Here is a 57,671-nt window from a genome sequence, read left to right on the forward strand (position 1 = left end):
ATGGTTGGCGACCAAACGGGCAACATCACGAATAACTTCGGTGTTATGCGTGAAGGCCAAGGCCTTGCAGACCGCGCAACGTTCCTAGTTGACCCAGAAGGCGTGATTCAAGCAATGGAAATCACAGCAGAAGGTATTGGCCGTGATGCAGAAGACCTAATGCGTAAAGTCAAAGCAGCGCAATACGTAGCGGCTAACCCAGGTGAAGTTTGCCCAGCAAAATGGAAAGAAGGTGAAGCGACACTTGCTCCGTCTTTAGACCTAGTTGGCAAAATCTAAGCAGGCGTCTTAAGCCCACCAAGAACTCGCTAACCACAATGAGCGTTAGCAGAAATTCGAGTCCGTGTTGCACGCCCCGCTGTCGCTTTTATTGTCTCTACCATTGGCACATAAAAGTGGGGGCGTGCAGCCCTTAAACAGTAAATATAGTTATTAACCAAACATCAAAAGGGTTCCTTTTTTATTCATCCCTTTTTTAATTCCTTCTGATGTTAAGCAGTCTTATAGAGTAGGTATCGTTATGTTAGATCAAGCAATGAAGCAGCAGCTAAAAGCGTATTTAGAAAACGTAAAAACCCAAGTTCAATTGGTTCTCAGCCTTGATGACAGTGATACAGCAAGCAAGATCCAGTCTCTTGCCGATGACATCGCATCACTAAGCAGCAAAATTGACGTCGTTCGTGACGACGCTGCAAGTCCGCGACAGCCTGTGATGCGCGTTGTTAACCCAGAAAAAGGCACGGCAATTGGCTTTGCTGGCCTGCCAATGGGTCATGAATTTACCTCACTTGTGCTCGCGCTGCTGCATACAGGTGGTCACCCAATCAAACTAGAAGCAGAAACAATTGAGCAAATAGCGCAGCTCAACTCGCCACTTGATGTTGAGATTTTTATCTCGCTATCATGCCAAAATTGTCCAGAAGTGGTGCAATCTTTCAATATGATGGCAGCCATTAACCCACTGATTAATGTCACTATGATTGACGGTGCAGCATTCCAAGGTGAAGTGAAGCAGCGCGATATTATGGCGGTGCCAAGTGTATTCATTAATGGTGAGTTATTCGGTCAGGGCCGCATGTCGCTAAACGAAATCTTGAATAAAGTGGATACTGGTGCCGCTGAAAAGAAAGCGAACCAACTTAACGAAACTGCGCCTTTTGATGTTCTGGTTGTTGGTGGTGGTCCTGCGGGTTCATCTGCAGCTATCTATGCGGCGCGTAAAGGCATTCGCACCGGTGTGGTTGCCGATCGCTTTGGTGGTCAAGTCATGGATACCATGGCAATTGAAAACTTTATCTCAATGAAATCCACTACCGGCCCGAGCTTAGTAGCGAGCTTAGAAGAGCATGTCAAAGAGTACGGGGTTGAAGTGATTACAGAGCAACGTGCGGCAACCATCATTGACGCAGAAGATACCGAAGACGGCTACACGCATGTGGTATTGGAAAGTGGCGCAGTACTCAAAGCTCGATCTGTTATTACCAGTACTGGTGCACGCTGGCGTGAAATGAACGTTCCGGGTGAGCAAGAGTATCGTAATAAAGGTGTGGCTTACTGTCCTCACTGTGATGGCCCGTTATTCAAAGGCAAGCGTACTGCGGTTATCGGTGGTGGTAACTCAGGTATTGAAGCCGCTATTGACCTAGCTGGCATCGTTGAGCATGTTACCGTGCTTGAATTCGCCGACACGCTTCGCGCTGACCAAGTATTGATCGACAAAGCAAACAGCACAGCTAACATTGAGATCATTACGATGGCTCAAACCACGGAAGTACTGGGTGATGGCACGCGAGTTACTGGTCTTGAATATAAAGACCGTAATACGGATGAAATTAAGCGTGTTGAGCTGTCAGGTATCTTCGTTCAAATTGGTCTAGTACCAAACAGTGAATGGCTGAAAGGTACTAACGTTGCATTGTCGCCGCGTGGCGAAATCGAAATTGATGCGCATGGCGCGACGAGTATGAAAGGTGTGTTTGCGGCGGGTGATGTGACCACAGTGCCATACAAACAAATTATTATTGCGATGGGCGAGGGTGCGAAAGCAAGTTTAGGGGCGTTTGATTTCTTGATTCGTAACCCTGCACCAGTGAAGCAAGCTGAAATCGCGTAACTCTAATCATTGGTAAACCAAGCGCTGTCCGCATCGTCGGGCAGCGCTTTATTGTGTTTAGTTAGTTGGTAAAGAACTCTCGTCGAAAATTGGCTATCTGCTGTTGTTGGTGGTGCTGCCATTGCAATGCCGACAAATTCGCGTAGATAGTCGCTCGTTGTTGCGATAATTCTGATTCGAGTTGCTGTAATTCGCTCTGATAATCTCGAACAAGCGACTTTTGTTGTTTGACTTGCTGTTGCCGAGTGTCGATAGCATCACTTTCAGCTGGGGTTAGATAAGTCTGCTTGAGCTCGTTTATTATTGCTTGTCGTTCTGCTTCGTCTATGGCGCCTGGAATCAAAGCAACAGCACGCTCAAACTTAGCTTGATTGCTGTCTAGTCCAAGCGTCTCTTCTTTACCCTGCCATGTTTGCAATAGTTCTTCAAATGATGCTAGGTAATTTTGGATAGGTTCATTGTTAAGCTGTTCGGCTTGTAAACTAAAATCATAGAGTGCAAATTCATCTTCTAAAATCACGTTGGCCAATGGACCCCAAATCCTGTGAGCGTCGGCCTTCAATTGTGCAATTCTAGACGCTAAAGTCTGCTGTTTATCGAACAAGAGGTTACCAATGCTCTGTTGCCATTGGTTGTTTAATTGCTGGAAGTTCTTAACCAGTTCATAGCGATCGTGGGACAAATATGTTTCCAATTCGGATAACAGGTTGTCGCAGTTTTGCTCAGACATGCAGGTACGCCAAAAACCGTCGATTTCTTTGACTAATGCTCGTCCTTTGAGCGTATTCAATTGCTCAGCGAGGGTTGGCATCGTAGCCGATGTCTTGTGCACTGGCAGTTTCATCCCCTTCGTTCCCCCTATCGTAGAAAAAGCCGGGGAGTCATAGTCTGGACGGGGCGGGTCATCCTCTATGATGGGAGCGACGACTTGGTTTTCACTTTGTTGTTTTTTAATCGAGAACAAATTAATCGACAGCAAAGCTGTGCCCGCCAATACGACGGACACAATGATTAGAGAAAATCGTTTCATGGTTTAATCAAGGCAGTGACAGGGAAGTGATCGGATAGGTTGTAGTGTGTCCACAAACTATCAGCGGTAGAACGCGGTACATCAACGCGATTATCATTAAACGACTTTTTACCATATTCGTTGCTGACCATGACGTAATCCAAGTATTCGACGTTCTCACCTCCGGATAAGGCTTCACCAGCAAAGTTATTAATACGTGGGTCGAAGGTGGAAGCGGTGTAACCGGAATAGCTAGGTTCTACGGCGCTCAGATTCGCGATCATCTGTTGGTAATCAGCGGGGAATTTGAGTTTATTGACGTTAAAATCACCACTGTAGATAACGGCTTCATTGGTTGGAATCTTGAGTGATGTTGCCAGTGCTCTTATTTGCTGGAACTGGCGCTGACGGTACTCACGCGCCGTGTCAGTATCGAAGGATGCAGTGTGAGTTGCAAACACATGGTAAGCCTGACCTCCTTTGATTACTTCAGCGTAATTCACGCCTTTGTCTGCGAAACAGTCGGTGCCTGTGCAGTCTGGGAAGACGTATTGTGCTTCGTTTACGATAGGGTAGCGACTGACGATGACCACGCCTCCGTCATAGATATTGAAGCCGTCTTTATCGAGCATTTTTGTTTGGTATGGATACTCCTTAGCCAGTTCTCGCAAAAACGCTTCACGGCCGCTTGCAAACACTTCTTGCAGTGCTAATACGTCATAACCTTTGACGTATTCCGGAATCAGTTGGTAACGATCGCCAATATGCGAGGCAATGGCTGGCAGTGCCCAGATATTGTAGGTCATCAACTTAAGATTTTGTTCGTTGTCTTCGACCTTTTCAATGATTTTCGTTGGTGTGATGGTGTAATGTAGATCGTCGTAGCGTGCTGTGCTCGTAGATTTAAACGCCAACTCTGCGCTTCGCGAGCCAAATGAGTTGGTACTAGCACGGTGAATATTTCGGTCATCTTTTAAATCTAAGGCAACATCGACGGCTGACATACCGTACTCAATGGTTGAGTTGTACCAGTGGCCCTCCATCAGTTGATTTAACGAAACGCTCTCTCCTTGAGGGTTGGAAACGACGGTTTCAAATCGGTACGTTTGATTGGATTTCACGCCTTCCCAGCGATTAAAACTCAGTACTGATTTGGTTTGCCAAGGCCCAAGCTCTTGCACATGCTGTTGCCACTCATCACCGTACTGAAGTAAGTCACTGCCTTCATGTGTGACTTGTATTGTTAAAGGCTGGTCTGAATTGTTCGTTAGGTAAACATCGGTGTCTGCCAAAGTTGGCAAGGCAACGAAACCACTTAATAAAAGACACCACTGCGAAAATTTCATCTTGTTATCCATAGTTAGTATTAGAGCAATAAGTCTGATTTACAAATGTTACTCAAGCGTTAAGTTTTAATTACGCAAACTTAAATAGTGAATTTTGTTGAATAGATGTGATCTGAGTTCAAATTATTCATTGGTATTGATGTATCTAATAATTAAATAAGCCACAAAACCGAGTGTGAGGGCTCGTTCTGCGACCCACCACTATGTATGGGAGGTATTGGGAAGACGATATTCTGGCTCAATATCACATTTATTTAACATTCTTTGGCGATTGAAAAGCGAGCAAACTACGCTCACTTACTCATCAGAGGTCTGACAAGGAGGTGTTAAATGAAAGCGTTATATTCACTTATTTTATGCAGTGTGGTGGCATTTAATGTTCAAGCCATCAGTTTTGGGGCGAGCAAAGGTTACACGGAAACGAAGTACCCTATTGTGCTTGTTCACGGTTTATTTGGTTTTGATACATTGGCCGGTTTTGATTATTTTTATGGCATTCCGCAATCGCTAGGGAAAAGTGGTGCCGACGTTTACGTTGCACAAATATCGGCGACGAATAGCTCAGAAGTAAGAGGTGAACAATTACTGGCACAAGTCGAGAACGTGCTGGCACTGACCGGTGCAAAAAAAGTGAACCTCATCGGGCATAGCCATGGTGCCCCAACTGCGCGATATGTGGCGGCGGTTGCACCAGAAATGGTGGCGTCAGTGACCAGTGTTGGTGGGGTAAATAAAGGATCTCAGGTGGCGGATCTTGTTCGTAAAACGATACCGGAAGGGTCAACCCCCGAAGCAGTAGCAGTGCAACTGGCTAATGCATTAACAACGTTAATCGGTCTGTTGTCAGGAGGAAGCGATTTGCCACAGGATGGGCTAAGTTCATTGCAAGCGTTAACGACGGAAGGTTCGTTGGCATTTAATGCGCATTATCCAGAGGGGGTGCCCACTTCTACATGTGGAGATGGTGAATGGCAGGCGGATAATGGCGTATTTTATTATTCGTGGACGGGTATCTCAACTTATACCAATCTTCTTGATCCCATCGATCCTGCGCTGTTGATTCTGGGTTTAACCTTTGATGAGCCAAATGACGGATTGGTTGGACAGTGCAGTAGTCATTTAGGTCGAGTCATTCGTGATGACTATAAGATGAATCATTTAGATGAAATCAACGGGTTGCTTGGTATCCATCACCTGTTTGAAACTGATCCAAAAACCGTTTATCGACAACATGCCAATCGCCTCCAGAGACAAGGATTGTAAGTGATGAGACGGCTGTTAAAAGTTAAGGTGTTGATTGCCGTTATAAGCGTTGTGACCATGGCTATAGCAGCATGGTCTACGTTGACGGATGTGCCAGCAAGTATACTACAGGCACCATCACAGCGTGGTACCGTTATTGACCAAGCATCAGAACGAGATACGTTTGAGTATTTTATTTCAGCGTTAGATCAAGAAAATAAGACGATCATTACGCAAAGGTTTGAACGCTATAACCAGCAGTTGCCAAATTCGGAGCAGTTAGAGTTTGAGTTGTTTGAAAAATATATGCGCTACAAATCTGCATTGGCCAATCTTGAACGATTTGGGGAATCGACCACGGACTTACACGCGTTGCATGAGCAGATGCTATTGATTCAGACGCAGTTCTTTACGGATACAGAGCAAGAGCGTTTGTTTGGCGAAGAAAACTTACTGCGGCAACTTGCGCTGACCAAAAAAGTAATACAAGCGTCGGCGCAAAGTGCTGAGGAGTTTCAACTGCGGTGGCAAAGTGAACTTGATCAGTTATCTCCAGAACTGCAAAAGAGCTTTTACAATGCGAGCGTGCTGACAGCGTTAAATGATACCAACTCGATGGAAGAACAAAGCCAATTTATCGCTAGAGAGGCGCTTGTCGGCGGCGAGGCGACACAGAGATTAGTGATACTTGATGAAAAGCGGGCGGCATTTGATCGACAGGTTCAATCTTATTTGGTTACCCGAGCGGATATATTGAACAATGAATTGTTTGATGAAAACGAGCGACAATTAGAAATTCAAGCATTGAGAAAGCCTCTATTTGATAGTAATCAATTGCGTCGAATTGAAGCATTAGAACGAATTCACGATCAACAGAGTGGGGAGGGAAATGACAACTGAGTGATCCTTGTCGGGATTGGTAGGCTTAATCTCCAAATAGCCATAGTCAAATCTCGTGCTGGTACAGAACGGCAACCCACCGTATAATCGCAGGTTCATCAAAAACAAGGTAATGAAATGAAAATTTGTGGTGTTGAAATTAGTGGTAATGACGCGATTGTAAGTCTGTTGTCACTTTCTGATGGGGTGTTTACCATTCTTGATTGCCGAGTGGCAAAAGTATCGATAGGCGATGCAAACGACACTCAAAAAATGAAAGATTTTCAGTTTTCGTTCGCTAAATTAATGCAAGACTATCAGATTGAAAAGGTGGTCATTCGCCAACGTCAGACTAAAGGCAAGTTTGCTGGTGGTGCTGTTGGCTTTAAACTGGAAGCGGCGATTCAACTTATTGAAGGGATTTCCGTTGATGTTGTACCTGCAACAGAAATCAAAGAGCACTTGAAACGAAACCCACTTGCGGTTCCGTTTAAAGAAATTGGCCTTAAGCAATATCAAGAGCAAGCCTTCCTTGTGGCTTATGCATGTGTGATGGGCTCAAATAGTTAATTGCAGAGCTTTAAGATTAGGAGAGAGTATTTGATTGCTCTCTCTGATCTCTTGATAACTAAATTGCAATCACACGTAACATTGCTTTGTTTTTTCTATCTGTGTAGATAAGGTAGAATCGTCTAAAGCATCAATATTAGCCAAGTAAGATTAACCAAGTAAGAGGAGTTGAAGAGTGACCATATTAGCGAACTTTCCATCCTCGAATCTCCTTTCCCAATGCGATGCTGTCGCCATTTACCTCCCCTGCCACTAATATTTCGCTCGCTCAAAGCATAAGAGAATTATGAGTCGAGAGGCTGAACGCGATTAGCCTTTATGGACAGTAATTTTTATGCAGTTTGAGCAAATGATGCAAACTTCTTTAATTTTGTGTTCTTTTTGACTGGTAAGTGGAGGGTTCATGTCCCCTTTTTTTGCGTCCCAAATATTGGTTGGTTTGGCGGCTTTATTCGATATCGCGTCATTTCAGTTTAAAAATCGTACGTTTTTGTTGTCGTCCTTAAGTATTTCAGCGCTATTGATTGCTTCGCATTTTGCTTTGTTGCAAGAGTGGACTGCGGCTTGTTTGCTTGTGATTGGCGCTTGTCGTTATTTTACTGGCATTTTTATCTCTGATCCTAGAATGAAATGGTTATTTTATTTTGTAACCGTATTGGGGACTATTTATACGTTCAGTGGGCTAACGAGTTCGTTAAGTTGCCTTGCTTCGCTGCTTCATACCAAAGCATCGTTTAGCCGTAACGATAAGTTAATGCGCATTCTCATGGTAATAGGAACGATAGTTTGGGGGATACACGATGTTATTGTTGGTTCACCTGTTGCAGTTCTAATCGACATTTTATTTGTTGTTAGTAGTGTTATTGGCTATTACAGGATTTATATTAGAGAAGCCATTTTGATAGACTAATTATGCGTTGAACAAAGCATTATGATTAAGTATTGCCATTCGCTTTGCACTAAATGAAAATTGTAGAATGATCAGTAGCTTATGATACTAGTTTTGATCATTCTACAAAACGCTGCAGCGTCAGTACTGATTAGCGAATGAGTAATAAGGGAACCGTGCTATTGGCTAACACTTGCGTTGTATTACTACCAACAAAATATTGCCTTAATTTTGAGTGGCCGTAGGCTCCCATGACGATCAATCCGATCTGATGTTGTTGTTGATAGTGAAGTAATGCCTCATCAACGGGGCCGTTAAGTTTTGCTGCTGTAACCTCCACGCCTGCGTTTTGCAGTTGTTGTTTCGCTTGCTCAAACGCGACACTTTTGTTTCCTGACTCATCAATGGTGGTGAGATGGCAGGGCAAATCTTTAAGCAAAGCTGTTTGGGAGGCTTTTTCAATTAGCTTCTGGCTAATTGGGCTACCGTCAAAAGCAATCATATAAGAGGTAGGGGCGGTGAAGTGGTCAGTGACCACGAAAATGTGCTCGTGGACCGCTCGAATCACGCTCTCTAGTTGGGACCCGATGGTATTCTCAGTGTTGTGATGTTCTCCCGACTTGCCAATGATTAACACTCGTAATTCGCTGGTGAGATCGGACAGGCTTTCGATTAGGCTGCCATGCCGTTGCAATTTACTGACGTCATTGACCCCGTCTCGACATGCCCATTCATAGGCGGACTCGAGCATTTTATGACTGTGTTTAAGCATTATTTTGCTTCGTGTTTCGTCAAGCTCCGCCAATTCTTCTAGTAACTCCTCTTGGCTTCCAAGCCCAATTTGACCAGAAAACTCACTAGCAACAGGACGCGTTGTTTTATCCAATGCATGGAAAAGAATGAGTGGGGCAGCGAGTTTTTTTGCGACCCAAGCACTGCCTTCACAAGTTGAAATAGTGGACTGAGAACCATCGATACAAGCAATTATGTTTTTCATTTTTTCTTCCTTAATGTCCGGCCAATAATTTTTCCACTTCTTCTGGCTTATCATGTACGCCAAATTTGTCCACGATGGTACGTGTTGCTTGGTTCATGCCGATTAAGTTGACTTGGGTGCCTTCGCGGCGAAACTTGACGACGACTTTATCTAACGCAGAGACGGACGTGACATCCCAAAAGTGCGCTGAGGATAAATCTATACTGACGGTCTCAATGACTTCTTTAAAATCAAACGATTCAATGAATTTATCTGAAGATGCAAAGAATATCTGTCCTACCACCGTATATTTGCGAACATGATCCTCTGCCGACTGATTTTTTATGATCATCATGCGACTAATCTTACTAGCAAAGAACAAGGATGCGAGCAAGACACCAACCAATACACCAATGGCTAAGTTATGGGTAACGACGACAATGCTGACGGTCGCAAGCATAACGATATTAGTGGAAATAGGGTGTTTTTTAAGGTCGGCAATCGAGCGCCAAGAGAAGGTGCCGATTGATACCATGATCATGACTGCGACCAACGCCGCCATGGGTATTTGTTTTAGCCAAGGCCCAAGAAAGACCACCATGATAAGTAGGAATACTCCGGATGATAGGGTGGATAGACGTCCTCGTCCGCCCGATTTTATATTGATCATCGATTGACCAATCATGGCGCATCCCGCCATTCCTCCTAAGAATCCGGTAAAAACATTGGCGATTCCTTGGCCTTTGCATTCTTGGTTTTTGTCACTGTTGGTATCGGTCAAGTCATCCACAATAGTGGCCGTCATCATTGACTCTAAGAGGCCTACAACCGCAAGTCCAACGGCGTAGGGGAAGATGATCTGCAGGGTCTCCAAGTTGAGTGGAACATCTGGCCAAAGGAAAATGGGTAAAGTATCAGGTAAATCGCCCATGTCACCGACCGTTCGAATATCAATATTAAACATCATGGTGAATATGGTGAGGGTGACAATGCAGACTAAAGGGGAGGGAACCAATTTTCCGACAACAGGAAGGTAGGGAAAGAGGTAGATAATCGCTAACCCAGCACCAGTCATAGCGTAGACATGCCAAGTGACGTTAGTGAGTTCAGGAAGTTGAGCCATAAAAATGAGAATGGCTAACGCGTTAACAAAGCCAGTAACGACTGAACGAGAGACAAAACGCATCAGATTACCGAGCTTTAGATAGCCAGCTAAAATTTGTAGCAGGCCCGTTAGAATGGTCACCGCGAGTAGGTACTCTAGGCCATGCTCTTTAACGAGGGTCACCATTAAGAGTGCCATTGCTCCTGTGGCGGCGGAGATCATGCCAGATCGTGCACCGGTGAACGCGATTACGACGGAAATACTGAAGGAGGCATATAACCCTACTTTTGGGTCGACTCCCGCAATAATTGAAAAAGCGATTGCTTCAGGGATGAGAGCGAGGGCGACGACGATACCTGCGAGCAGGTCGCCACGGATGTTAGACATCCAGTCAAGTTTGAAGTTTGTATACATTGAGTTCTCAATTTTTGCACGGCAAAACGCACCAGATAATATCTGGGGTAAGTGCTGCTGATCTGAATTTTTGGCTCGACAAATTAGCCTAAATTGGCTGATTATGAGTAAGCGCAAAGGTGAGCATGGTACTAAAGGTAGTACAGTGCTTAAGTTAGCAATGAGTGCTATAGAGGGGGGGATGGAGCGTTTAAGGCGGCGTAATTAACACTGTGATTAATATCCTCTTACATTTGAATGTGGCGGGATTGTACCCTGATATTTAGATAAAGCATACCTCTAATTGGATTGATTCGCATGTGTGTTGTTTTGGATGAATGTCGGGGACTTTTGCATAGAGGACAACGTCACTCTCTATTAGAAATGATGATCCATTGACATTGATGATCGATCTATTGGTTTGAGTTTTAGTGATATTTATCAATACTTCGTATCATATTGATTGGTGTGATGTGATATGTGGCAAATGGCGTGGTAGGGTGATGGTTATTTACAAAATCATGTCGATGGGCGTATATGTATAGTGACGAACAGCTGAGAGTCTTCTCTAAGGTTGCTGAGAGTGGCTCCTTTAGTAAGGTTGCATCCGAAATAGGGCGAACGCAATCTGCGGTCTCATTATTGGTGGCTAAACTTGAAACTGAGCTAGGTTATCAGGTGTTCGATCGTATTGGGAAAAAAATAGAAATCAATTCTCGTGGCCAAAAGCTTTACCGATTATGCCAACAACGGGCGCTAGCCATTGGTCGACTATCTTCTATTGCTAACGCTTTGCAACAACAAGTTGAAAGTGAAATCAGGATATTTATTGACCGTGAAATTAACCCTGCGTCCACCATCGCAGCCTTAAAAGAGTTCCATCAACAGTTTCCCCATACACAAATCGTTATGCAAGAAGACTGGAAATGTTCGGATTTCGCGCTAGTGGCGGATGAGTTAATTGAAGAGTCTGACAAACGCGATAAATTGTTCAGGTTATTTGTAGAAGACACATTTATCCCTGTCACTGGTCCGGAAGGCTATAAGTATGAGTGCTATATTCAGGTGCCTTGGGGGCCTCAAAGCGTGACTAGCCACCATTTGATGACGTCGTGCCCGAATGTCGCTATTCAAATGGTCGTGAATAATATGGGGTGGTGTTGGATTTCAGAGTATTTGCTAGAGGGTTACCACTGTGGAGTTGATTACATCATCATGGAAGGGGTCTCGCCTATTTTCAAGAGATACAGCCTTGCAAGCCGGATCGATAGTGGGCCTGGAGTGACTTGGTTGGCAAAACAAATATTGGCGATTCAGAATAAAGGACACGATCATGCAGATTGATGCGCTAAAATCGCTACTTGCGATTAAACAGGCTGGGTCGATTAGCATTGGCGCCAAAATGCTGGGTAAGAGTCCATCTCAAGTGAGTGTATGGCTTAGTAGTTTAGAGGCGGACTTAGGCGTCAATTTAATTGATCGCGAAGGTTATCGTGCTAACTTGACGCCCGAAGGCGAGGTTATTGCCCGTCATGCAAAAGATGTCTTGTCTGAGTTTGAAAGTATTGATAAAAAAATACTTGAACACAGTGCTTCTGATCCCACACAGCTTAATATAGCGTTGCTAGATGCACTTCCTGTTTATCCATTTAGTGATACGTTATGGCAACTACAAAAATTTAAACCTGATCTTGGGATTCAAGTCGAGCATCTCCATACCAAAAATATTTTAGCGGGTGTAGAGAATGGCGATGTGGATTTTGGTGTGATATTTTTTCATGGCAATGTCTACTCAGGAATAACAGAACATATAATTGGTTATACTGAGATAGTCACTGTTGTTGCAAAGCAACATCCTCTTGCTCAGTATCCCAATGAATTTAGTACAGATGACCGAGTCGGCCATTTACACCTACTACCTAAAAGTTATTTGGGCTTTGGGATTGATAGGGTATCAAAGTACAGTGAAAACTATTGGCTGATGGACAGCTTTGAAATGTTGATATCGTTATTAATCGAAGGCGTTGGATGGGCTGAACTTCCCTATCATTGGGTTAGGCCATACATTGAGTCGGGAAAATTAGTACAGCTAAGGCCAAAGGGTGTCAGCTCTCTATGGTGGCCGTTACAGCTTATTTGGCGCAAGCATCGTCCATTGGATAGTACTGCACTTTGGTTTATTGAACGTATGAACTGCCCAAAACCTGGGTTATCAGTAACGGGTATCCCTTTTAACCGCTAGGCAAGATAAGCAGTGACCATGAAGAGATGGTCATTCTTATCGCTATATTTTCTTCCTTTTAAAATCGTACAAACCTTGTCCTAATATGGTGGACGGCTCGCTAACACATCAACGTTACCACCAAATATATGAAGATATAGGTCAATAATTTCATGTTTACTTCAGCCTCTTATTAGTTTTTTTAACTAAGCTTGACCTCAATTGTTTATTTTCTTTGTCGACCCACCTCTCAAATCCACATTATTAGTACGACAATTTTATTCTTTGTCGTTCGCTTATAAGTTTTTCCGCTCGACTCTAATTTAGTTCGTACGATGCAATGCAATAGACTTTGGCTTATTCAATCACACGGTTGCGAGTGTCATAGCTCCAATCAGTAAGCACGAAAGGAAGTCATTAGTATGGCGAATATTGCACGATTTTTAGCGCAAATCAGTAAACGCAACATCGGATTAAAGCGCGTCGTTGTTGCCGCGCCCCATGACGTAGCAACACTCTTGGCAATTGATCTAGCCCGACAAGAGCTAAACATTGAAGCGATTCTTGTTGGCGACAGAAAGAGAATTTTGGTCGCAGCAGAAATGTCTGGAGTGAATTTAGAACATTACGAAGTTTTATCGGTAGTCGGCGACCTGCCAATTGCTGAGTCTTCCGTCAGACTGATTTCTGAAGGGAAAGGGCATGTATTAATGAAAGGGCTTATAGATACCTCAGTCCTATTGAAACAAGTACTTAAGAAAGAGCATGGGCTAAGAACGGGCAGTTTGTTGAGCCACACTGCACTTTTATTGCCTCCTAATGAAGACCACTATTATCTGCTCACCGATGCGGGAATGAATATCTCGCCTTCGTTATTAGAAAAGAAAAAAATAATCGAGAACTCTGTGCAAATGGCGCATGCATTAGGTAATCCAAAGCCTAACGTTGCAATGCTTTGTGCGAAAGAAAAAGTGTATGAAAAAATGCCGGCGACATTGGATGCGGAGGCGCTAAAAAAACTCTGTGCAGAAGGAGAGATTGAAGGTTGCATTGTAAGTGGCCCTTTGCAGTTAGACCTCGCTATCTCACGTGAGTCAGCAAGCATGAAAGAGTGCGATGATCCTGTGGCTGGCAACGTTGACATCTTTGTTGCTCCAACGATTGAAGTAGGGAATGTTTTTGGTAAAGCACTCAAGTACATGGGAGGTTATGCCTATGCGGGGGTAGTGCTAGGCGCCAAGATTCCGGTTGTTGTTGTATCACGATCCGATAGCGAACAAGAAAAGCTGCTTTCAATTGCAATGGCGTGTGCCGGTGATTTTGGCAGTGCGAATCAAAATACTAAAGCAGAAAGTGAATTGGAGGGGGCGTTGTGAATATTTTAGTCATTAACCCAGGTTCGACTTCGACAAAAATAGGGCTCTTTGAAAATAAAAATAAATGTTCAGAGTATGTTATTCGTCATACAAGTGAAGAGCTGTCAGTCTTCGAAAATGTAACCGACCAATATGAGTTTCGTAAGCAACTTATTGTCAATGTACTGAACGAGAATGATATTTCACTCACCGATATTGATGCTATTGGTTGCCGAGGAGGAGCGCTAAAGCCAATTCCTGGTGGAACTTATCTTGTTGATGAACAAGTTTGTCAGGAGCAGGCTAATAGCCTGATACAGCATCCCTCTAGTTTGGCATCACTCATCGGTTTTGACTTAGCAAATGAATTGGGCATCAAAGCCTATTTTACCGACTCTCCTGTTACTTATGAATTGAGTGATCTGGCGTCATACAGCGGACATAGAGACATTAAGCGACAGGGCCGTTTTCATGCCTTAAACGCAAAAGCCGTCGCGCAGACTTTCGCAGAGGAAAACCAGCGTAGTTATTCCGATATCAATGTGATTGTGTGTCATATGGGCGGAGGTATTACGGTTAGTGTTCATGAACAAGGGCAAGCAGTTGATGCTACTGACGCTATTTCTGAGGGACCAATGACGCCAGAGCGTAGTGGCAAACTCCCTTCACGTGAGCTGGTTGATTTGTGTTACTCGGGCAAATATACCCATGCCGAAATGAAAAAGCAGCTGCAAGGAAAAGGAGGGATAGTCAGCTACCTCGGAACTGCAGACATGGTTGAAGTCGAGCGTGCAGCACAAGCCGGTGATCAGGAAGCGCAAAAAATCTTGGATGTGCTGATTTATCAGGTAGCCAAGGAAATCGGCGCTATGGCACCAGTGGTCAAAGGTAAGATCGATGGCGTCCTCCTAACAGGTGGTATTGCTTTTAGTCAATATGTTGTTGAAGGCATTAAAGCACGTGTTGGTTATCTCGCTGATATAGCGGTATTTCCTGGTGAGATGGAGCTAGAAGCTTTGGCGGCTGGCGTTCTACGAGTTTGCAAACTAAACCAACCCGTTAAACGTTATTGCGAACATGTTGAAGTGTGCGATTAACAAGACAATAAAAATTAGGAAAACCCAATGAATCCAATAACTCCAGAAAAAAACAAAAGTAATCAAACCACATTATTTGGTGTCTATGACACTGTAGAAGAGGCGGTTTCTAAAGCGAGTAGCGCACAAAAGCAATATCAAAAAACACATGGTGTGGGAAACCGGAACAAATTTATCACGGCTATTAGAAACACGGTTATGGAGCTATCAAGCGTGCTTGCTGAAATGGCTGTCGAGGAAACAAAGCTTGGTAGGGTAGCTCATAAAATAGCGAAAAACCAATTGGCAGCGACGGCTTCACCGGGTACCGAATGTCTATTAACCCATGCTGTTTCAAGTGATGAAGGTCTGACAATAGAAGAGCGAGCCCCAGTTGGTTTAATTGGTGCGGTTACGCCAGTCACAAATGAAATCCCAACCATTGTTAATAATGCAATCTCCATGCTCGCTGGCGGAAATGCCGTCATTTTTAATGTGCATCCTTCCGCAAAGAATACTTCAGCATTCGCTGTTGACCGTATCAATCGAGCCATTATGGAAGTAGGTGGTCCTCAGGATCTGGTTACCATGATTAAAGAGCCAACCTTAGAGACGTTACAGCAGATAGCGAATGCTAAAGAAATAAGAATGTTAGTAGGGACTGGTGGTCCCGGATTAGTAAAAACCTTATTGCAGTCGGGTAAGAAAGCGATTGGTGCTGGAGCTGGTAATCCCCCCGTCATCGTTGATGAAACGGCAGATGTTGCCATTGCGGGTCCATTTATTGTTGCGGGAGCCTCGTTTGACAACAATCTGTTGTGTATCGGCGAGAAAGAAGTATTTGTAGTGGAGTCACAGACTGATGCTTTGATAGAGAGCATGACTCAATCAGGCGCTTATTTACTTACCACGGAGCAGATTGCGCAAGTTACCGAGCTCGTACTGGTTGTGGAGGAACATGCTACGACTACAAACCGATGTTCCTATGGAATGGAGCGTGAATATCACCTTCGCAAAGAATGGGTCGGTCAAGATGCCAGCAAAATACTGTCTGCAATAGGTGTGCATGTTACAGAACCAATAGAGCTCCTTATTTTTGAAGCTGAATTTAATAATCCATTTGTCCAGTTAGAGCAGATGATGCCCGTATTACCGATAGTTCGTTGTGAGAGTTTTGAGCAAGCTATGGATTGGGCGGTTGAAGCAGAGCATGGTAACCGCCACTCTGCATGCATTTATTCCAATAATGTAAACAACGTCACTGCTTTTGCAAAACGAATCGACACGACGGTGTTTACTCAAAACGGGCCAACCCTAGCTGGTCTTGGCTATGGTGGTGCGGGTTCAACATCCTTCACAATTGCTGGCCCGACGGGAGAAGGGATAACAAACGCACGAGATTTTACTCGCGTGAGACGTTTCGCGATGGCGCAAGGAGCCAATCGAATTATCTAGCTTGTTGAACGCTAACCAAGATTAATTTTATAAGTATTTAAATATCACAATAATATCAAAATAAAAGGAACATAAAATGTCTGATAATTTTTATCGCAACCCTGAACTTTGGTTACCTGAAATAGCAGGAACTCATGTCGATGTAGATAATCTGGAGCAGTTGTATCAACAAGAAACAGAATTGTATATATCTCGTATGACGAAGAGTAAAGAGATGCATGAACGTGCGTCATTATCTATGCCTAACGGGGTAACCAATTCTTGGCAAAGTGTTTGGCATGTGCCGCACCCCTTTTATATAGAACGTAGTAAAGACAATATTGTTGTGGACGTGGATGGAAATAAATACGTAGATTTTAATTTAGGTGATACACCGGACTTTTATGGTCACTCTCCAAAAAATGCGGTGACGGAAGGTATTATTGAATTATTACAGAATAGCGGAATTAATACCCTTGCGACGAATGAAGATGCTGTAGTTGCGTCAGAGCTTCTACGTGAGCGTTTTGGTATGCCATATTGGTTTACTGCTTTGTCGGCATCTGACGCAAACCGATTTGCCGTGAAATTGGCAAAATTAGCCACAGGCCGAAGTAAGGTTATGCAATTTAATATGGCTTATCACGGTACGCTTGATGAGACGAATGCCTGGATGCCCGAAGACGGGGTCATTGAGTATCGAGTACCGGAGATCTATCCGGGGCAAGATCCTTCTCAGTTTACGCGTGTTGCAACGTTCAACGATTTAGAATCAGTTGAAGAGCAACTGAAACACGGTGATGTTGCTGTTGTACTTACAGAGCCTGCGCTATCTAACTCGGGTTTAACTTTGCCGAAGCCTGGTTTTCATGATGGGCTCCGCGAACTATGTACCAAATACGGCACTCTTCTGTTGATCGATGAGACTCATATGCAGACAACGGCTCACCATGGAGCGACGGGTGAGTGGGGACTTAAGCCAGATATTTGGGTTGCGGGTAAATGTATCGCAGGCGGTATTCCGTGCGGTGTTTACGGTTTTTCAGAGGACGTTGCCAACTTATTTCAGGCTACGATAGGCAAAGGGCCATGGCATATGGCAGGTCTTCTTGGGCAACAAACAACGATGACCGGCAATGCTTTATCCTTGAGAGCGCTACGTTTGAATCTTGAGCATAATGTTACAGAGTCGACATTTGCGGGAATGATTGAAACCAATACTTACTTAACAAAAAAATTAAATGAGATTATCCATAAATACGGCGTGCCTCTAAGCACGGAACAAGTTGGTGCGCGTACTTGGATGCATTTCTGCCCAGAGACACCAGTAGAGATTAAAGATTGTATTAAGGGTATTGGTATTGTTGGTCACTTTATCGATTACGTTTTCTTATACCTGTTCAACAGAGGTGTAATGATTATTCCTTTCGGCCTGAATATGTGGTTGGTATCTCCACAAACCACGAAAGAAGACTGTGATGTATTTGCTAAGCATTTTGAAGGTGCAGTGCTAAATATGTTCCAGATTAAAGACAAAATTGCGTGATTGACCCATTAATGTAGATAGCGGGTCATTAGACCCGCTCGCTTTATAGGACGAGAGTGAATGTTGAGATATAAAGTCGTTATTGCTTTAAGGAAACAAATTAACAAATTAGTCAAAATTCCATTTCCCGATGTGCATCAGGGAAATGGAAGTGTGAGTACGATTGGCGAGTTACTTGTGTCGAATCGAATAATTAAACCGCTGATCGTTACAGACAAAGCGCTAAATTTGTTGGGGATGGTAGACAAAGTTACTTGTTCTTTAGTTAAAAAGGGCATTGATTTTGAGGTATTTGATGAGGTTAATCCTGATCCGTCGGTTGAGAGCGTGTTACGAGGCCTAAGCCGTTACAAGAGCAATGGTTGTGATGGAATTATAGCGTTAGGTGGTGGCTCATCGTTAGATTGTGCGAAAGTCATAGGAGCTAAAGTTGTTAGGGACATTGATATTGAAGCGATGGCTGGGCAGCTCAAGGTTCGTAAAAAGCTCCCACATATTATTGCTATACCGACAACCGCAGGTACCGGCTCTGAAGCGACAATAGCGGCGGTCATTTCAGACCACAATGCAAACAGAAAGTTTGCGATACTCGACCCGGTGCTTGTACCTCAAACGGCCATACTTGACCCCGAGTTAATGGTTGGGTTACCGCCAGCAATCACCGCGGCGACAGGTATGGACGCATTGACGCATGCGATTGAAGCGTATATTGGTGAATTCAGTAATCCGTTAACAGACGAATTTTCTGAAGATGCCATAACAAAAATCTTCAAAGCGTTACCTGAAGCATATGAAAATGGGGGGAATTTGGTTGCTCGTGAAGCAATGGCGATAGCATCTTACAAAGCAGGGTGTGCTTTTACTCGTGCGTTTGTAGGGTATGTGCATGCCATTGCTCATCAATTGGGTGCGATTTATCACATTCCTCATGGATTGGCGAATGCCATTCTTCTGCCTCACGTTTTACGCTTTAATCTTGCCGATTGTGAAAGCCGATTTAAGCAGATGGCGCAAATGATTAGTGTCACGGATGGAGAAGCATTTATTTCTGCAGTCGAAAATCTGAATAGACAACTTAATATCCCGAGCTTTTTTGAAGAATTGAAACCTGAAGATATTCCTGAGATTGCAAAGCGTGCCTTAATAGAAGCGCATGGTACTTATCCTGTGCCGTGTTATATGAGTCAGCAACAGTGTGAAACGTTAATTAGACACGTTTTACCAACTGAATATATTTAATTACCGATAAGAACTGAGGTTGGTAGCTCAACAAATTAAGTGATCACTATGAGCATATTTGAAGATTTAGCGAACTCTGAGATAGATGAAGTGGCTCAGCTTTCTAACATGATAAGGTTGGATAAACGACTAGATATACATAATCTTGTCAGCGGAACATTACTCGATGATGAAGGGATGCCTTTCACTCTACCTACAGTTCTTAAATGTATTAACAAGCATGTTCGCTCTTGGGACGTGGATCGTACTGAGTCATTATACCATTGCCGTCGATTTGCGTCCTTAGTCACAAGCTTGGTGTTTGGGCATGCATTTGCTCAGGAAAACGCAGCCAAACTTGTGACTGTCCGTACCCTTGGTGGTACAGGAGCGTTGCGTTTAGCGCTAGATTTTTACTCGAAAAAGCTGTGCGGAAAAAATATTTGGGTAGGGTTTCCTTGTTGGGACAATTACCATTTTACTGCAACGGCAGCAGGACTGGATGTACGTTATTTTCACTATCAGGGTTCGATAGATCATTGGTCACAACACCTCAAAAACGCCCAGCCTAATGATGCAATTTTGATACAGTCAGGAGCATATAACCCAACAGGGACGATGTTTTCTAGTGAACAGTGGCGCGCTATAGCAACATTATGCCTCCAGAAGCGATTAATTCCCATTTTGGATAACGCCTGCCAAGGAGTAGGGAAGGGAGTGTGGGAAGATAGTGAAGGGATACGTATTCTATCAACGTACTGCCCGAATCTTTTAGTCGTGACGTCTTTTTCTAAGAATTTCACTTTGTATAATGAACAAGTTGGAGCACTTTCAATTAAGTTAGAAGCCAGCAGTCAAGTTGAGCTTGTTGAACGAGCACTTTGTTCAATTCAAAGGACTAGTTATTCATCAGCGCCACAACTTGGCGCATCGATTGTCTCGCTGATTTTAGGTGACACTAAGCTGTTTACAGAATGGTGCAGTGATTTGGGTGATGTTCGTTGTGCATTGGATAAACGAAAAAACAGGTTTCTAGGTGAGATTTCCAAAGAAAAAATTAAGCCGACTTTTCAAACCAATGGGCTATTTTTTCAGTTGAATTTGGATAAGCGAGTTATCGGCTTACTTCGTAAAGTTGATGGGATTTATCTTTTGGATGGCGGTAGGGTGAGTTTGGCTGGCATAAGTTTATCGAGAACTACAGAAATTGCAGCCCAAATCAATCGACGCTGTATAGAGAACTCATGAACTTAGTGTACTCTCAAGTGACCAATTAAAATAGGCAACAACATGGCATAGATGTTTTGTCTAATTTGATATAAAAGACAAGGTTCTAACTAAGATCTTTAGTACGCGGAACTACCCATATATTGGCGAAGTTGCACCAACCAATAGAGTTTATTTTGACATTTTTAACTCTAGTCGGAACCGTCAAAGTTAAGTCTTCTGATTTAAATATCACCAGTACATTATTTTCGTATAAAAACTCGATCAATTTATCAAGTAACCTCTCTTGTTGGATAGGAGAGTGACAGCTGCGTACAGACTTTAATGTGTCTACTAAGTGGTCATATTGCTCCCAGCTTAGGTTATGCTGCCAATAGGGATAGAGCTTAAAGAAGGCAAATAGGCTGGTGGCTCGACCACCTTCGAGACGAATCCCTCCAATAGCCAAATCCTGATTTGGCAGAGCCTCTCCGTATGTTACCTGTCGGCCGATGCTGTTGGTCTCTAGAGTGGAGTGAATTCCATTTAATTTTGAGGCGAACTCAAAATTGTCATTGTTGTTCTCATAGCTAAATGAGATTGGGAATGGCAATTCAAATGAGGCAGGCTCATCGTTTTGTAATAGTTCAAGTAATGAGTCTTTTGTTGACTTTATCTGCAATTCTTTATGGTTTAGGAGAATGAAAAAGTACCCGATATCGGCTGTTGATACTTGGTAAGTATCTTCATCATCATCAATAAAAAAAAAGTTTTCGGCGCATTTTTTATCTGGAGCCCACTCTTCGTGAATCCAAATCTCTATTTTTTCAATCAAAGCGTTATGGCCGCTATATTGATGGTTTCTTACCAGCCTCAACACTCTATCTGAATAGATATCAACGAAGAATGGTCCAGAGCCAATTGGCTTGTAGCTTGTATCAGGCTGATAGATATTTTTTGAAGGCAAAATTGCGGTTTCAGCTCTGCTTAGCAAGTGGGGAAGGTTAGGGTCAGGATCTTTCAATATGACGACGATACAGTGCAGTGAAATAGCCTTTATTTGAGTGATATGGTCGTATAAATTTTGCCAATATTTCGAGCGAGTCAACGCTTTTAGACTTTCCACGACATCGTTTGATGTAACCGCCGATTGGTCATGAAATTTTGCCGCCGAACTAAGGTGAAAGCGCCATTGGGTATGCTGTTCATTGCTTTCCCAGTAATGGGCAAGTTCCCCTCTCAGTGTGGAACCATCGTAACTCACGAGAGTTTGGAACACCTCATGAATTAGGTGTCTTTCTGTCCGGTTCATTGAGTAATGAGGGTGTAATTGTTCGATTTTTCGGTGAAATCGAGCGTACACAGTGTTCTCATTTTGGTTAGCCGACCTTCCCAAGTATTGCTTTAAACCTATCGCTATATCGCGGTCATTAAAACTAATAAGCTGATGAGCCAAATTGTATTTTTCGTCTTCTATGGCTTGACCTACCAGTGTATAGCAGGCCTGTATTGGCTCTATATGACAGTTGAGCGTACCTTTATGACCACGCCCCCTCGTTGGACGCCAAGTAAGTAAGCCACCATCGGACATTTGCTTTAGTAGTGTCCGGGCATGCCGATTACTACACTGAAAAGCGCTTGCGATATGTTCGATGGTTACTTTATTAATACCGGGACCCATTTTTTTAAATAGGTCCTCGTATAATTCTAACTTACGCTTGTTCATTTGGTTGTTCTGCATGGTGGCTAAATTCGTTTTCCTCTCCAAGTTTTATATGAACAGGTTCGTCATGCGGTGTGCTTTCCCAAAAATCGTCCGTATCAAATATACTGTTAAGTCTTTGAATTCTTTGGGCTGGTGTTAAATAAAAGAACCGAGCTAGAAACCCTTCGGTCTTATCATATTTATAAGTTAATTGAATGAAATTTGCAATGTAGTCATGGGCGTTCATCACGGATACCTTTAGAAACTAATGTCGGGGTAGATTAAATGGCAGGAGAAAAATAAAATCGGAACAGTCAAAGAATCTGTTCCGATTTTAGGTTTGAGTGAGATGCGAGCCGTTTAGAAGAGAGTCAAGTGGAAGGCGATTTTCTAAAGGCGTGAGGAGAACGAACCAAATTATTCAATAATTAGAAAATGGAGCAAAGGTGATACAAGTTATTCTAGAAAATGAACACATGACATAACTTGTATTCATTTTAGACGGTTTAGTTAATTTCAAACTTAATACGCTATGTAAATAATAAGGTATAGAGTCTGCCGTGAAAGAATTTTTAAGAGGAGCATACTGCTCCCCTAGTTAATATGGTGGTTTCGCGGGCATGATAGTTACGACAATATTGTTGTTTTATTCTGGGTTGCAACCATTTTGGCTAATATACATTTCAACATTCCATAGTCATAGCTTTGTTCGAAGTGTTCATAGAGAGGCTTTAACTTACCTTCTTGTAAAGTATCCAGCCTATTGGCTTGTGAGATTATTGTCTCAACCTCTGGTGAAGGTAAATCAATCACTTGCTCTAGGGCGCATGCACCGTTTTCAATGGCGATGGCCAAGTGCGCGAGTACTGTCGAATGCTTAATTTGGCGCTGCTCGGCAATGTCATCCACACTCAATCCTTGTTTTAACATCGACAAAGATTCTAGCTCGGTATCAGAGAGTGTATTTTCTTCTTTTGTTTTAGGCAAAATAGCGGTCAAAAAGCGTTCACCATATTTTTCAATCTTGGTGTCACCGAATCCGGAGATTTGGTTGAGTGCTTCTTTAGATTGCGGGCGTTCGGTTGCTAAAGCTTGAAGGGTTGCGTCGTGACAAATCATATACGCCGGGACCTGCTGCTCTGACGCTAAAGCGGCGCGAACTTCCCTTAATGTCTCGAATTGCTTACTGTCAGCTGATGTTAAACCAAGATGCTTCTGTTTCTTTGTGGTTTTCTTACTCGTCGAGCTATTTCGTAATGTTCTTAGCTGTATAGGGCGTTGACCTTTTAAGAAGGGACGACAAAGCTCAGTGAGTCTTAGGCTGCCATGACTGCCATGCACCTCGAGCAGATTCATCGCCAGCAGCTGCCTAAAGACACCTTGCCATTGTTTCGCCGACAGATCGGTACCAATACCAAAGGTAGATAACGTGTGGTGCTGGTTTTGTTCTATTCTTTGATCAGATTTGCCAAGTAAGATATTGATGAGGTAACTTGCGCCAAATCTCTGCTCGGTTCTGAATACCGTCGAGAGGGCTTTTTGCGTCGCTTCAAGACCGTCCCACGTTTCTGGTGGTGAGACACAGTTGTCACAATTTCCACATGGTGTCTCTAAGGTCTCACCAAAGTAGGCAAGTAAAGATTGTCTGCGGCAGCTAGCAAGGTCGCAGTAGCCTAATAAAGCATTGAGTTTTTGCAAAGAGGTGAACTTAAATTGTTCATTTGCATCAGAATTTTGCACCATCTGCCTTTGCAGTACCATGTCTTGCATGCCATACGCCATCCAAGCGTTAGCTGGTTCGCCATCACGACCCGCACGTCCGGTTTCTTGATAGTACGCTTCAATACTTTTCGGCAAGCTTAGGTGGGCAACAAAACGAACATCTGGTTTATCGATGCCCATTCCAAATGCGATTGTGGCCACAATGATGATGCCATCTTCACGTAAAAAGCGCTGTTGGTTTTGGGCGCGTTGCTCGTTGGACATACCCGCATGATAGGCGAGCGCTTGTTTTCCTTGGTCACATAGCCACTTTGTGGTCTCTTCTACTTTTTTACGCGATAAACAATAGACGATACCGGCATCCGAGGCATGGTTCGTTTCAATAAAAGACCACAGCTCTTGCTTAGCGTTACTGAGATCGGAGACATGATAGTGGATATTCGGTCTATCAAAACTATGTACAAAGATTTGGGCATTTTGCAGCCCAAGTTGCTCAATGATCTCATCTTTTGTTCGACTGTCTGCAGTCGCGGTGAGTGCAATTCTTGGCACAGAAGGAAAACGTGCTTTTAGGATGCTGAGTTTTTGATACTCTGGTCTAAAATCATGTCCCCATTGGCTTACACAGTGCGCTTCATCGATAGCAAATAGCGACAGGCGTGTTTGCTCTAATAGCGATAATGTTCTCTCCATTAACAGCCTTTCTGGCGCCACATACAGAATTTGAATTTCACCCATTAATAGCTGCTGTTCGACGGCCTGCTGATCATATGGACTGAGAGAGGAATTGAGGTAAGCGGCTTTCACTCCAATTTGATGCAGAGCATCCACTTGGTCTTGCATCAAGGCGATCAGCGGGGAAACGACGATGCCTACGCCTTCGCGAAGAATGGCCGGGATCTGATAACAAATAGATTTACCGCCACCTGTAGGCATTAGCGTTAGTGCGTCTTGACCCGAGATTAAGGTGTCAATGATAGTGGCTTGCTGATGACGGAAATCATCGTAGCCAAAAAGAGATTTGAGCAGCTGCTTTGGTGTCATTATTGTCAGAGAGAAAAGGTTGATGGAGGTAGTGTCGCAACCTAGCTCGCGCTTTTCAAGACTTGTTCGGTCTTGTTAGAGATTGCTCGCGATAATTTGATGACTTAATGTTAGCAAAATCGTAGCTGAGGAAGACTATTTCTAGAAAGAAAGAAAGAAAGAAAGAAAGAAAGAAAGAAAGGGATGTCGGGCCTAGCTTGGCATGTAAGCCCGACATTTACGGAGCTTTGGAATACGTTAGCACTCCATTGCTAGTCACTTTTTGTATCAAGTGACCTCTTTTTAGAACAAAAGGTAACAGAAAAGTTCCGTTTCCTTTTGCCAAAAAGTCTTGTTATAGATCTTTGATGTTTTCTACTTCAAGCTCGTTGAAGTATTTAACCGTTTTCACTTTTAGCTCTTGCTGTGCGGCTTCATCAGCAACGATGATAGCTTTAGGGTGCATTTGAAGGGCTGTCACTGTCCACATGTGGTTTACAGAGCCTTCAACTGCCATTTGTAGTGCAAGTGCCTTGTTGTGACCGTGCGTCAGGATCATCACTTCTTCTGCATCAAGTAATGTTGCAACACCAATAGTTAGTGCGTATTTAGGTACTTGGTTAATGTCGCCATCGAAGAAACGAGAGTTGGCAATACGAGTATCTTCAGTCAGAGTTTTGATACGAGTACGAGACGTTAGAGAAGAACCAGGCTCATTGAATGCAATGTGACCGTCGATGCCAATACCACCCATGAATAGGTTGATCTTGCCGTATGAACGAATCTTTTCTTCGTATGCTGCGCAGTGAGCGTTAACGTCTTCTGCTTGACCGTCAAGAAGGTTAATGTTTTCTTCTTGAATATCAATGTGGTTGAAGAAGTTGTTGTACATGAAAGAACGGTATGACTCTGGGTGGTTAGGGTCGATGCCGACATACTCATCCATGTTGAAAGTCACAACGTGTTTGAAACTCACTTCTCCAGCATTATGAAGCGCAATCAGCGCTTTATAAGTAGATAAAGGCGTACCCCCAGTAGGCAGGCCAAGTACAAATGGCTTGTCTGCAGTTGGTTGGAAAGCATTGATACGCTCAACAATATGACGCGCTGCCCACTTACCTACTTGTTCTGCTTTTTGTAATGGAATAAGTCTCATGTTCTTCCCCTGATAGAAAATTTTGTGTGTGCTGAAACATTAATTCGCATTATAAAATAAGTTTTTCGAGTCGGCTATTACTTTTCTTTGAATTTTATGTTTTTTCTTGATCGAGATCGCTAATGTGGCGAAATTCTCACTGCTTGGTATTTATGTTATTGCTTCTATAGCTCTAATTTTTATTAGTAAATAAAGTCACGGACTTAATTTACAGGATCGTAAGACGAGGCTATTGAAGCGAGGTGCAAATAAAAAATGATCGTTGCGTTTGGTTGTCACGTAAGCAGGCGTGACAACCAATAAATCGACGGAAAAGGAAGGCAACATGTTTAAGAAAATGACGGCACTTATAACAATGGTCGTTGCCAGCTTGTTTTTAATGAGTGGAGCACAAGCCAATCACCATGGTATGAAGAAAGACATTGTAGATGTCGCTTCAGAAAATGGTTCATTTAATACTCTTGTTGCGGCGGTTAAATCGGCAGGCTTAGTTGAAACATTGAAGGGAGATGGACCCTTCACCGTGTTTGCGCCGACAGATGAAGCATTCGCGAAGTTGCCAGCAGGCACTGTTGATATGCTTTTAATGCCAGAAAATAAAGACAAGCTGGTTGCGATTCTGACTTACCATGTTGTTCCAGGTAAGGTGATGGCGGCTGACGTTGTCAAACTGGACAGTGCCGCGACGGTAGAAGGACAATTGGTGAGCATCAAAGTCGAGGGCGGGACTGTGATGATCAATGATGCTAATGTCGTGGCAACTGACGTTGCGGCCAGTAATGGTGTTATTCACGTCATAGATACGGTTTTAATACCTAAATAAGGTGTGAGTAGATAAACAAGATGTGAATAGACAAATAAGCGGGTGTTGTCTCGTACAGCATTTGCACTTGCAATAAAGAGCGCACTAACCATGGTTGAGTGCGCTTTTTTATTCGAGATAACAAACGTCCCCGGTTAACGACTAAAGGGTTTGTCCATTAGCTGTTACTTTGACATCAACATTACCACGCAAGGCATTTGAATAAGGGCAAACTTGGTGAGCCACCTTCACAAGTTCAACGGCTGCTGAGGTGTCTAACTCAAGTGTTACGTCTAACGCCACATCCAAAACAAAGCCCCCATTTTCGTTTGCTTTTAGCGCAACAACCGCTTTTGTTGGTGCTTGCTTCAACGGAATTTTTTGCTGCTGTGCAACATGTAATATGGCATTAGAAAAACAAGCTGAGTAGCCTGCAGCAAAAAGTTGTTCTGGGTTGGTCGCGTTTCCTGTTCCACCGAGTTGTTTTGGGTAGGATAGGGCAAGGTCGAGCATGCCATCATCGGTTTTAACTTGCCCGTTGCGGCCAGCCAGTGCAGTTGCAGAAGTCGTATATAGAGCGTTCATCGTTAATTCCTGTCGTTATTGGGTTATAAATATTGATTTGATGTCAATTAGGTTGTGTGCAAACTATATTGATCATTTATGCTATTTGCAAGTATATTGTGCACAACTTAATTTTTGGATTCATAATGATGGATGTAAATAGCCCCGATAACTTAGATCTGGATAAGCAGGTTTGCTTTGCTTTATACAGGGCAAGCAACACGTTAATACGCGCATACCGTCCTATTTTGGATGCGTTAGACTTGACGTATTTACAATATATGTCGATGTTAGTGCTGTGGAAAAAGTCGCCAATGAATGTCAAAAATATTAGTCAGGATTTGAATATTGATTCTGGCACCTTGACCCCATTGTTGAAACGATTAGAGCAAAAAGGCCTGGTGCTGCGTCGGCGTTGTGAAATAGATGAACGTGCAAGACTGATCTCTTTAACCGATGCCGGTTGGGCGTTAAAAGAGAAAGCAGAGGCAGTACCTTCGGCGATTGCGTGCAAAGCAAAACTTTCCGCAAAGGATGCCATTGAACTTAAGCGCCTTTGTGACCAACTAACGATAAATCTAATGGAATAGATAATGGACTTTGACGGACTGTCTCGTGTTAGCTTTAAACATTTGACCGCTTTACACGTTATGCTGAATACCAATAGTGTGACGAAATCAGCAGAGATCTTATCCGTGACGCCATCAAGCGTGAGTAAGACGATCGCTCAGCTACGGGAAATTTTACGAGATGAACTGTTTTACCGCGATGGTACACAACTTACCCCCACCCGCTATGCGTTAAAGATTGCACCATTAGTGCACTCGATGCTAGCGAGCATGAACGGGTTATTGAACCAAACAAACTTTATCCCTCATCGATTCGAAGGGCGATTTTCTTTGTCGATGCGTGAAAGTACGTTTGAACTGTTCGCGAAACCATTGGCTCATTTGACAAATGAATGTATCCCTAACGGCAAGCTTAATATTCTGACTAAGGCAAAGTATGGCTTTGATGCGCTAATGAGCGGACAGGTCGACTTTATTATTTTGCCTCATGATGTGAGCCAGTCACCCACTAACATGAAGGATTTGATATGGGAGCCTATTTTAGAAGATGAGTTTGTCTGTTTGATGTCACCAAGCCACCCGCTAGCCAATCAAGAGCTCACTATTGAAGCCTACTTAGACAGTCAACATGTCGGGATTACTGATTCCGAGTTGAATCGTCCTTATTTCGAACAGACGTTACGGCAAACTCATCGTGCTCGTGATGTAAAAGTGATGCTGCCAGATTTTGGTTCGGCAGCGATTTTGTGTCATCAGTCCAATTTACTGTTTACTTGCTCTAAAAAGTGGGCTGACGTTGCAATGCAAGCAAAAGGGTTGGTAGCAAAACCAGCGCCTTTTGATTACGGTCGATTGGGTTATAGTCTAGTTTGGAACAAAGCGAGTATTAACGATCACTCAATTCAATGGTTATGTAATTATCTTAGAGGGCTAATTGATATTACTTCTGTTCACTTACCGGAGTGATGGAATAGTCGGGATGCTATTGACATAGGTTGCACAACGGTTGATTTGTCCGTAGTGTAATCAATGTTCATTTATGGAGAATCAAATGATACACGCAATGACTTACCTCTGGCTTCTGCTGCTTATACCTGTAGTCCGGTAGGTAACATTGTGCCTGGCTACGAGTGACGTAGTTAGGTTAGCCCTTCTCAACTTCTCGTAGCCCAAAAATATAGGGAGATGAGAATGACCAACCGCGACATAGCGAATGATAGTAACTCAGACAATCGCCAAGCAAACGTTAGCAATACGGAAAATAACGAAGCATCTAAGCAAGACGCCGGAGTGCGCGCGACCGACGCGACTCATGATGCGTTGCCCTCAAAAAAGCTGCTAACGGGAATACTGCTAGCGTTGCTCGGAGCAGCATTATTTTCAATCAAACCTATTTTGATAAAAATTGCTTATCAGTATGGCGGTGACACAACGGCGATAATGTCGCTTCGTGCATTTAGTTCGTTGCCTTTCTATTTGGTCGTGTTGGTGATGCTATGCCGTGACAAACAGCAACGAACAAAAGTCAAAAATCACGGTTTGATGGCCGCAGCATTGGGTATTCTCGGATATTACTGTGCCAGCTATTTGGATATTGAGGCACTAAGTTATATTTCAGCTCAATTGGAGCGCTTATTGTTGTTTCTATTTCCAAGTTTTGTGGTGCTTATTTCATGGGTTTTCTTAAAGAAGAAACCAAGTGCTAACGTGTTAAAAGCCGTGGTGATTGGGTATACCGGCATTACACTTATTGTGGCACATGATGTGTCTTCATTGGGTAGTGATGTTTGGCGAGGGAGTGCATTGGCGGTGAGTTCGGCGTTGATCTTTGCCTGTTACTTAGTGTTAAGCAAACCCGTTATTACGCAGTTAGGGAGTACTGCGTTTACCAGTATAGGTATGGGGAGTGCCGGCCTTGCGATTCTGGTGCATTTACAATGGTCAGAAACGGAAGTTATGCAATGGAGTGTGGAGCTTGTGTCACTGGGCATCACTTTGGGTGTGTTTTGTACGGTTATACCGTCTTACTTGATGGCAGGGGCGATGGCAAGGTTAACGGCAACGGAGTTCAGTTTGACGGCTAATGTGGGGCCGGTCATTACCGCTATCGCGGCAGTGACCGTACTGGGTGAAGAGTTTACGGCTTTTCATGCTTTTGGGATGGTACTAGTGATTACTTCGGTGTACTGGATGACAAGACCTAAAACCGAATGATGTGCAGCGCACCAGCCCAGTGATAGAATTAACTAAGCCTATAACATAGGCTTAGTTAATTCTGTTGGCTACCATGCCCCGCCGAATTGAATATAAGTCGTCCATTCTTCTGGACCCTTCGCGACATCCACACCCATTCTCAACCCGAGTTGTTTTGCCAATAAATAGCGAAAACCACCGCCGCGAGTGTAGTGTAATTTGGCCTGTCCGATGCTTTGGTCATGATCGAATGCCGTACCTGCTCCGGCAAATGCCAACACCGTCCAACGGTCATCAATATCATAGCTTAGTTCCACTTCTCCGAGCGCGGTGTTGTCTGCTTGGTAGCGCATGGCTGCGATGCCGCGCATTTCGACAAACGGCTTGGCGTAGATAGACGCAGGAAAGTCGACATTATCTGAGATGGATTTGGCATCAGCACGTAAACCCAGTCCCCAATCTTCTGATAAACGTCGATAATTATGAACGTAGGCATGATATTTCTGATAATTGAATTGCCCACCAAACGCTTTTCGATGGTGATCGACTTGAAATTGCGCTTTGGTTCCAATACGAGGTGCAAATTGATTGTTTCGGCTATCGTAGGAGACTCGCCACCCTAAACGCCCATCTTGAGAATCGGTATTGAGGTCCTTTTGCCCCGCAATGGTCGACTCCGAAGACATGTAACTGTATGAACCACCTACAAAAAAGTTGCTATCTCCTAAACGCACATCTAAATCTTGAAAAAAGTAGCTGCCTTTGAGGCTTAGGTCCGTTGCTCCTAGTTCTGGAATGGGATAGAACTTTAGGTTGAAAGTTGCACTAAATATTCCGCCTAAGTACCTCACGCGATCATTAAGCCAGTTTCCAGAATGAAAGCCCCCAACCATGTTACTACCATTGCTGGTTCCTAAGGCCATAACACCCGATACACTGGCAGGAATATCACCCACATGTTCACCGGCGAGACGCTTCGCTTTACGCTCTTCTGATTCATGAAAAAAGAGCAATGCTGCACCGCCGCCAAATCCGACGGCTGGGTCGGTGACAGTGAGAGGGATTGGTAAGAATCCTACGGCATTATCTAGGATAAACTGACTACCATCTAGGCGCCCATCGTCGGGGTCAATGAATGAATCCATTAGACTGGCGTGTACATAAGGAGCGGAAAAAAGTGTAGTAGCGAGCAGAGAGGTGAACGAAGATGTATAGATTTTTTTCATGGATTGTGTGTTCTTAATATTGAGGCTAGAAGGTGCTCCTTGCAACTAATGGTATTATAAACAGTAACTTTGGGTCCTGAAGTCAGCTGGGTGTCTATTATTACTATTTAATAGTGAACGACAAGTATCGACTATTGGCATAACGAATGATTTCTGACTTGATATTCCCTGTTTGCATTTTGTTGTCTTTTTTCCGTAGTGCAATCGTGTTGTCAGTGCTCATTGTCACTGCGAGTTTTGAAGTGTTTACGCTGTTGTTCCAGAATGGTAACAAAGCGATCAATACCAGTTCTCCATGCTCGATTGTCGTGAAAATTGGCGACATTAAAACGTAAGCAGTGCGCGTATTGTCCTTTACTGCCAAACAATGTCCCGGGTAATACTGAAACACCTTGTATTAAGCATTGATCATAAATTCGTTGACTGTCGTAGTGGGTGGGCAGTGTCAACCAACATAAAAAAGAACCTGTAGGACTTGTGAGTGAATATTGATCGTGAAAGTGGCTGTCCAAGCGCTGACGAAGCAGGGCGATAAAGTAGGTCAGATTGTTTTGATAGTAGCGTGTCATACGGCGAACATGTTGCTTATATTTTCCAGTGGCGAGAAACTCCCCAACAGCCGATTGGATCAGGTTTTGACTGCCCATATTGTCACTGATGAGCGAGCGCTCGATATGATGACGATATTGCCCCGCGATAAGCCAGCCGATTCTAAGGCGTGAGTCCAGCGTTTTTGAAAGTGACGTACAGTAGATCACTCGCTTTTGTGTATCGAGTTGCTTGAGCGATGGAATGGCAGCATTGTTGCCTAATGCACCAAAGACATCGTCTTCAATAATAGGAATATTTCCGCTGCTTTTTAGTAATTGTCTCCGAGCATCTAACGGCATTAAAGCTCCCGTTGGATTGGTATAGTTTGGCGTTACTACGATAGCCGCAACAGGCCATTGCGTGAGGGCAGATTGTAACGAAGGGACATGCAGACCAAACTCCGATGAGCTTGGGATCTCCAACGCTTTTAAACCTAATGATTCAAGCATTAATAAGATACCGAAATAGCAAGGAGACTCAACTGCGATAGTATCTCCAGGCTTGGTTACCGCTCGTAAAGCTTGGCTGATGGCCTGTTGTGAACCATTGGTGACAAATACTGACTCTCCTTGAAGTTCAATACCTTGGTCAATGGAAATTTTTGCGATTTGTTTGAGGAGTTTTTCGTTTCCCGGGGGGAGCTGATAGTGGCTAGGGATGTGCGATTGCGCTCGGCTGTGGCGACCAATTTCTGCGTACAGGCTACTAATTGCAGGGCCTTCGGTGTTTGGGTGAGCTGAGCCTGCGGGCATTAACAATGTGCCTGGAGATTGACCAAGGATTTGTTTGGTCATTGACAGTAAGTCGACCGTCGTGGGGACGGTATCAATCTGTGCTGAAATAGAAAATGGTGCCAAGCTGTTTAAAAATGAGCGATGCACAACAAATCCTGAACGGTCACGGGCAGTAATCTTACCTACGGCTTCTAACTCTTGATATGCCCGAATGACGGTGTTCTTTGCAACTCCTAATTTACTGCTGGTGGCACGAATTGACGGAAGCTTATCGCCCACATTTAAACCTCCGCTTTGTATTAGTCTTTCGATATATTCTTCGACCGCTTTATATCGAGAGACGACTTTGGTTTGAGTTGTAGGCATCATCATTCCTTAACATAGCGATGGAAACATAGCGACGGAAATATAGCCGCGGGCTTCCTGAGCCGTGCGACAACAATCTGTACCCATAAAATAAAAGAAAACTGTATCTTACTGTTAATTTTGTACCCTGTTAATTTAGCACCATCATGGAGCGAATGACTAGGTAAAATCATGTTGAAACAGACTATCCCATTTATTTTTGTTGTGCTTTGGGCATCGGGTTTTGTGGGCGCCAAAATTGGGTTGGTGTATGCCGAACCAGCAACGTTACTAACTATCCGTATGTTGGGTAACATTGTGCTGTTTTCAGTGCTTATCATTTTGCTTAGGCGCTCGATACCCAAAGGAAAAGCGCTGCTGCATTCTTGTGTTGTAGGTATGCTTATTCATGGTTTCTATCTAGGTGGTACTTATGAAGCCATTAAATACGGTATGCCAGCAGGGTTAAGTGCGCTATTAGTTGGCATTCAGCCACTTTTGACGGCAATAGTTGTCACTAGTTTTGCTAAGCAGGTTTTAAAGCCTTCCCAGTGGCTTGGTTTAGTTATCGGGTTTATCGGTATTGGCTGTGTCTTAGTGGGTAATATCCATTGGCAAGAGGGAAGTGAAAAGCTTGCTGCGTTCATTTTTGTCTTTGCTGCGTTGTTGGGCATTACTTTTGGCACGCTTTATCAAAAGCGATTTTGTCAGGGAGCCGATATGATTGGAGGAGCGATGACGCAATATGTTGCTGCTGCGATGTTATTTATTCCCGTGGCGGTGATGACAGAGACGCGAGAAGTGAATTGGACGTGGGCGTTTTCATTGACCATGTTGTGGCTGGTGGTCGTGTTATCTGGTGTCGCGGTGTTATTGCTGCTTTATATGGTAAAGCATGGCGAGTCTTCTAAAGTTGCCTCAGTATTCTATTTAGTTCCTCCGGTTGCCGCTGTCCAAGCATGGCTATTATTTGGCGAATATTTTGACCAATTTGGTATGTTAGGCTTTGCTCTAGCCTCTGCTTCGGTCTATCTCGTGGCGAAAGCACCAAGGCTAAAGTTATCGCGTTTTCATCCAGAGAAATTAATTCAAAAAAAATATAAAAATGTCGACAAAGGCATGTCCAAGCAGTATGAAATACGATAATGTCCGAGATTATTGACATCTTATAGTAAGAATTGCCATGTTAACCCGTTTTTTAAGCTCATCTGAATCAACAAAGGGCGTTGTTGCTTCTATCATTGCCTCGTGCTTGTTTGCACTAATGCCAATCTATGTTCAGTTTCAACCGGAGTTTAGTCACTGGTCTGTGGAGGGTGGAGAAGGGCATTGGATTGCCAGTCAGAGGGTGATATGGAGTGCACTCTTCATGATGATCGTGCTCAGTATTAGTGGGCGCTTTCTCCTTTTTTGGCGCGCGTTTCGTCAAACTCACCGTTGGCATCGATATCTGTTCTCAGCCTTGCTGGTAGGTCCTCAATACTGGATATTTGTATGGGCTCCTTTGTACGGTGAGACACTTTCTGTTGCGCTGGGTTACTTTTCTCTTCCGCTGGTATTGGTATTAGTGGGGCGGTTTGTTTATGGAGATCAACTGTCTCCTCTGCAAACCGTAGCATGTATTGTTGCAGCGGTTGGTGTGGCGTACGCCTATATGATGGCTGATGGTTTATCCTGGATTGTCCTGTTGATCGCTTTAGGGTACCCAGTCTATTTTGTTCACCGTCGTTCACTCAACATTCAAAGTGATGTGGGTTTTACTTTAGATAATGTATTTTTGTTGCCATTTGCACTTAGTGCGGTGTTCTATTTGCAGCCGTTGGATGTCATTCGTAACTTAGACCTATCTGTGATGGGCTATTACATTGGTTTGGCGATTACAGGCTCTGTACCAATGCTGCTGTTCCTCTTCGCCTCGCAGTCATTATCTATGTCACTATTTGGCCTGCTGGGCTATGTTGAACCGGTATTAGTTTTTGTCGTCGGGTTGCTATTGGGTGAGCGAGTGGCAACGGCAGACTTGCCTACCTACTTACTGGTGATGGCAGCATTAATGATATTGGCTATAGATGGAATGCGTCGGGCGCGTTCTCACGGCATGGTGAAAGCCAAGCGATAGCGGGTTTCGTGAGTGAGATAACATCGGGCAATAGCGTGATGTTTAGACGTTTTAATGAAGAGGGTTTAACCATGATACCATGGTTAAACCCTCTGTCATTTTTGCAAGTCAGAGACTGAACTGCACGATTCTTGGAAAGAAACCATGATTGGAAAGAAACAATGACTGAAGCGAAACTATGATTGAAAAAATATGGGCCGAGTATCAAGCTAGCCTGAAACGTTTTCTGTGGACTAAGTTATCTAATCCTGAGGATGTGGAAGACGTGTTGCAGGAAGTGTTGATTAAAACTCATCAAAATTTGGAAAAACTTGAAAGTCCGGACAGCGTTAAGGCATGGCTATTTCAGATTGCGAATCGAGCGGTGATTGATTTATATCGTCGCAATGGGCGAAGTGCAGCACTAGAGGGTGATTCGCTATGGTTTGAACAAGATGAAGAAGATGCTAAAACGCAACTGGCTCAGTGTATGCAGCCGTTGGTTGACTCTTTACCAGCGGCCTCTGCCGCATTGCTTACCGCCGTGGATTTAAATGGACAATCCCAGAAACAGTTGGCACAAGAAATGGGAATTAGCTATTCAACGTTGAAGTCGCGCATTCAAAGAGGACGCAGCGATTTACGCCATACTCTGGAGCAATGTTGTCAGCTATCTTTTGATGTTAATGGTAATTTGATGGACTTTCAGCCAAGGAAAAAGGGTTGTGGTAAGTGCGAATAGAGTAAGAAAATAAGGGGGCAACACAGTTACGGCCCTTATTTTCTTAGTATGTGAGAATGCTCTCAGTGTTCGATATATCTGGATTTTACATTGTAAATTTTAATTAACCTAAAGACGATTCCGCATTAGAGAATGCATCTCTGGGTTTGCAATAAGTGTTACATTGCAGTTTCGAATATCGCCATGATTTCTTCTTTTGACGCCTGTTTTGGGTTGGTCATGCAGCAAACGTCTGTCAGTGTGCTTTCTGCTAACGCGGAAATATCGGATGCTTTAACACCAATTTCCGTTAAATTGGCAGGGATACCGACGGTAGTCGCTAAATCAGCCATTGCATCGATAGCGCAAAGTGCGGCTTCTTCCACAGCCATTCCTGATACGTCTCTTCCCATCGCGACAGCAATATCACGGAATTTTTCAGGGCAAGCCGTATAGTTAAAGCGCTGCACGTGTGGCAGTAGTACGGCATTACAAACGCCGTGAGGTAGGTGGTAGGTCGCGCCAAGTTGGTGTGCCATAGCATGGACATAACCTAACAACGCATTATTGAAGGCCATACCAGCCATAAATTGTGCGTAAGCCATTTGTTCACGAGCTTCTAGGTTTTCACCGTTTTCGATGCACAGTGGTAAGTTGGTGTGGATCATCTCTATCGCTTTTAGGGCGACGGTGTTAGTGATGGGATTGGCAGCCGTCGAAACATACGCTTCAATGGCGTGAGTCAGTGCGTCCATACCAGTGGCCGCAGTCAGAGATTTAGGCATCGCAAGCATCAATTGCGGATCATTGACTGAGATAAGCGGTGTGACTTTTTGATCTACAATCGCCATCTTGATTTGGCGTGCTTCGTCAGTGATCACGCTGAACATTGTCATTTCAGAGGCAGTACCAGCGGTAGTATTGATTGAAATCAGTGGGAAAGGTGCTTGAGTTGCTTGGTTTATACCTTCGTAATCCTGGATCTTACCGCCATTTGTGGCTACCAGTGCCACGCCTTTCGCGCAATCATGAGGTGAGCCGCCGCCGACAGAGATGATTAGGTCGCAGTCGTTATCGACTAAATGGCTTAGACCTTGCTCAACATTGTCAATAGTCGGGTTTGGTTGAGTGCCATCATAGACTGCAAATGAGATATCACGCTCTGCTAATAGGTCGGTAATTTGAGCTACAACGCCGATTTTGTTGAGCACTGCGTCAGTGACGATCAATGCTTTCTTAAATCCTTGTTGCTCAATAATATCGATGGCTTGTGTTAAACACCCGTTACCTAACAAGTTTGTAGATGGGAGGATAATAGTACTGCTCATTTGAATGCTCCTTGCTATTCGTCATGATGAATATAAGGCGTAAGCTAACACGGAGTTTTTTTGAATTTTATGACTTGTGTCAATGAGAGTAATGCAGCACATTTAGTGAGCATTTTCATTTAATTTAATAAAATCAAATACTTACCTGGCGATATGGTTGTTATGTTATGCTACTCGGGTAGTTTACCTTCTCAAGTATAAGGAAAGCGGATGGTTAATTGAGACTCAGATCACCTAATGTGACTTTTGATAACGCGTTGTAAGCCATATTCGAGTAGTGAACAATTTGCGCAGCGCCTTCGAGTTCGAACCCTAATTCTAAGGATTCTTTTGTGCGTTCATCGACCTTGTTCAATAATTGAATGCAAAACGATACGTCGTCATTGGACCCTTTTATAGAGTCTAATAATTGCAAACTCATTAATTGGTCGGCGAGTTTTCTTACTGTCACTTCTAAATCATAAGCGTCTTCAGTGCGGCAAATTTGTTGTTGGTATTTCTCTAGTAATTTTAATGTGATGACAAGATGTTCTTGTAGCGTCAACTGATCCATGTTTTTACTTATCCTATTGGAAACGAAAGGTGTATAACTTCTATGTTAAACACCAGTGTCGCCCATAAAATGTTCACATGCAGGAAACAATTAAGTAACGCGATCTATATCTCATTAAATGTCATTTGTTTCATATTATGCGCTGGAGTTAATGGATCGATAGCGCGCAACCTGTGGAGTGAAAAAGTCATTGAGTTTATTCGACGATGAGCCCTTTTAGCTTTGCCAGCCCCCAAGCGCCAGTCGTGACGATATCTTGAATGTCACCGGCGATAATCATGGCCTCAAATTCTTCGATGGAAAATGATTGTGTGATTAAATCTTCTTCTTCGATATCAAGTTTACGTTGTGCTTGGGTTAATTCTGTCGCGAGATAGATATGACAAGTCTGTTTTAGAAAACCGTAGGCGATGAGCTGTTGCCCTACAGCCACCATGTTGCCAGCGATTAATCCGGTTTCCTCTTGAAGCTCACCTTTTGCCAGAGTCAGCGGATCAACGTCAGGATTAGACTCCCAAGCTCCTTGGGGAAGCTCCCAGTATCGGGCACCAACGGAGTAGCGATACTGCTGTACTAGGTGAATATACCCATTATCAATGGCGATGATCACCGCGCAGTCTGGCTTTTCTACCACACCGTAAATCCCTTCTGTGCCACTTTCTCTTTCAATCTGATCTTCTCTGACCGTCATCCACGAGTTTTGATAGACGACTTTTGAACTTAGGGTTTTGATGGACACTGCGTTGGCTCCTTTTCGTTATCATCTAAAACGCCTAGTTATCACATAGAACGTTTGTCAGTATGTTGTTTGTACCGCATAAGCATTGTATTGAATCAGTACGATGTCACAGTTAATGAAGATGTCGTGACAAATAGGCGGAAAGTATAGGGATTTCTACTAGTTTGCAATTAAGCCGAGTGGGTTGGAGGAATACGTATGAAACCATGGATGATGATGTGGCTGTTGAGCCTAAGCATGGTGTCGTTTCAAAACATAGCTCAGAGTTCATTTCCACTGGCCCCTCCAGATACCAGTTCACCAAGTGCCACATATAATAGTTATTTAGATCTTGTAGAGGAAGCCAATCAAGCATTAAAACAGGTCGTTGAGTCGTCAAAACCGATGACGGATGCTGAAAAGCAACATATCTATAGCCTTTTTGATAAAGCCACGCAAACCTTTGACTTGTCGGGAGTGCCGGCCTCGAATCACCAAAGAATTGGCACAGAGTCAGTGATGTTATTAAAAGAGGTACTTGACCGGTTACCGCCGTTTGATCTTGATACGATCCCAGCCGATCCGGCAAGTACTAGATGGCGTGTACCCAATTCGAATATTGAGATTGTTGCCGATCCGCAAGGGCAGTTTTTGTTCTCTCAGCATACTGTAAATAATTTGTTTGAGTATTATTCGCTGGTGCAGCACTTACCGAGTCGTGACACCGCAGGGGTAGACTACTACCAGTATTATTCACTAAGTGCAGGTCGCCTTATCCCTCCCAGTTGGTTTGAGTACATTGAAGCATTACCTGAGGAGTTTATGTTGGAGTTTGCTGACCAAGCGGTGTGGCAATGGCTAGCCATTGTGGTAGTGAGCGTTTTTCTCGCGAGTTATTCTTTTATAGTGTATCGACATGTCAAGCGCGCCATTGTAAAGCCTTTGCTGATGGCAATTGGCGTGTTTGGTTATATTTGGGTTTCGGACTACCAACTTAATCTAACCGGCAGCGTAATGAACTTCATTAATATTGTTGGTGAACTATTACTTTGGCCGTTGGTTGCACAAGTCGCTTATATGTGGGGTGCGTCAACGTGCAACTGGTTACTCGGGGGCGGGCAGCAGGACAATGGACTACGCAGAAGTCTGAGACAAATTTCCGGCACAATTATAGGCAGCTTGTGCGCCGTTGGCGTGCTGGGTTTTGGTTTACATCGCTTAGGTGTGCCAGTTTATGGCATTGTCACTGGCTTAAGCTTGGGCGGAATGGCGATTGCACTTGCGATTCGTCCAACAATGGAAAATTTGATAGGGGGAGTGATTTTGTTTATGGATCGCTCGCTATCGGTCGGTGATTTTTGTGCAGTAGGGTCAATATCTGGTGTGGTTGAGCAAATAGGCGTGCGCTCCACTCGAATTAGGGCAAAAGATCGCACCCAGGTGACGATAGCAAATGGGGATTTGGCTAAAATGCAGATTACCAATTTTAGCCGACGTGACAGGTATCCATTTTTGGTTAAATTGGGGCTGCGTTACGAGACATCGATGGAAACGATGGTGCAGATAACTCGAGGTATTCAGCAGGTTTTGTCTGATCATGAGTCGGTACTAGAAACGCCACTGCGGGTCCATTTCTCTGCTTTTAGTGATTACAGTATGGATATAGATGTTTTCGCACACATTGACACATCCGACAGGGAAACATTCCTAACTATTCAACAGGGGTTGTTAGTGAAGATTAATGCCGTGATTGTCGAGCACAATGCCAAATTCGCCTTACCTTCGAATACTACTTATTTAAACCCGGACAGCTTGGCTCAAATGACAACGCCACGCAAGGTCGTAAATGATATGAGCCAGTGATATACGAAGTAAGACGATATAACAGCGTGCGTTGTACCTGTTAATTACTCGCTTTCTGAAGCAAAACCGAAAATGCCGCTAGCTCCAATCCTGACTTTTTGTTAAAAAGAGCAGATAAAATGAGAGTGCAGCGGCAAGTTATCTTCATAGTATTGTTTGTGTGCTAATCCGCATAGTGAGCGTACTAATCTGCATAGCTGGCGTGTACTCAATAACTCCCAATTGAAAAATAGTAAAAGGACATAGGCGTGCAACCCAATATTCAGTTCGAAAAATTTGTAGACCTAGATTTTGACCTTGCCGAATGCCCTCGATGGGATTGGCGTAATGACTCTTGGATGTGGGTAAACATCTGCGATGGTGAGTTATGGCGCAATAAAAACGGTGAAAATGAAAAGCTCGAATTCGGTGAGCCGATTGGCTGTTTTGCTTTGTATGGTGAGCAGGGCTTCATTGTGGCGTTAAAATCAGGAATGTACCTTGTTGATGGTTGGAATAGTGAGAAAACCTCGCTAGCACCGCTGGTTTCTGAGTACCCGAGAATGCGTTACAACGATGGGCGCGGTGCCCCGGGTGGACGCTTTGTTGCCGGGACTCGTAATGGTGCGAAAGTTGGCGACCAAGGTCAGTTTCACCAATTGAATCTTGATGGCAGCATTGAAGCATTACCTATGTTTGCTTGGACTTGTAACGGCTTAGCGTTTTCTCCTGATGGTCAGTGGCTATATTGGGCAGATACAGGGTCAAGTAAAGTCTATCAACATAGCTATAATCCACAAACGGGTGAATATGGCGAGCAGGAGCTACTTTGTGATCTTGAAGGTTATGCGGGTCGACCAGATGGCGCAAGCGTGGACGTAAATGGTAATTATTGGGTTGCAATGTATGCCGGACAATCGGTAGTACAGATTTCACCACAAGGCGACGTTATACAAGTTGTCAGCGTAGAATCAGAGAATCCAACCATGGTGGGTTTTGGTGGTGAAGCGATGTGTGATCTGATGGTGACGTCTGCTGCGGGTAAGGACGAAAAGGGTCAGCTGCTCATTGCAAAAGGGGTAGTAGAAGGCTTGAAAGAGTCACTGGTTACTGTCGAGTTATAAGTCGGTTTGATTAATTTAAACAGCGATATCAAGGATATCGCTGTTTAAGACGTCATTAATAGTCTTTGTTTTTCCGTTCTGTTCATCTCACTTAAATCATCTTCTGTGATGTATTTTTTCGCGACTACGTTGCCGGACACAACTAAGTGTGAAATGTAGTCATGCCTAGGTGATGACGGCATATTACTCCACAAAAAATCGGCCTTTGTGGTATCGGAAAATTGGATATTTAGCACAATGGCGTCTTGCTCATCTCTTACGTCATAGACGTTAATTTCACATTGCCTCATAGGTCACCTTTTTATTTAGTGGACGCACTTTGTTTAGTGAACTCACTAACGTTAAACCAAAACAAGTAATAGAAGAATGCGGTTTACTGTATTCGTCGTCTGTCTCTCAACACTGCAACATGTTCTCATATTTGTTAACGTTCAGGTTACGCGTAATCCATACGGTAAACTTTGAATTACTTCTAAATGCCTCAACCCCGTCTGGTAAAATTAGTAAATTTGGAATAGACCTCTTAAAAAACCACGCCTAACTGACGCTTTTTCTTGGGTTTTCTAAAGTCAACTTTGAATTTACAAATCTCAGTATTGATTTACACCGATCATTCTAATTATCTAAAATAACAGGCTCCTTCAAGCGATATTAGGGTCACAAGCCTTGATGGATTTTTGTTACTGGAGGTGACTATTGAACAGCAGGTGATTGTTAGAAGAAAGGGATCGTGTCGTGACTGAAAAGTGAGAGAAGGTATGATTTACCAAAATTGGTAAACCATACGAGACGGATTACTGCAGTACTTTTCTGGCGTGGATTGGCTGAGTGGGTCTAGCATTATTGCCCATGATGGCTTTTAGCTGGTCGATTTCTTGTTGATCTGCGGTTTGTTTATCTTTAAGTACAAACCAACGAACGCCTTCACTGCACGGTGGTGTGGTCAGGGAGCCACTAAAGCGATAATAACTACGAACTCTAGGAAGGAGTGAGTCGAGGGTAATAGATGCAGAAGGCTGTATAGTTTGCTTATTGTTTGGGATGTTCGACAGTACTTGCTTTAGTGCGCTGTCTTCTCTTAATCCTGCTTGATAAAAAACGCTGACGACAGCTAAGGCATTATCGCTATTGGCGTGGACAAAATGCGCCTCTAGTGGCGAATGTTTACCGTTCAGCGTATTTTCCGAAGGGGTATGGAAGTGGAACTGTTTGAGCGCAAAGGTATCCCCATCGATACTGAGCGTATTTTCTCCAGTGACATTTACTTGCACGGTATGTCCGTTATTTACTATGTCAGACACTTGGCCTGAATAGTTCATAGCTAGGTTGGCTAGCGAGGCGTCAATGGTGACGTTGCTATTGATGTCGATAGGGCTCTGATTTTTGCCGTCAGAGCAGGTAGCGCTAATGGCTCCCCAACTATCAACCCCATGCTTGCCTTGATAGCCCCACTCTGATGCGATTGTGATTGAAGGCGATAGTAATGCCCCACAACTGATGAGTGCCAATAAGCCTGTTCGATAATGCGCTGCTCGTGTTTTCATACGGTCTCCTTATCTTTGCTGAAGTGATGAGCCAGTAAGCCCAGTTCTTTTGGATGAACAAGCGTAATTATGACTTCACGACATGTCGCCCCTTTTTTAAAGTGACAAAGACTAAGGGATTTATAGATATATGCTATCGAGTGAGTATGGGTTTGTGAGGCTAGTCCAAGTTTATGCAATGGGTTGCTTTGTCGGGCTAAGGCCAAATTTGTCACAGTGGCAAGAGAAGAATATTTGCGGGGATAAGTCCCCACCAAGGGAGGGGACGAGGTTGGTGGTTATTTTTAGACGCCGTGCAGTGATTAAAGTTGGTCCTTTAGGCGTGCCATATAGTAGGTGGAAATAAATTCACCATCACGTAATGCGGAGCAAAGTGCTTCACCTTCAATTTCAAAGCCGTACTTCGTATACAGTGCAATTGCCGCTTTGTTGTCGGCATTGACTTCAATTTGAACGCGCTGCACATTTAGCCAGTTGTCCGTCAGCTCTAAGACGGTTTCTATTAATCGGCTGCCGATGCCCATACCGTGAAAGTCATCATGAACACCTAGGCCAAAAGTGGCGCAGTGCGCGGTTCTTGGTCGTTGTGAATGCTCAAGACCAATGTTACCAACAATTTTCCCATCCAGTTCGGCGACAAAACTGTAGACACCAACGGGCATGTTTTTTAGTCGCTCTTGCCACATTGTGATAGATGGGAAGGGGAGCTGAAGCGTTTCGCGCTGCGCTTTTGGCTGAGAATAGAGGTGTGTTAGTCCTTCAGCATCTTTAAGTTCTGTTGGTCGGATAAGGATGTTCATGCTCGCGTCCTAAAATTGGATGGTATGATATAACTAATTGATTCTAAGAGATTATGCAATAGCTTCTGCACATTATTCTCTGTCGGCTCTGAGTTTGACCGTTATACTGACAATAGCGTGATCACTACTGACGTCATCAATGCCAAACCTTGGGTCGATGATGTGTTTGTCGATCAGTTGATAGTTTTGTAGCTCGAATAGCGGCTGAGCGTAGCTAATATCAAACTCAGGGGAGAGGAGAATGTGGTCGAGCCGGTTTCCGTGCGCACCATAGTAATGGGTCACGGGGGAAGCCGTGTTAGGTGACACTTGTCGTTGCTGAAATAGTGCCCAGCTATCTAATAAGGTAAAGGGTAAAAGAGAACTCGCCGATGAAGGTTGTCTTCTTAAGTGATTGGATCGCAGAGGGCTAAACTCAATCGCTTCAAGATTATTGTTGAAGTCTCCTAAAAGGACCACTGGGTTATGTGTGGCTTTTTTGCGCGTTACAATGGCGTTTTGCAGTGATAGCACTTCCATTTGTCTGAGTTGTGTCGAAGCATTAGAGGCATGCAGCTCATTTAGCCATTGCTCGACGGTTGACTCAAGAGTGGGATCAAGGATATCGGAAGCTGGCCGCTGAGATTTCAGATGGACATTGTATAAGTCGATATTTCTTTCGCCACCAAGGTTGAGGGTGACATGCAATGGAGGACGGCTAAACTCACCGTATGTGCTGGTTAGGAATGGTAGATTCGCTTGTTGTATCAAAGGAAAGCGAGATGCAAAGGCAAGTGAAGGCTCTGAGTAAATGTATTCCGCTTCAACATGACACTCTTGGTTTAGATAAAAGTAGTGATAACCAAGCTTGTCTAAAAGCATGCGGAGTGCCTCTGCGGAAAAGACTTCTTGAAACGCGATAATGTCGGCATCTAGCACGCGCAGCGTTTTTTCTAACCAATTGGTCTTTTGAGTCCATTGTTGGCTGGTGTAGATATTGTCCATTTCATAGAAGGCAAATGGTGGCGCAGCGAAGTTACATAAGTTAAAAGTCGCGAGTTTTATTGTATTTATATTTTGCAACGGTTTAGACTCCACATTGGCTCGTAACATCACTCGAATAATAGAACGAGCATCTATCAGATCAATAGTATCAGTACTTCAGGAAAATAATCATGTTATCTAGTCATAAATCACAAGACTGGCGTACGCCACAAAACTTTCTCATTATCATTTCTATTATTGTTCCTATCGCGTTTTCTAGTTGGATGGCGTTGTTGAATAACTTTGTGATCGAAAAGGCCAATTTCGATGGTGCTGACATTGGTTTGCTGCAAAGTGTTCGAGAAATTCCGGGGTTCTTGGCATTTACGGTGGTGTTTGTGTTGCTGTTCATAAGAGAGCAAAAGTTTATGGTGCTTTCACTACTGATGCTAACGTTAGGAACGGCTATTACAGGGCTCTTCCCCTCAGTGGCGGGCTTATTGATTACGACATTTATTATGTCTACCGGGTTTCACTATTTTGAAACGTTAAAGCAGTCGTTATCTCTGCAATGGTTGAATAAAGAAGAAGCCCCAGAGGTGCTAGGAAAACTAATCTCCATTGGCGCTTTGGCGTCGTTACTGACTTATGGTGCACTATGGGTCATGCTCGAAATTTTTGAGTTGGATTACATTTGGGTTTATGGCATTTCTGGTGGTATTGGCTTTGTGTTGGTTTTGGTGATTGCTTTTGCGTTCCCTCAGTTTAAGACCGAAACCCCACAAAACAAGAAGTTGGTATTGAGAAAGCGCTATTGGTTGTATTACGCATTGACCTTTATGAGTGGCGCGAGACGACAAATATTCACCGTTTTTGCCGGCTTTTTAATGGTAGAGAAGTTTGGTTACAGCGTGGCTGATATCACGTTACTTTTTTTGATTAATTACTTATTTAACTTTTTATTTGCGAAAAAAATCGGTCGTTTCATTGGTATTGTTGGAGAGCGTAAAGCCCTTATTTTCGAATATATAGGTTTGATCTTTGTTTTTGTCGGTTATGGCCTAGTACAAACCGCTGAGTGGGCTGCTGCTCTGTATGTGGTTGATCACTTGTTTTTTGCGCTGGCATTGGCAATAAAAACCTATTTCCAAAAGATTGCTGATCCTGCAGATATGGCATCGACCGCAGGTGTGTCATTTACCATTAATCATATCGCAGCCGTGGTGATCCCGGTAACATTTGGCGTTATCTGGCTTGTCTCGCCTGCGAGTGTGTTTTATATCGGTGCGGCGATGGCAATGATATCGCTTGTGTTGTCTCTGAATATTCCAAGAAACCCAGAAGAAGGAAATGAAGTTCGAGTCCTTAAGTGGAACTAATGCGTTTTGGTTTCCATTTGTCTGATGTTGGATTGAATCGTTGGATTGAATCATACTCGATGTGTGATTGAGTTGAGATAGGGTTCGTTAATTCTTATGCATAGGCAGCCTTTGGGCTGCCTTTTTTAATGATCTCTATCACAAGCAATAGGGAAATAAACGCTACAACCGCACTCTGAATACTGGTATGATTATTAAAAATGAACCGCCATTTCATAAAAATAGATTTCTTTTTTCGAATTTGTAATGACTGGTAGGGAGTGGAGAAGAACACAAGGACAGGTAAAGGTTCTTGCTCATCCACACAAACAACAAATTAATATTGAATGGAACGCAACTGGACAGTCAACTATGACCCAATACAAAATTGCCATCATTGGCGAATGCATGGTGGAACTGCAACGTAAAGGTGAGCTACTAAAACAGAGTTTTGGTGGCGATACTTTGAATACGGCACTCTATCTTTCGCGTCTTACTCAGCAACATGATCTCACCGTTAGTTATGTGACGGCTTTGGGTGATGACCCTTTTTCTACTGAAATGATGAATGCATGGCAGCAAGAAGGGGTGGATACACATTTAATCTTAAAGCTGAAGGATAAAATGCCTGGTCTTTATCATATTGAAACGGATCATACCGGTGAGCGGACTTTCTTTTATTGGCGTAGTGACGCCGCAGCGAAATACGTTTTTGACCAACCTGAGTCAGCCAGTCTGTTAGAAACCTTGCTGAGTTATGATGCTGTGTATCTAAGCGGAATCACGTTGGCCATTTTAACTGATCATGGCCGTGGTAAGTTGTTTGAATTCTTGAGTGCATTCAAAGCGCGCGGTGGCAAAGTATTTTTCGATAATAATTACCGCCCGAAACTGTGGCGTGATCAAGCGCTTGCTGCCGACACTTATAAAACAATGCTAAGTTACACTGACACGGCTTTATTAACGTTTGACGATGATCAAGCCCTATTTGGTGACAAGGTTGTTGAGCAGTGTATAGAGCGAACTTATCAAGCGGGCGTGACTGAAATTGCTATCAAACGTGGTGCGGAAGATTGCTTAATATATAGCGGTAGTGAAACGACAAGTGTGGCACCAAAACCGATTAGCCATGTTGTGGACACAACGGCAGCAGGTGATTCGTTTAGCGCAGGCTATCTTGCTAAGCGACTTACCGGAGGCAGCGCTGTTGCCTCTGCCGCGATGGGTCACAAAGTCGCGGGCGCAGTCATCCAGCATCAAGGCGCCGTGATTCCAAAGAATGAAACACCAGAACTCGATTAGTAGGACAATTAAATGACAACATTGAATGAAAAACTAGCGGACTTAAAAGTCATCCCAGTTATCGCGATCAACAAGGTTGAAGATGCCGTTCCACTAGGTAAGGCGCTGGTTGAAAATGGCATGCCTTGTGCTGAAATTACCTTCCGCACCGCTTGTGCCGTGGACGCGATTGCCGCTATGCGTAAAGCGTTCCCAGATATGCTAATTGGTGCGGGAACAGTGCTAACCAATGAGCAAGTTGATCAGGCTATCGATGCTGGCGTTGACTTTATTGTCAGCCCAGGCTTTAACCCAAGAACGGTTCAATACTGTATCGATAAGAATATCCCAATTGTTCCGGGTGTTAACAACCCAAGCTTGGTCGAGCAAGCGATGGAGATGGGGTTACGCACATTGAAATTCTTCCCTGCAGAGCCGTCAGGTGGTGTGGGCATGCTTAAAGCGCTAACCGCTGTGTATCCAGTTAAATTCATGCCGACAGGTGGTGTTAGCCTTAACAATGTGGATGATTATCTCTCTATTCCTTCAGTATTGGCATGTGGTGGTACTTGGATGGTACCGACGACGCTTATTGATGAAGGCCGATGGGACGAGTTAGGCGCATTGGTTAAAGATGCGGTAGCTCATGTAAACTAATTCAAATCCGCTGCGCTCGACGGGGCGGTTTTTGATAGCGTTACAGATGATAGAAAAAGAAAAGCAGCCGCGTCATATCGATGCAGGCTGCTTTTTTTGTTTGTTAGTGATGTTGGTGCAAATATGTTTTGTGTAATGAATTCTAGCATATGGCTACAAGCCGACGATGTGAAAAATCGTTGCCCATAACGGAAATGACGAGAGCTAGTTACACAGGGTAGTTCTTGAACCCTAAGTGTTCCGAGATATTCTTACCAGCTTGATGCAGTAGATGTACGTAATGATCTTTTCTGTCTTCGTCAAAGCGAATCGTCGGGAAAGAGATCGATACGCCTGCGATGACCGTACCAAAACGATCATAAACTGGAGCTGCAATGCAACGAAGTCCAGGTTCTTGCTCTTCGTTGTCTTCACCAAAATGTTGTTGTTTGACGACCGCCAACTCCTGTAAAAGTTGCTCGATACTTTCTAGTGTATTCGGCGTGCTTTTGACAAACTCAGCATCGACTAATGCGTGACGAATTGAGGCTTCATCGCGCTCAGCCAGTAATACTTTACCGATTGCGGTCGTGTGCAATGGGTTTCGGCGTCCCACTCTAGAGTGCATTCTTAATGCATGGCTAGAGTCTATTTTATGAACATAGATGATAGAGCCATGATCCAACGCACCAAGGTGGATCGTTTCATTGGTTTCTTCTGAGATCACACGCATTTCTTTTTCCGCTAGCTCAACGAGATCGACCCACTCTAGCGATTTTGAACCCAGTTCAAACATCTTCAATGTTAACGAATATTTGTCAGCTTCACCTTGTTGGGAGACATAGCCAAGCCCTTTCATCGTTTGTAAAAATCGATAAGTTGTGGCTTTAGACATCATTAGACGTTGTGACAGATCGGACACGCCAATCTCTTTTTGGTCACCTAATGACTCTAGAATATTGAATACTTTTAATACCGAAGATACCGCTTCAGGCTGCGTGGATTTCTCCATGGTCATTCCTTTCTCATTATGTCCTACATGCGAAAGCTAACACTGTTCACAATTTTTAAAAAGCCTTTTTAGAAAAAATGATTCAATCACGATCTGTCTCACATTTATTTTCGTCTTCAATGAATATTTTTGAAATGATGTTTTAAAAATATTGCTAATGGTGTTTTATTGCTTTATTGTAATCACATATTCAGTCAGCGATGCACATCGCTACGATGACAATCATAAGTTGAGGAAAAGGAACATGATGTTAGATTCATTTAATTTAAGCGGTAAGGTCGCGATTGTTACTGGTTGTGATACAGGCTTAGGTCAAGGTATGGCGCTTGGTTTAGCAGAAGCTGGCTGTAAAGTAGTAGGTGTTAACTACGTTGAACCAACAGAAACCATCGAGAAAATGCAGGCTGCGGGCCATACTTTCTTAGATGTACGTGCAAACCTACTTAAGCAAGAAGATATTCCAACTGTTATTGATAAAGCAGTGACTGAGTTTGGTCGAATCGATGTGCTAGTGAACAACGCGGGTATTATCCGCCGTGAAGATGCGATCAATTTCTCTGAGCAGGATTGGGATGATGTGATGAACATTAACTCTAAGACTGTTTTCTTTATGTCTCAAGCGGTCTCTAAGCAGTTCATGGCACAAGGCAACGGCGGTAAGATCATCAACATCGCATCAATGTTATCTTACCAAGGCGGTATCCGTGTGCCATCTTACACGGCTTCAAAAAGTGCCGTTATGGGTATCACACGTGCGATGGCGAATGAATGGGCAAGTCACAACATTAATGTGAATGCTATTGCACCTGGGTACATGGCAACGAATAACACACAAGCATTGCGTGAAGATGCTGACCGTAACAAAGCGATCCTAGAGCGTATTCCTGCGAACCGTTGGGGTACACCGTTAGATGTTGCTGGACCATGTGTGTTCCTAGCATCTTCAGCTTCTGATTACATCAATGGCTACACTATTGCTGTTGATGGTGGTTGGTTAGCGCGCTAATACGCAAAGAGAATAAGTGAGATGGGAGGGGAAGTAACGGCACAAGTTTTTGGCTTAATCAGTTTTGCGCTGGGTATGTCGACGTTTTATCAAAAAGACGACAAGAAACTCAAAATTTTGATGCTGTTACTTAACCTTAACCATCTGGTTCACTTTATCTTAATGGGCTCGATGGTGTCGGCGGCAAGCGCGTTACTGTCCACTTTTAGGACAGGAATGGCGATTTATACTCGTTCATTATGGGTTGCGACATTGTTTGTGATAATCAGTGTGGCAGTGGGGGTAACCCTAGCTCAGGATGCATGGCAATTATGGCCAATTGCTGGCACGGTTATCGGAACCATTTCGATATTTGTATTAAAGGATATTCCTTTACGCTTGGGGTTCTTACTTGGCGCTACGTGTTGGCTTATCAATAATATTTCGATTGGGTCAATTGGCGGAAGTTTGCTTGAAGCGTCTGTCATCATGATGAATGTGCTGACGATTGCTCGTTTATATCGCGATAAACGCAGCGCAGATATAGTCTCTCAAGGTTAGTTTATCAATATCATGGTGCGTGAACCGTCTGAAAGACGATATAGCAAGGAGTCATGTTTAGATACCAATAAATGTGACACTGTCACTATTGGTGTCGGAGTTGAGCAAGGGACGGTAGAGAAGCACTGCCATTCACATGAGGAGCTCACACTCGTGCTAACGGGTTGCTTTGAATTTGTATCTAGAGAAGAGACCCAACGACTTCGTGCAGGTGAGGCCATCATTCATGAGGCGCATACTCCACACACAGTGACATGTATTGAAGCGGGTATGATAGTCGACAGTTTCATACCAGGTAGTAAAGAAAGATTTTAGTTATAACTTTTGATTCGCAATATAGCGGGAGAAACAAATGAAAATTGCATTGATGATGGAAAATAGCCAAGCGGGCAAAAACGCGGTGGTTTACAACGAGCTGACTAACGTGGTTGCACCATTAGACTATTCAGTCTTTAACGTTGGTATGAGTGATGAAAACGATCATCATCTTACTTATATCCATCTAGGTATCATGGCAAGCATTCTTGTAAACTCGAAAGCGGTTGATTTTGTTGTGACTGGTTGTGGCACAGGCCAAGGTGCAATGATGTCACTTAACATCCACCCAGGCATTGTTTGTGGCTACTGTTTAGAGCCGTCGGACGCATTCTTGTTTAACCAGATTAACAATGGCAATGCTTTGTCTTTAGCGTTTGCAAAAGGTTATGGCTGGGGTGCGGAACTGAATGTACGCTACATTTTTGAAAAAGCATTTACTACAGGTGAACGTGGTCAAGGCTACCCACTTGAGCGTGCTGAGCCACAACAACGTAACGCTGGTATCTTAAATGATGTTAAAGCGGCAGTGGTTAAAGAAAACTACTTAGACACGCTAAAAGCCATTGATGTTGAATTGGTAAGAACGGCAGTGACAGGTGAACGCTTCCAGCAATGCTTCTTCGAACATTGCCAAGTGCCAGAAATCGAGCAATACGTTCGTTCTCTGCTGGACTAAGAATTTGTCCACTCAAAATTACAGATAGAAAAATGGCAACCCTAGGGTTGCCATTTTTTATCTGGGTCAATCAACATTGTTGTGGCAGTCGTACTAACACGCGTTAAGACCGCTATGGTTCATGTTCTTTTAATGATCCAGATAGAGGTAGTTTTGCCAGCTTTTCATGCGAATTAAGACCTTACGCATGATCGAAACGTGTTCGAAGCTGTCTGAATAAATCGCAATTTCCGCGTTAGAGCCGGTAGGTAGTACGTATTCACTCATGTCGTCATCTAGCACGAGTTTAACCATCGCTCGTCCCGATGTATTAAAGGTTTGCGTGCCTCTTAATGTACCGCTTGCACTAATCTGACCTTCTGCGATAGTAGGCAAGACTTCAACCACTTTACCTTTAAAGACTTTACCTGGCAGTGCTCTAAATAAAAACTCCGCTTCAAAACCTGGCTGCAAGCGTTGCAAAGAGTTTTGTCTAAACGCACCCACAAAGAAGTTATCCTCTGTGTGGACGAACGTCATTAGAGGAACTAAGGGTAGCGGTACTGCCATCATGCCGGGTCTAAGAGCAAGTTGAGTGACATAGCCGTCGGTAGGGGCTAACACGACGGTTTCGCGAAGATTAAACTCCGCTTGTATTAATTGTGCTTTGAGTTGGGCAACGGTGGTATTTTCACCAAAGATCTGAGACTCAAACGCAAGTCGAGCGCTTTCTTCTTTTGCTTGCGCGGCTTCAAGCGCTGCTTGGTTAGCTTTGAATTGCTGACGGCGAGTATCCACTTGCTGTTCGGTAAATGCGCCCTTTTTAAAGCCTTTTTGATAACGGGCGAACTCGCGCTCTGCTTTGTCGCGCTCAGCGGCGGCCTTAATCGTATCGGATTGAGCAGCCTTATAATCACTCTCTAGTTGTAAAACATCTTGATTGGCATCAGCAAGGGCCGCTTTGGCTTTAATGACTTCTGCTTGGTAAGGGATAGGGTCAATTTTTAGCATGACATCGCCCTTTTTCAGTTGTTGGTTGGCTTCAACGTTGACTTCAACGACTTTGCCTCGAACACTGGAAACGATAGGGGTTGTGCTGTAAAACTGTCCACCAATTTGCGTAAACGGATGGTTATAGTTCATTAATAAGATAAGTGTACCAATGAGCACGACACCACCAAGTACCGCGGTTGGGACGGTCCATTTATTCAGCGGGATTTTGAAAATTTTAAAAATGGCGATACACAGCGCGGTGTAAGTTAATATGAGTAATAAATCCATGAATTACTTCTCCTCTTCCGCAGATTGAGTTTGCGGTACATCTTGTCTACTTTTTAAGTAATGGATTTCTTGTTCCATCGTAGCGACTTGGTCGACTAATTTCTCAAGGCGATGATGCAGATCGTGCTGTTCTTCTTCGAGTTTATGAAATCCCCAACCGCGTTCTTTTCGCCAAAGCGTGGCCCAAATCCATAGAAACGGCCAAATCGCGTGGAGGGTAAATAAGCTGACCCAACCAGCGACATGGATGGCGTCTTGATGCGGGTGGTCGCGTTCTTTTGCGATTTCAAAAGGAATATCGTGAATAACAATAATGCCGTAAAATATGACTAGGGCGACGAAAACGAGCAGTCCAAGAGCAAAGTAATCAAGAAACATAGTTCATCCTTGCGAGAGTTAAAATAGCGAATTGAAATAATTCAACTAGTTAAGTATTTGTTATATTTATGTATTGTGCAACAGATAAATGATGATTTAAGAGGAATTTGATGACTTTTATTGGAGAAAGTGCAGCGATTGGTGCTGCCATAGTTTGGGCGGTCGCGACTTGGATTTACAGCCAGTTTAGTCATCATTTTAGCTCTATGCAGCTAAATATTATCAAAGGCTCGATTGCTTCGTTGATGATGCTTATGGTGCTGCCTTTTACCGAGATGCCGGCCGTGGAGATTGATCCTAGCTATTTATGGATATTGGGTATTTCTGGGGTGATAGGCATTGCCATTGGAGACAGCGCTTATTTTTCAGCCCTTAAGCGAATCGGCGCAAATAAGACACTATTACTGGAATCGTTAGCGCCGCCTTTATCAGGGGTTTTGGCATTGGTCTTTTTGGGCAGTGCCTTACAACTTCAAAGTTGGCTCGGTGTTCTTATCACAACGATTGCTGTGACGTCGGTGGTATTTCAACCTAATGATAGTGCAGAAAAGGGCTATGATTTAAAAGGGATTGGTTTTGGATTATTGGCAAGTATTTGTCAGGCATCTGGGGTGGTGATTTCTCATTTTGCCTTGGTACAAGGTGATTTGCCACCCTTACTCGGGGCATTAATTCGTTTAACGATAGGCGTTGCGGCTGTTGCTATGGTGGTAGGGTTTGTCGAAAAGAAACCGTTTTCTGCCATCAAAAAACAGTGTACGAGGATGAACCGTAACAACTGGTTGTGGTTACTTGCCGCTATTTTTGTCGGCACATTCTTGGCGTTATGGTTACAGCAAGTGGCGTTGAAACACGCTAACCCCGCAATCGCACAAACATTGATTGCCACCAGCCCACTGTTTATTTTAATTATCTACACAATCCGTGGCGAAAAGATCAGCCGTCGTAGTGTTGTTGGTACTTTATTCGCGGTGTTTGGGGTATCGTTATTCTTTCTTTAAACGTTGTGTTTTAAAAAGATACCCCACTTATTCTAGTAGCTGCTTTAACGTCATAGGGGCCTCACAGACATTCAGTCTTTGAGCGGCTGTGAGCCCTTGTTTATCTTGATAGCAGAGGTTATGCCAAGCCCGAAAGATGTCGAGCAGCGGCATAATACCGCCCGGTCTTAATTTTCGTCTTGGCTCATTAATAAAGCTTTCAAATAGCAATTGGAAACGAGCTTGGTAAAATTCAACACTCTCAGTTGAGGCCACCTGTAGCCAATAATTGGTATCGTCCACGTTATCTGACGAAGAGTTTGTGCCTGACAGAGAATCACTCGCGGATGATAGATAGCATAACCCCTTGCTGGCTCCACTAGCCTGGTGCGCAATAGCCCAACGATCACGCCACCAGCCCATAAGAGCAATATCGGTTGTTTTTGACAGCCCGCTATTATCCCAGTTGGGATCTTGCATCACGTATAGCAGATCGACGTTGTCGTTCTTGATACGTTCAAGGTACACCGTTAATGCAGCTGAGCGAAGCACTGGGTCTTGAGGCATAAAGATAGCTAATGGTTTTTCGTTACCTATCATTTGTGAAATATGCAGGTAATGCGCATAGGAAGTGTAGGGAGCCCTTATAATCGTGCCTGTATTAGGGTAGTGGAACTTAGAAAAATTGCCCAAAGGGTCTTCAACGTTGCTTCTTGCTAGAATATTCTGATAGTTAATATCTATACGCTCTTTGATGCTAGTGGGTGTTTTTTCTACTGGAGTGTTGTTAACACGACTTTTAGGGCTTCGCTCGCTTTCGGTGCGCTCATTTGTGTTGCCATAATTTTCCGCGACATATTGATGAGGCAGAAACTGGGCATTTTTTTGATAGGCATCGTGATCAAGTTGGGTACTGGGTGTGCTTTCTAATGTGTAATTGGTGTGCTGGCACAGTACATAGCCAGAATTTACGTCACAGGTTGCGAACCAAAAAACACCGTTATGGCTAGCGGGTTGCAGACTTTGGTAACTTGAAGCAAGGGTATAATGACTCGCATGATTCAACCAGCGCGCATCAATATGGGCGAGCTTTCTACGACAACGACTCGCGATTTGGTCGATATTGTCATAAAACGTTTTAGGGTTGATGCTGAGTTTACGGCAGATTTCTCTGACGGAGTAACCGGTAAATAAGAACGCTAGCAAAGCTTCTTGAAACTCAATTTTTTTGTTGGATCCAGACCATTTATCGACAAATGTCCCTTGGCACAGTTTACATCGGTAGCGCTGCCGATCACCGCTAAACCCAAAAGCGTGATAACGCTCTTTGTGGGTATCGACCGAAAGACCAAAGTTAGCGCATTGGCTATCTTTACACGCTGGCAGTCCATCGTCGTGAGTCAGCCGCAAGCGGTTTAGCTCGCAGAGGACTTCTTGGTTGTTAAGTAGGGGGGGAAACGCACCACATTCTCGGCATACCATCGCAGGTCGCTTAGGATTACTGTGTTGCAAAATATAAAGATTTGCATCACTTTTTCCAAAATTGTCACACGCCAATGTTTTACAAAAATTGAGCTGTAATCCATTCGCGGCCAGCGGCAATTTGCCTTCTGACACGTTCACCCCCTATGGTTTGTGAAAAAGGTTCATAAAAACAGTTTTAAAAAAAGCCAGTGCAACTTCAGGCGTTGAACTGGCTTTTAACATTTATAGGTTGATGGCAGTTTCTAGCGCGACAGTCATCATTTCGTTAAATGACTTTTGACGGTCTTCAGAACTTAATTTCTCGCCACGGATAATATGGTCGGAAACCGTAAGAATAGTCAGTGCTTTTGCGCCCAAGTCTGCGGCAACGCCATAGATACCGGCCGCTTCCATATCCACACCTAAAATACCTAGATGTTTCATTTTGTCGAAGATGTCTGCTTCTGGTGTATAGAACAGGTCAGCAGAGAAAATATTACCCACTTTAACGGGAACGTTTTGGCTACGGGCCTGCTTTACGGCTTCTTCTAAGAGACCAAAATCAGCAATAGCAGCAAAGTCATGGTCATTGAAGCGGATGCGGTTAACTTTTGAGTCGGTTGATGCGCCCATGCCAATAACGACATCCATTAGGTTAACATCGTCACGTACCGCCCCACAGCTGCCTACTCGAATCACGTTCTTAACGCCGAAATCTTTGATGAGCTCGTGAACGTAGATACAGCAAGATGGGATACCCATGCCATGGCCCATAACTGAAACACGTTGACCTTTATAAGTACCGGTATAGCCAAACATATTGCGCACATCACATACTTTTTCTACGTCTTCTAAAAACGTATCAGCGATATATTGAGCGCGAAGCGGATCGCCTGGCATCAGGACTGTTTCAGCAAAATCACCCGGGTTTGCATTGATATGAGGGGTAGCCATGGTATTGCTCCTAATATTTTAACGAATTCTGTTGAATGTAATCATTCTTTGTTGAAATGAATGTTAGCTCTAATAATAAGGCTTCTATGAGATTTTAATCACATTTTTCTTTTAATGTTACTAGTTAAGTTGGCATGATAACTAAATCTGTTGAAAGTGAAAGGGCAATCGATTGACTGAGTGAATCCTAGGTGCTGAAGAAAAAAGTGCTGCATGAGTGAACTGTTACACAAGAGCTACGTAAGATTGTACAGAACAATTTTTTGTATCACTTATTTCATTGTGTCTTTGCCTGTATGCGAGCGCACTTTAAACACAAGGAGAACTTCATGAATGAGCCAGTCATCACTATTGGAATCAGTTCTTGCCTATTGGGTGAAAACGTACGTTTCGATTCAGGTCACAAGCAAAGCAGTTATGTAAACAAAGAGCTGAGGGAGTATTTTTCGTTTGTGTCTGTCTGTCCTGAGGTAGGGATGGGGCTCCCTGTGCCCCGTCCAACCATTCGTTTAATGTCAAATGAAGAGCGAATTAGGTTAGTAGAAACGAAGGATGTAACTCAGGATCATACGGACGGTATGTTGGCCTTCACTCACAGCAAAGTCGCTGAGTTGGAAAATACCCAGATGTGTGGGTATATCGTATGTGCTAAGTCTCCAAGCTGTGGGATGGAGAGAGTGAAGGTCTATACCGTTGGTCATGCCAAAGCGAATGGGGTTGGTTTGTATACCGAACATTTGATGAAGAAAATGCCATGGTTGCCCGTAGAAGAGGACGGCAGGCTGAATGATCCTGTGCTTAAAGAGAACTTTATATCTCGCGTGTTTGGGCTAAATGATTTTTACCAGTCTATGCAAGGTCAGCCTACTCCGGGGAAAATTGTTGATTTTCACTCCCGTTACAAACTGA

At 43.7% G+C, this 57,671-nt stretch carries 55 protein-coding genes (1 of these 55 running past the window's edge); 32 read left to right on the forward strand and 23 right to left on the reverse strand.

The annotated features are described in order from the left end of the window. Together L4D74_RS22685 and ahpF are read left to right on the forward strand one after the other, a co-directional pair. Window positions 1-279: redoxin domain-containing protein (locus L4D74_RS22685; RefSeq protein ID WP_428754721.1), on the forward strand; the 279-nt coding region annotated here is incomplete at its 5' end. Between the two features lie 241 nt (window positions 280-520). Then, a complete protein-coding gene (gene ahpF / locus L4D74_RS22690) occupies window positions 521-2,113 on the forward strand; it encodes an alkyl hydroperoxide reductase subunit F (protein ID WP_428754722.1) in 1,593 nt (530 codons plus the stop codon). A 61-nt stretch (window positions 2,114-2,174) separates the two neighbouring features. On the opposite strand, the gene L4D74_RS22695 is transcribed toward ahpF, so the two are convergent. Both L4D74_RS22695 and L4D74_RS22700 read right to left on the reverse strand, forming a co-directional pair. Beyond that, complete coding sequence (locus L4D74_RS22695; RefSeq protein ID WP_428754723.1) at window positions 2,175-3,143, reverse strand: chromosome partitioning protein ParA; 969 nt, start codon at window positions 3,141-3,143, stop codon at window positions 2,175-2,177. Further along, complete coding sequence (locus tag L4D74_RS22700; protein WP_428754724.1) at window positions 3,140-4,468, reverse strand: sphingomyelin phosphodiesterase; 1,329 nt, start codon at window positions 4,466-4,468, stop codon at window positions 3,140-3,142. The genes L4D74_RS22695 and L4D74_RS22700 overlap by 4 nt, the downstream gene beginning before the upstream one ends. A 330-nt stretch (window positions 4,469-4,798) precedes the next feature. Here L4D74_RS22700 and L4D74_RS22705 point away from each other — a divergent pair, with 330 nt between their 5' ends. The 4 genes from L4D74_RS22705 (at window position 4,799) to L4D74_RS22720 (ending at window position 8,069) form a co-directional block, all read left to right on the forward strand. Further along, on the forward strand, window positions 4,799-5,731 hold the full coding sequence (locus L4D74_RS22705; protein WP_428754725.1) for a lipase family alpha/beta hydrolase: 933 nt from the start codon (window positions 4,799-4,801) through the stop codon (window positions 5,729-5,731). 3 nt (window positions 5,732-5,734) lie between these two features. Beyond that, window positions 5,735-6,610, forward strand: a complete 876-nt coding sequence (locus L4D74_RS22710; RefSeq protein ID WP_428754726.1) for a lipase secretion chaperone — start codon at window positions 5,735-5,737, stop codon at window positions 6,608-6,610. A 117-nt stretch (window positions 6,611-6,727) separates the two neighbouring features. Further along, window positions 6,728-7,159 carry a DUF3010 family protein gene (locus L4D74_RS22715; protein ID WP_428754727.1) on the forward strand — a complete coding sequence of 144 codons (432 nt, stop codon included), beginning with the start codon at window positions 6,728-6,730 and terminating at the stop codon, window positions 7,157-7,159. A 403-nt stretch (window positions 7,160-7,562) separates the two neighbouring features. Beyond that, window positions 7,563-8,069: a YgjV family protein gene (locus L4D74_RS22720; RefSeq protein ID WP_428754728.1), complete on the forward strand. Its 507-nt coding sequence runs from the start codon at window positions 7,563-7,565 to the stop codon at window positions 8,067-8,069. 130 nt (window positions 8,070-8,199) lie between these two features. Here the strand turns inward: L4D74_RS22720 and L4D74_RS22725 are convergent, their stop codons facing one another. After that, window positions 8,200-9,045: a universal stress protein gene (locus L4D74_RS22725; protein WP_428754729.1), complete on the reverse strand. Its 846-nt coding sequence runs from the start codon at window positions 9,043-9,045 to the stop codon at window positions 8,200-8,202. Window positions 9,046-9,055: 10 nt separating this feature from the next. Beyond that, the gene (locus tag L4D74_RS22730; RefSeq protein WP_428754730.1) at window positions 9,056-10,543 is read right to left on the reverse strand and encodes a SulP family inorganic anion transporter; all 1,488 of its coding nucleotides are present in this window, start codon (window positions 10,541-10,543) and stop codon (window positions 9,056-9,058) included. 516 nt (window positions 10,544-11,059) lie between these two features. Here L4D74_RS22730 and L4D74_RS22735 point away from each other — a divergent pair. The 8 genes from L4D74_RS22735 to L4D74_RS22770 all read left to right on the forward strand — a co-directional run bounded on the left by L4D74_RS22735 (window position 11,060) and on the right by L4D74_RS22770 (window position 20,620). Next, a complete protein-coding gene (locus L4D74_RS22735; RefSeq protein ID WP_428754731.1) occupies window positions 11,060-11,866 on the forward strand; it encodes a LysR family transcriptional regulator in 807 nt (268 codons plus the stop codon). Continuing rightward, window positions 11,856-12,764 carry a LysR family transcriptional regulator gene (locus tag L4D74_RS22740; RefSeq protein ID WP_428754732.1) on the forward strand — a complete coding sequence of 303 codons (909 nt, stop codon included), beginning with the start codon at window positions 11,856-11,858 and terminating at the stop codon, window positions 12,762-12,764. The genes L4D74_RS22735 and L4D74_RS22740 overlap by 11 nt, the downstream gene beginning before the upstream one ends. A 401-nt stretch (window positions 12,765-13,165) precedes the next feature. Continuing rightward, on the forward strand, window positions 13,166-14,119 hold the full coding sequence (locus L4D74_RS22745) for a phosphate acyltransferase (protein WP_428754733.1): 954 nt from the start codon (window positions 13,166-13,168) through the stop codon (window positions 14,117-14,119). Beyond that, window positions 14,116-15,195, forward strand: a complete 1,080-nt coding sequence (buk, locus tag L4D74_RS22750) for a butyrate kinase (protein ID WP_428754734.1) — start codon at window positions 14,116-14,118, stop codon at window positions 15,193-15,195. Before L4D74_RS22745 ends, buk begins: the two co-directional genes overlap by 4 nt. Window positions 15,196-15,222: 27 nt before the next feature. Then, window positions 15,223-16,629 (forward strand): aldehyde dehydrogenase family protein, encoded by a 1,407-nt coding sequence (locus L4D74_RS22755; protein WP_428754735.1) that lies wholly within the window; start codon window positions 15,223-15,225, stop codon window positions 16,627-16,629. 76 nt (window positions 16,630-16,705) lie between these two features. Beyond that, window positions 16,706-18,154, forward strand: a complete 1,449-nt coding sequence (locus L4D74_RS22760) for an aminotransferase class III-fold pyridoxal phosphate-dependent enzyme (RefSeq protein WP_428754736.1) — start codon at window positions 16,706-16,708, stop codon at window positions 18,152-18,154. 60 nt (window positions 18,155-18,214) lie between these two features. Further along, window positions 18,215-19,393, forward strand: coding sequence for an iron-containing alcohol dehydrogenase (locus L4D74_RS22765; RefSeq protein ID WP_428754737.1), 1,179 nt, complete (start codon window positions 18,215-18,217; stop codon window positions 19,391-19,393). A gap of 48 nt (window positions 19,394-19,441) precedes the next feature. Next, complete coding sequence (locus L4D74_RS22770; RefSeq protein ID WP_428754738.1) at window positions 19,442-20,620, forward strand: aminotransferase class I/II-fold pyridoxal phosphate-dependent enzyme; 1,179 nt, start codon at window positions 19,442-19,444, stop codon at window positions 20,618-20,620. An 85-nt stretch (window positions 20,621-20,705) separates the two neighbouring features. On the opposite strand, the gene L4D74_RS22775 is transcribed toward L4D74_RS22770, so the two are convergent. The 4 genes from L4D74_RS22775 to nagB all read right to left on the reverse strand — a co-directional run bounded on the left by L4D74_RS22775 (window position 20,706) and on the right by nagB (window position 26,184). After that, entirely contained in the window at window positions 20,706-22,304 is a 1,599-nt protein-coding gene (locus L4D74_RS22775; protein WP_428754739.1) for an SgrR family transcriptional regulator, read from the reverse strand. Beyond that, the gene (locus L4D74_RS22780; RefSeq protein ID WP_428754740.1) at window positions 22,291-22,530 is read right to left on the reverse strand and encodes a hypothetical protein; all 240 of its coding nucleotides are present in this window, start codon (window positions 22,528-22,530) and stop codon (window positions 22,291-22,293) included. The genes L4D74_RS22775 and L4D74_RS22780 overlap by 14 nt, the downstream gene beginning before the upstream one ends. A 380-nt stretch (window positions 22,531-22,910) precedes the next feature. Further along, window positions 22,911-25,049, reverse strand: a complete 2,139-nt coding sequence (gene recQ / locus L4D74_RS22785; protein WP_428754741.1) for a DNA helicase RecQ — start codon at window positions 25,047-25,049, stop codon at window positions 22,911-22,913. A gap of 334 nt (window positions 25,050-25,383) precedes the next feature. Continuing rightward, a complete protein-coding gene (nagB, locus tag L4D74_RS22790) occupies window positions 25,384-26,184 on the reverse strand; it encodes a glucosamine-6-phosphate deaminase (RefSeq protein ID WP_428754742.1) in 801 nt (266 codons plus the stop codon). Between the two features lie 337 nt (window positions 26,185-26,521). Between nagB and L4D74_RS22795 the strand changes: the two genes are divergently transcribed. Further along, window positions 26,522-27,007, forward strand: coding sequence for a fasciclin domain-containing protein (locus tag L4D74_RS22795; protein ID WP_428754776.1), 486 nt, complete (start codon window positions 26,522-26,524; stop codon window positions 27,005-27,007). A gap of 141 nt (window positions 27,008-27,148) precedes the next feature. On the opposite strand, the gene ohr is transcribed toward L4D74_RS22795, so the two are convergent. Continuing rightward, entirely contained in the window at window positions 27,149-27,571 is a 423-nt protein-coding gene (ohr, locus tag L4D74_RS22800) for an organic hydroperoxide reductase Ohr (protein ID WP_428754743.1), read from the reverse strand. Between the two features lie 125 nt (window positions 27,572-27,696). Between ohr and L4D74_RS22805 the strand changes: the two genes are divergently transcribed. The 3 genes from L4D74_RS22805 (at window position 27,697) to L4D74_RS22815 (ending at window position 30,333) form a co-directional block, all read left to right on the forward strand. Then, window positions 27,697-28,140 (forward strand): MarR family winged helix-turn-helix transcriptional regulator, encoded by a 444-nt coding sequence (locus tag L4D74_RS22805; RefSeq protein ID WP_428754744.1) that lies wholly within the window; start codon window positions 27,697-27,699, stop codon window positions 28,138-28,140. 3 nt (window positions 28,141-28,143) lie between these two features. Then, window positions 28,144-29,085: a LysR family transcriptional regulator gene (locus L4D74_RS22810; RefSeq protein ID WP_428754745.1), complete on the forward strand. Its 942-nt coding sequence runs from the start codon at window positions 28,144-28,146 to the stop codon at window positions 29,083-29,085. Window positions 29,086-29,310: 225 nt separating this feature from the next. Then, window positions 29,311-30,333, forward strand: coding sequence for a DMT family transporter (locus L4D74_RS22815; protein WP_428754746.1), 1,023 nt, complete (start codon window positions 29,311-29,313; stop codon window positions 30,331-30,333). Window positions 30,334-30,401: 68 nt separating this feature from the next. On the opposite strand, the gene L4D74_RS22820 is transcribed toward L4D74_RS22815, so the two are convergent. Beyond that, complete coding sequence (locus L4D74_RS22820; protein WP_428754747.1) at window positions 30,402-31,538, reverse strand: BamA/TamA family outer membrane protein; 1,137 nt, start codon at window positions 31,536-31,538, stop codon at window positions 30,402-30,404. A 212-nt stretch (window positions 31,539-31,750) separates the two neighbouring features. After that, complete coding sequence (locus tag L4D74_RS22825; RefSeq protein ID WP_428754748.1) at window positions 31,751-33,235, reverse strand: aminotransferase-like domain-containing protein; 1,485 nt, start codon at window positions 33,233-33,235, stop codon at window positions 31,751-31,753. A gap of 165 nt (window positions 33,236-33,400) precedes the next feature. Here L4D74_RS22825 and L4D74_RS22830 point away from each other — a divergent pair, with 165 nt between their 5' ends. The 3 genes from L4D74_RS22830 (at window position 33,401) to sigZ (ending at window position 36,048) form a co-directional block, all read left to right on the forward strand. Beyond that, window positions 33,401-34,354, forward strand: coding sequence for a DMT family transporter (locus tag L4D74_RS22830; RefSeq protein WP_428754749.1), 954 nt, complete (start codon window positions 33,401-33,403; stop codon window positions 34,352-34,354). A gap of 37 nt (window positions 34,355-34,391) precedes the next feature. Further along, the gene (gene rarD / locus L4D74_RS22835) at window positions 34,392-35,327 is read left to right on the forward strand and encodes an EamA family transporter RarD (protein ID WP_428754750.1); all 936 of its coding nucleotides are present in this window, start codon (window positions 34,392-34,394) and stop codon (window positions 35,325-35,327) included. A 178-nt stretch (window positions 35,328-35,505) separates the two neighbouring features. After that, complete coding sequence (gene sigZ, locus L4D74_RS22840; protein ID WP_428754751.1) at window positions 35,506-36,048, forward strand: RNA polymerase sigma factor SigZ; 543 nt, start codon at window positions 35,506-35,508, stop codon at window positions 36,046-36,048. Window positions 36,049-36,206: 158 nt separating this feature from the next. On the opposite strand, the gene L4D74_RS22845 is transcribed toward sigZ, so the two are convergent. From L4D74_RS22845 to L4D74_RS22855, 3 genes are all read right to left on the reverse strand, one after another. Continuing rightward, window positions 36,207-37,355 carry an iron-containing alcohol dehydrogenase gene (locus tag L4D74_RS22845; protein WP_428754752.1) on the reverse strand — a complete coding sequence of 383 codons (1,149 nt, stop codon included), beginning with the start codon at window positions 37,353-37,355 and terminating at the stop codon, window positions 36,207-36,209. A gap of 214 nt (window positions 37,356-37,569) precedes the next feature. Beyond that, complete coding sequence (locus L4D74_RS22850; RefSeq protein WP_428754753.1) at window positions 37,570-37,908, reverse strand: hypothetical protein; 339 nt, start codon at window positions 37,906-37,908, stop codon at window positions 37,570-37,572. A gap of 196 nt (window positions 37,909-38,104) precedes the next feature. Then, the gene (locus tag L4D74_RS22855; protein ID WP_489686383.1) at window positions 38,105-38,647 is read right to left on the reverse strand and encodes an NUDIX domain-containing protein; all 543 of its coding nucleotides are present in this window, start codon (window positions 38,645-38,647) and stop codon (window positions 38,105-38,107) included. Between the two features lie 198 nt (window positions 38,648-38,845). Between L4D74_RS22855 and L4D74_RS22860 the strand changes: the two genes are divergently transcribed. Continuing rightward, window positions 38,846-40,489: a mechanosensitive ion channel family protein gene (locus tag L4D74_RS22860; RefSeq protein WP_428754754.1), complete on the forward strand. Its 1,644-nt coding sequence runs from the start codon at window positions 38,846-38,848 to the stop codon at window positions 40,487-40,489. 248 nt (window positions 40,490-40,737) lie between these two features. Further along, window positions 40,738-41,592, forward strand: a complete 855-nt coding sequence (locus tag L4D74_RS22865; protein ID WP_428754755.1) for an SMP-30/gluconolactonase/LRE family protein — start codon at window positions 40,738-40,740, stop codon at window positions 41,590-41,592. A gap of 44 nt (window positions 41,593-41,636) precedes the next feature. Here the strand turns inward: L4D74_RS22865 and L4D74_RS22870 are convergent, their stop codons facing one another. From L4D74_RS22870 to L4D74_RS22885, 4 genes are all read right to left on the reverse strand, one after another. Then, window positions 41,637-41,882, reverse strand: a complete 246-nt coding sequence (locus tag L4D74_RS22870) for a hypothetical protein (RefSeq protein WP_250618068.1) — start codon at window positions 41,880-41,882, stop codon at window positions 41,637-41,639. Window positions 41,883-42,386: 504 nt separating this feature from the next. Continuing rightward, on the reverse strand, window positions 42,387-43,136 hold the full coding sequence (locus L4D74_RS22875; protein ID WP_428754756.1) for a carbonic anhydrase: 750 nt from the start codon (window positions 43,134-43,136) through the stop codon (window positions 42,387-42,389). Between the two features lie 302 nt (window positions 43,137-43,438). Further along, window positions 43,439-43,936 (reverse strand): GNAT family N-acetyltransferase, encoded by a 498-nt coding sequence (locus tag L4D74_RS22880; protein WP_428754757.1) that lies wholly within the window; start codon window positions 43,934-43,936, stop codon window positions 43,439-43,441. A 72-nt stretch (window positions 43,937-44,008) separates the two neighbouring features. Then, the gene (locus L4D74_RS22885) at window positions 44,009-44,998 is read right to left on the reverse strand and encodes an endonuclease/exonuclease/phosphatase family protein (protein ID WP_428754758.1); all 990 of its coding nucleotides are present in this window, start codon (window positions 44,996-44,998) and stop codon (window positions 44,009-44,011) included. Between the two features lie 92 nt (window positions 44,999-45,090). On the opposite strand from L4D74_RS22885, the gene L4D74_RS22890 reads away from it, so the two are divergent. The 3 genes from L4D74_RS22890 (at window position 45,091) to L4D74_RS22900 (ending at window position 48,195) form a co-directional block, all read left to right on the forward strand. After that, complete coding sequence (locus L4D74_RS22890; RefSeq protein ID WP_428754759.1) at window positions 45,091-46,278, forward strand: MFS transporter; 1,188 nt, start codon at window positions 45,091-45,093, stop codon at window positions 46,276-46,278. Window positions 46,279-46,629: 351 nt separating this feature from the next. Further along, window positions 46,630-47,559: a 2-dehydro-3-deoxygluconokinase gene (kdgK, locus tag L4D74_RS22895; protein WP_428754760.1), complete on the forward strand. Its 930-nt coding sequence runs from the start codon at window positions 46,630-46,632 to the stop codon at window positions 47,557-47,559. Between the two features lie 12 nt (window positions 47,560-47,571). Further along, window positions 47,572-48,195, forward strand: coding sequence for a bifunctional 4-hydroxy-2-oxoglutarate aldolase/2-dehydro-3-deoxy-phosphogluconate aldolase (locus L4D74_RS22900; RefSeq protein WP_428754761.1), 624 nt, complete (start codon window positions 47,572-47,574; stop codon window positions 48,193-48,195). 208 nt (window positions 48,196-48,403) lie between these two features. Here the strand turns inward: L4D74_RS22900 and kdgR are convergent, their stop codons facing one another. Further along, on the reverse strand, window positions 48,404-49,186 hold the full coding sequence (gene kdgR / locus L4D74_RS22905; RefSeq protein ID WP_428754762.1) for a DNA-binding transcriptional regulator KdgR: 783 nt from the start codon (window positions 49,184-49,186) through the stop codon (window positions 48,404-48,406). Between the two features lie 244 nt (window positions 49,187-49,430). On the opposite strand from kdgR, the gene kduD reads away from it, so the two are divergent. Genes kduD through L4D74_RS22925 form a run of 4 tightly spaced genes read left to right on the forward strand, consistent with a single transcriptional unit; the run spans window position 49,431 to window position 51,726 of the window. Next, entirely contained in the window at window positions 49,431-50,192 is a 762-nt protein-coding gene (gene kduD / locus L4D74_RS22910; RefSeq protein ID WP_428754763.1) for a 2-dehydro-3-deoxy-D-gluconate 5-dehydrogenase KduD, read from the forward strand. A gap of 21 nt (window positions 50,193-50,213) precedes the next feature. Then, a complete protein-coding gene (locus L4D74_RS22915) occupies window positions 50,214-50,732 on the forward strand; it encodes a YgjV family protein (protein ID WP_428754764.1) in 519 nt (172 codons plus the stop codon). 12 nt (window positions 50,733-50,744) lie between these two features. Beyond that, window positions 50,745-51,047 (forward strand): cupin domain-containing protein, encoded by a 303-nt coding sequence (locus L4D74_RS22920; RefSeq protein ID WP_428754765.1) that lies wholly within the window; start codon window positions 50,745-50,747, stop codon window positions 51,045-51,047. A 37-nt stretch (window positions 51,048-51,084) separates the two neighbouring features. Then, window positions 51,085-51,726, forward strand: coding sequence for an RpiB/LacA/LacB family sugar-phosphate isomerase (locus tag L4D74_RS22925; protein WP_428754766.1), 642 nt, complete (start codon window positions 51,085-51,087; stop codon window positions 51,724-51,726). Window positions 51,727-51,855: 129 nt separating this feature from the next. Here L4D74_RS22925 and L4D74_RS22930 read toward each other — a convergent pair whose 3' ends face one another. Beyond that, entirely contained in the window at window positions 51,856-52,986 is a 1,131-nt protein-coding gene (locus L4D74_RS22930; protein ID WP_428754767.1) for an HlyD family secretion protein, read from the reverse strand. Window positions 52,987-52,989: 3 nt separating this feature from the next. Then, on the reverse strand, window positions 52,990-53,364 hold the full coding sequence (locus tag L4D74_RS22935) for a DUF3302 domain-containing protein (RefSeq protein ID WP_428754768.1): 375 nt from the start codon (window positions 53,362-53,364) through the stop codon (window positions 52,990-52,992). Window positions 53,365-53,474: 110 nt separating this feature from the next. On the opposite strand from L4D74_RS22935, the gene L4D74_RS22940 reads away from it, so the two are divergent. Beyond that, the gene (locus L4D74_RS22940) at window positions 53,475-54,365 is read left to right on the forward strand and encodes a DMT family transporter (protein ID WP_428754769.1); all 891 of its coding nucleotides are present in this window, start codon (window positions 53,475-53,477) and stop codon (window positions 54,363-54,365) included. A gap of 27 nt (window positions 54,366-54,392) precedes the next feature. Here L4D74_RS22940 and L4D74_RS22945 read toward each other — a convergent pair whose 3' ends face one another. Then, window positions 54,393-55,961 (reverse strand): transposase, encoded by a 1,569-nt coding sequence (locus tag L4D74_RS22945; RefSeq protein WP_428754770.1) that lies wholly within the window; start codon window positions 55,959-55,961, stop codon window positions 54,393-54,395. 90 nt (window positions 55,962-56,051) lie between these two features. Beyond that, window positions 56,052-56,762, reverse strand: coding sequence for a purine-nucleoside phosphorylase (gene deoD / locus L4D74_RS22950; RefSeq protein ID WP_250618054.1), 711 nt, complete (start codon window positions 56,760-56,762; stop codon window positions 56,052-56,054). Window positions 56,763-57,091: 329 nt separating this feature from the next. Between deoD and L4D74_RS22955 the strand changes: the two genes are divergently transcribed. Continuing rightward, window positions 57,092-57,671: the 5' portion of a YbgA family protein gene (locus tag L4D74_RS22955; protein WP_428754771.1), read on the forward strand. 374 nt of this gene lie beyond the right edge of the window; 580 of the gene's 954 nt are visible here — the first part of the coding sequence; the start codon lies at window positions 57,092-57,094; the stop codon falls past the right edge of the window.

Source organism: Vibrio cionasavignyae, from assembly GCF_050337155.1.
GTDB lineage: Bacteria > Pseudomonadota > Gammaproteobacteria > Enterobacterales > Vibrionaceae > Vibrio > Vibrio nomapromontoriensis.

Bases quoted from the DNA above. Each gene is read 5' to 3' on its own strand.
- L4D74_RS22760 (WP_428754736.1), top strand. From the start codon at position 16,706: ATGTCTGATAATTTTTATCGCAACCCTGAACTTTGGTTACCTGAAATA.
- L4D74_RS22900 (WP_428754761.1), top strand. From the start codon at position 47,572: ATGACAACATTGAATGAAAAACTAGCGGACTTAAAAGTCATCCCAGTT.
- L4D74_RS22765 (WP_428754737.1), top strand. From the start codon at position 18,215: ATGTTGAGATATAAAGTCGTTATTGCTTTAAGGAAACAAATTAACAAA.
- ahpF (WP_428754722.1), top strand. From the start codon at position 521: ATGTTAGATCAAGCAATGAAGCAGCAGCTAAAAGCGTATTTAGAAAAC.
- L4D74_RS22920 (WP_428754765.1), top strand. From the start codon at position 50,745: ATGGTGCGTGAACCGTCTGAAAGACGATATAGCAAGGAGTCATGTTTA.
- L4D74_RS22930 (WP_428754767.1), bottom strand. From the start codon at position 52,986: ATGGATTTATTACTCATATTAACTTACACCGCGCTGTGTATCGCCATT.
- L4D74_RS22780 (WP_428754740.1), bottom strand. From the start codon at position 22,530: ATGAACGCCCATGACTACATTGCAAATTTCATTCAATTAACTTATAAA.
- rarD (WP_428754750.1), top strand. From the start codon at position 34,392: ATGTTAACCCGTTTTTTAAGCTCATCTGAATCAACAAAGGGCGTTGTT.
- kdgR (WP_428754762.1), bottom strand. From the start codon at position 49,186: ATGGAGAAATCCACGCAGCCTGAAGCGGTATCTTCGGTATTAAAAGTA.
- L4D74_RS22870 (WP_250618068.1), bottom strand. From the start codon at position 41,882: ATGAGGCAATGTGAAATTAACGTCTATGACGTAAGAGATGAGCAAGAC.
- kduD (WP_428754763.1), top strand. From the start codon at position 49,431: ATGATGTTAGATTCATTTAATTTAAGCGGTAAGGTCGCGATTGTTACT.
- L4D74_RS22850 (WP_428754753.1), bottom strand. From the start codon at position 37,908: ATGGATCAGTTGACGCTACAAGAACATCTTGTCATCACATTAAAATTA.
- L4D74_RS22740 (WP_428754732.1), top strand. From the start codon at position 11,856: ATGCAGATTGATGCGCTAAAATCGCTACTTGCGATTAAACAGGCTGGG.
- recQ (WP_428754741.1), bottom strand. From the start codon at position 25,049: ATGACACCAAAGCAGCTGCTCAAATCTCTTTTTGGCTACGATGATTTC.
- L4D74_RS22860 (WP_428754754.1), top strand. From the start codon at position 38,846: ATGAAACCATGGATGATGATGTGGCTGTTGAGCCTAAGCATGGTGTCG.
- ohr (WP_428754743.1), bottom strand. From the start codon at position 27,571: ATGAACGCTCTATATACGACTTCTGCAACTGCACTGGCTGGCCGCAAC.
- L4D74_RS22745 (WP_428754733.1), top strand. From the start codon at position 13,166: ATGGCGAATATTGCACGATTTTTAGCGCAAATCAGTAAACGCAACATC.
- L4D74_RS22755 (WP_428754735.1), top strand. From the start codon at position 15,223: ATGAATCCAATAACTCCAGAAAAAAACAAAAGTAATCAAACCACATTA.
- L4D74_RS22890 (WP_428754759.1), top strand. From the start codon at position 45,091: ATGTTATCTAGTCATAAATCACAAGACTGGCGTACGCCACAAAACTTT.
- L4D74_RS22775 (WP_428754739.1), bottom strand. From the start codon at position 22,304: ATGAACAAGCGTAAGTTAGAATTATACGAGGACCTATTTAAAAAAATG.
- L4D74_RS22880 (WP_428754757.1), bottom strand. From the start codon at position 43,936: ATGAACATCCTTATCCGACCAACAGAACTTAAAGATGCTGAAGGACTA.
- L4D74_RS22710 (WP_428754726.1), top strand. From the start codon at position 5,735: ATGAGACGGCTGTTAAAAGTTAAGGTGTTGATTGCCGTTATAAGCGTT.
- L4D74_RS22700 (WP_428754724.1), bottom strand. From the start codon at position 4,468: ATGAAATTTTCGCAGTGGTGTCTTTTATTAAGTGGTTTCGTTGCCTTG.
- L4D74_RS22725 (WP_428754729.1), bottom strand. From the start codon at position 9,045: ATGAAAAACATAATTGCTTGTATCGATGGTTCTCAGTCCACTATTTCA.
- L4D74_RS22730 (WP_428754730.1), bottom strand. From the start codon at position 10,543: ATGTATACAAACTTCAAACTTGACTGGATGTCTAACATCCGTGGCGAC.
- nagB (WP_428754742.1), bottom strand. From the start codon at position 26,184: ATGAGACTTATTCCATTACAAAAAGCAGAACAAGTAGGTAAGTGGGCA.
- L4D74_RS22825 (WP_428754748.1), bottom strand. From the start codon at position 33,235: ATGATGATGCCTACAACTCAAACCAAAGTCGTCTCTCGATATAAAGCG.
- sigZ (WP_428754751.1), top strand. From the start codon at position 35,506: ATGATTGAAAAAATATGGGCCGAGTATCAAGCTAGCCTGAAACGTTTT.
- L4D74_RS22695 (WP_428754723.1), bottom strand. From the start codon at position 3,143: ATGAAACGATTTTCTCTAATCATTGTGTCCGTCGTATTGGCGGGCACA.
- L4D74_RS22715 (WP_428754727.1), top strand. From the start codon at position 6,728: ATGAAAATTTGTGGTGTTGAAATTAGTGGTAATGACGCGATTGTAAGT.
- L4D74_RS22795 (WP_428754776.1), top strand. From the start codon at position 26,522: ATGACGGCACTTATAACAATGGTCGTTGCCAGCTTGTTTTTAATGAGT.
- L4D74_RS22875 (WP_428754756.1), bottom strand. From the start codon at position 43,136: ATGAAAACACGAGCAGCGCATTATCGAACAGGCTTATTGGCACTCATC.
- L4D74_RS22810 (WP_428754745.1), top strand. From the start codon at position 28,144: ATGGACTTTGACGGACTGTCTCGTGTTAGCTTTAAACATTTGACCGCT.
- deoD (WP_250618054.1), bottom strand. From the start codon at position 56,762: ATGGCTACCCCTCATATCAATGCAAACCCGGGTGATTTTGCTGAAACA.
- L4D74_RS22940 (WP_428754769.1), top strand. From the start codon at position 53,475: ATGACTTTTATTGGAGAAAGTGCAGCGATTGGTGCTGCCATAGTTTGG.
- L4D74_RS22735 (WP_428754731.1), top strand. From the start codon at position 11,060: ATGTATAGTGACGAACAGCTGAGAGTCTTCTCTAAGGTTGCTGAGAGT.
- L4D74_RS22915 (WP_428754764.1), top strand. From the start codon at position 50,214: ATGGGAGGGGAAGTAACGGCACAAGTTTTTGGCTTAATCAGTTTTGCG.
- L4D74_RS22830 (WP_428754749.1), top strand. From the start codon at position 33,401: ATGTTGAAACAGACTATCCCATTTATTTTTGTTGTGCTTTGGGCATCG.
- L4D74_RS22925 (WP_428754766.1), top strand. From the start codon at position 51,085: ATGAAAATTGCATTGATGATGGAAAATAGCCAAGCGGGCAAAAACGCG.
- kdgK (WP_428754760.1), top strand. From the start codon at position 46,630: ATGACCCAATACAAAATTGCCATCATTGGCGAATGCATGGTGGAACTG.
- L4D74_RS22845 (WP_428754752.1), bottom strand. From the start codon at position 37,355: ATGAGCAGTACTATTATCCTCCCATCTACAAACTTGTTAGGTAACGGG.
- L4D74_RS22770 (WP_428754738.1), top strand. From the start codon at position 19,442: ATGAGCATATTTGAAGATTTAGCGAACTCTGAGATAGATGAAGTGGCT.
- L4D74_RS22815 (WP_428754746.1), top strand. From the start codon at position 29,311: ATGACCAACCGCGACATAGCGAATGATAGTAACTCAGACAATCGCCAA.
- L4D74_RS22820 (WP_428754747.1), bottom strand. From the start codon at position 31,538: ATGAAAAAAATCTATACATCTTCGTTCACCTCTCTGCTCGCTACTACA.
- L4D74_RS22805 (WP_428754744.1), top strand. From the start codon at position 27,697: ATGATGGATGTAAATAGCCCCGATAACTTAGATCTGGATAAGCAGGTT.
- L4D74_RS22720 (WP_428754728.1), top strand. From the start codon at position 7,563: ATGTCCCCTTTTTTTGCGTCCCAAATATTGGTTGGTTTGGCGGCTTTA.
- L4D74_RS22935 (WP_428754768.1), bottom strand. From the start codon at position 53,364: ATGTTTCTTGATTACTTTGCTCTTGGACTGCTCGTTTTCGTCGCCCTA.
- L4D74_RS22705 (WP_428754725.1), top strand. From the start codon at position 4,799: ATGAAAGCGTTATATTCACTTATTTTATGCAGTGTGGTGGCATTTAAT.